The 51,047-nt window shown below is 61.2% G+C and carries 43 protein-coding genes and 1 tRNA gene (1 of these 44 only partly in view); 32 read left to right on the plus strand and 12 right to left on the minus strand.

All coding sequences use genetic code 11. The features are described 5' to 3' along the window. From LG281_RS18025 to LG281_RS18035, 3 genes are all read left to right on the plus strand, one after another. Nucleotides 1-839, plus strand: partial view of a PhzF family phenazine biosynthesis protein gene (locus LG281_RS18025; protein ID WP_404403166.1) — the 3' portion only. The gene continues 55 nt to the left of window position 1, outside the view; 839 of the gene's 894 nt are visible here — the last part of the coding sequence; the start codon falls outside the window, past its left edge; its stop codon occupies nucleotides 837-839. 23 nt (nucleotides 840-862) lie between these two features. Next, on the plus strand, nucleotides 863-1,291 hold the full coding sequence (locus LG281_RS18030; RefSeq protein ID WP_404403167.1) for a hypothetical protein: 429 nt from the start codon (nucleotides 863-865) through the stop codon (nucleotides 1,289-1,291). A 376-nt stretch (nucleotides 1,292-1,667) separates the two neighbouring features. Further along, entirely contained in the window at nucleotides 1,668-3,224 is a 1,557-nt protein-coding gene (locus tag LG281_RS18035; RefSeq protein ID WP_404403168.1) for a 2-isopropylmalate synthase, read from the plus strand. Nucleotides 3,225-3,286: 62 nt separating this feature from the next. On the opposite strand, the gene LG281_RS18040 is transcribed toward LG281_RS18035, so the two are convergent. Further along, a complete protein-coding gene (locus LG281_RS18040) occupies nucleotides 3,287-3,652 on the minus strand; it encodes a VOC family protein (RefSeq protein WP_404403169.1) in 366 nt (121 codons plus the stop codon). A gap of 267 nt (nucleotides 3,653-3,919) precedes the next feature. Between LG281_RS18040 and msrA the strand changes: the two genes are divergently transcribed. The 4 genes from msrA to LG281_RS18060 all read left to right on the plus strand — a co-directional run bounded on the left by msrA (nucleotide 3,920) and on the right by LG281_RS18060 (nucleotide 7,590). Next, nucleotides 3,920-4,537: a peptide-methionine (S)-S-oxide reductase MsrA gene (gene msrA / locus LG281_RS18045; protein ID WP_404403170.1), complete on the plus strand. Its 618-nt coding sequence runs from the start codon at nucleotides 3,920-3,922 to the stop codon at nucleotides 4,535-4,537. Nucleotides 4,538-4,645: 108 nt separating this feature from the next. Further along, nucleotides 4,646-4,721 (plus strand) — tRNA-Lys (locus LG281_RS18050). 162 nt (nucleotides 4,722-4,883) lie between these two features. Next, complete coding sequence (locus tag LG281_RS18055) at nucleotides 4,884-6,071, plus strand: lipid II:glycine glycyltransferase FemX (protein ID WP_404403171.1); 1,188 nt, start codon at nucleotides 4,884-4,886, stop codon at nucleotides 6,069-6,071. Nucleotides 6,072-6,276: 205 nt separating this feature from the next. Continuing rightward, nucleotides 6,277-7,590 carry a lipopolysaccharide biosynthesis protein gene (locus tag LG281_RS18060; protein ID WP_404403172.1) on the plus strand — a complete coding sequence of 438 codons (1,314 nt, stop codon included), beginning with the start codon at nucleotides 6,277-6,279 and terminating at the stop codon, nucleotides 7,588-7,590. 21 nt (nucleotides 7,591-7,611) lie between these two features. Here LG281_RS18060 and LG281_RS18065 read toward each other — a convergent pair whose 3' ends face one another. Beyond that, nucleotides 7,612-8,178, minus strand: a complete 567-nt coding sequence (locus LG281_RS18065) for a hypothetical protein (protein WP_404403173.1) — start codon at nucleotides 8,176-8,178, stop codon at nucleotides 7,612-7,614. 239 nt (nucleotides 8,179-8,417) lie between these two features. On the opposite strand from LG281_RS18065, the gene acs reads away from it, so the two are divergent. From acs to LG281_RS18105, 8 genes are all read left to right on the plus strand, one after another. Beyond that, entirely contained in the window at nucleotides 8,418-10,367 is a 1,950-nt protein-coding gene (gene acs, locus LG281_RS18070; RefSeq protein WP_404403174.1) for an acetate--CoA ligase, read from the plus strand. 236 nt (nucleotides 10,368-10,603) lie between these two features. Continuing rightward, nucleotides 10,604-13,363, plus strand: a complete 2,760-nt coding sequence (locus LG281_RS18075; RefSeq protein WP_404403175.1) for an EAL domain-containing protein — start codon at nucleotides 10,604-10,606, stop codon at nucleotides 13,361-13,363. Nucleotides 13,364-13,454: 91 nt separating this feature from the next. Then, entirely contained in the window at nucleotides 13,455-14,558 is a 1,104-nt protein-coding gene (locus tag LG281_RS18080; RefSeq protein ID WP_404403176.1) for a glycoside hydrolase family 3 protein, read from the plus strand. Continuing rightward, nucleotides 14,555-15,091, plus strand: a complete 537-nt coding sequence (locus LG281_RS18085) for a DUF1697 domain-containing protein (protein ID WP_404403177.1) — start codon at nucleotides 14,555-14,557, stop codon at nucleotides 15,089-15,091. The genes LG281_RS18080 and LG281_RS18085 overlap by 4 nt, the downstream gene beginning before the upstream one ends. Nucleotides 15,092-15,177: 86 nt before the next feature. Then, entirely contained in the window at nucleotides 15,178-16,002 is an 825-nt protein-coding gene (locus tag LG281_RS18090) for a UDP-2,3-diacylglucosamine diphosphatase (RefSeq protein WP_404403178.1), read from the plus strand. Between the two features lie 172 nt (nucleotides 16,003-16,174). After that, nucleotides 16,175-17,350, plus strand: a complete 1,176-nt coding sequence (locus tag LG281_RS18095) for an MFS transporter (RefSeq protein WP_404403179.1) — start codon at nucleotides 16,175-16,177, stop codon at nucleotides 17,348-17,350. Between the two features lie 251 nt (nucleotides 17,351-17,601). Then, a complete protein-coding gene (locus tag LG281_RS18100) occupies nucleotides 17,602-18,426 on the plus strand; it encodes a UDP-2,3-diacylglucosamine diphosphatase (protein WP_404403180.1) in 825 nt (274 codons plus the stop codon). 28 nt (nucleotides 18,427-18,454) lie between these two features. Further along, nucleotides 18,455-19,480, plus strand: coding sequence for a glycosyltransferase family 4 protein (locus tag LG281_RS18105; protein WP_404403181.1), 1,026 nt, complete (start codon nucleotides 18,455-18,457; stop codon nucleotides 19,478-19,480). 69 nt (nucleotides 19,481-19,549) lie between these two features. Here LG281_RS18105 and LG281_RS18110 read toward each other — a convergent pair whose 3' ends face one another. After that, a complete protein-coding gene (locus LG281_RS18110) occupies nucleotides 19,550-24,748 on the minus strand; it encodes a hypothetical protein (protein ID WP_404403182.1) in 5,199 nt (1,732 codons plus the stop codon). A 361-nt stretch (nucleotides 24,749-25,109) separates the two neighbouring features. Here LG281_RS18110 and LG281_RS18115 point away from each other — a divergent pair, with 361 nt between their 5' ends. Both LG281_RS18115 and LG281_RS18120 read left to right on the plus strand, forming a co-directional pair. Beyond that, the gene (locus LG281_RS18115; RefSeq protein WP_404403183.1) at nucleotides 25,110-25,490 is read left to right on the plus strand and encodes an Hpt domain-containing protein; all 381 of its coding nucleotides are present in this window, start codon (nucleotides 25,110-25,112) and stop codon (nucleotides 25,488-25,490) included. Between the two features lie 76 nt (nucleotides 25,491-25,566). Next, nucleotides 25,567-25,887: a 2Fe-2S iron-sulfur cluster-binding protein gene (locus LG281_RS18120; RefSeq protein WP_404403184.1), complete on the plus strand. Its 321-nt coding sequence runs from the start codon at nucleotides 25,567-25,569 to the stop codon at nucleotides 25,885-25,887. 8 nt (nucleotides 25,888-25,895) lie between these two features. Here LG281_RS18120 and LG281_RS18125 read toward each other — a convergent pair whose 3' ends face one another. Further along, nucleotides 25,896-26,243, minus strand: a complete 348-nt coding sequence (locus LG281_RS18125; RefSeq protein WP_404403185.1) for a VOC family protein — start codon at nucleotides 26,241-26,243, stop codon at nucleotides 25,896-25,898. A 366-nt stretch (nucleotides 26,244-26,609) separates the two neighbouring features. Between LG281_RS18125 and cysG the strand changes: the two genes are divergently transcribed. The 7 genes from cysG (at nucleotide 26,610) to LG281_RS18160 (ending at nucleotide 34,200) form a co-directional block, all read left to right on the plus strand. After that, the gene (gene cysG, locus LG281_RS18130) at nucleotides 26,610-28,010 is read left to right on the plus strand and encodes a siroheme synthase CysG (protein ID WP_404403186.1); all 1,401 of its coding nucleotides are present in this window, start codon (nucleotides 26,610-26,612) and stop codon (nucleotides 28,008-28,010) included. A 7-nt stretch (nucleotides 28,011-28,017) separates the two neighbouring features. Beyond that, nucleotides 28,018-28,323, plus strand: coding sequence for a DUF2849 domain-containing protein (locus tag LG281_RS18135; RefSeq protein WP_404403187.1), 306 nt, complete (start codon nucleotides 28,018-28,020; stop codon nucleotides 28,321-28,323). After that, the gene (locus LG281_RS18140) at nucleotides 28,310-29,968 is read left to right on the plus strand and encodes a nitrite/sulfite reductase (protein ID WP_404403188.1); all 1,659 of its coding nucleotides are present in this window, start codon (nucleotides 28,310-28,312) and stop codon (nucleotides 29,966-29,968) included. The genes LG281_RS18135 and LG281_RS18140 overlap by 14 nt, the downstream gene beginning before the upstream one ends. A 236-nt stretch (nucleotides 29,969-30,204) precedes the next feature. Then, the gene (locus LG281_RS18145; RefSeq protein WP_404403189.1) at nucleotides 30,205-31,485 is read left to right on the plus strand and encodes a phosphoadenylyl-sulfate reductase; all 1,281 of its coding nucleotides are present in this window, start codon (nucleotides 30,205-30,207) and stop codon (nucleotides 31,483-31,485) included. Nucleotides 31,486-31,555: 70 nt separating this feature from the next. Then, nucleotides 31,556-32,587, plus strand: a complete 1,032-nt coding sequence (locus LG281_RS18150; protein ID WP_404403190.1) for an NAD(P)/FAD-dependent oxidoreductase — start codon at nucleotides 31,556-31,558, stop codon at nucleotides 32,585-32,587. Between the two features lie 2 nt (nucleotides 32,588-32,589). Then, the gene (locus LG281_RS18155; RefSeq protein WP_404403191.1) at nucleotides 32,590-32,919 is read left to right on the plus strand and encodes a 2Fe-2S iron-sulfur cluster-binding protein; all 330 of its coding nucleotides are present in this window, start codon (nucleotides 32,590-32,592) and stop codon (nucleotides 32,917-32,919) included. Between the two features lie 666 nt (nucleotides 32,920-33,585). After that, the gene (locus tag LG281_RS18160) at nucleotides 33,586-34,200 is read left to right on the plus strand and encodes a LysE family translocator (protein ID WP_404403192.1); all 615 of its coding nucleotides are present in this window, start codon (nucleotides 33,586-33,588) and stop codon (nucleotides 34,198-34,200) included. Here the strand turns inward: LG281_RS18160 and arsC are convergent. Genes arsC through LG281_RS18180 form a run of 4 tightly spaced genes read right to left on the minus strand, consistent with a single transcriptional unit; the run spans nucleotide 34,190 to nucleotide 36,579 of the window. Next, on the minus strand, nucleotides 34,190-34,624 hold the full coding sequence (gene arsC / locus LG281_RS18165) for an arsenate reductase (glutaredoxin) (protein WP_404403193.1): 435 nt from the start codon (nucleotides 34,622-34,624) through the stop codon (nucleotides 34,190-34,192). The two genes, LG281_RS18160 and arsC, sit on opposite strands and share 11 nt — an antisense overlap. 31 nt (nucleotides 34,625-34,655) lie before the next feature. After that, nucleotides 34,656-35,717, minus strand: coding sequence for an ACR3 family arsenite efflux transporter (gene arsB, locus LG281_RS18170; protein WP_404403194.1), 1,062 nt, complete (start codon nucleotides 35,715-35,717; stop codon nucleotides 34,656-34,658). A gap of 9 nt (nucleotides 35,718-35,726) precedes the next feature. After that, on the minus strand, nucleotides 35,727-36,227 hold the full coding sequence (locus LG281_RS18175; RefSeq protein WP_404403195.1) for an arsenate reductase ArsC: 501 nt from the start codon (nucleotides 36,225-36,227) through the stop codon (nucleotides 35,727-35,729). Beyond that, on the minus strand, nucleotides 36,220-36,579 hold the full coding sequence (locus tag LG281_RS18180) for an ArsR/SmtB family transcription factor (protein WP_404403196.1): 360 nt from the start codon (nucleotides 36,577-36,579) through the stop codon (nucleotides 36,220-36,222). The genes LG281_RS18175 and LG281_RS18180 overlap by 8 nt, the downstream gene beginning before the upstream one ends. A 261-nt stretch (nucleotides 36,580-36,840) precedes the next feature. Here LG281_RS18180 and LG281_RS18185 point away from each other — a divergent pair, with 261 nt between their 5' ends. Next, nucleotides 36,841-37,116, plus strand: a complete 276-nt coding sequence (locus tag LG281_RS18185) for a hypothetical protein (protein WP_404403197.1) — start codon at nucleotides 36,841-36,843, stop codon at nucleotides 37,114-37,116. A gap of 333 nt (nucleotides 37,117-37,449) precedes the next feature. Next, nucleotides 37,450-37,716, plus strand: coding sequence for a hypothetical protein (locus LG281_RS18190; RefSeq protein WP_404403198.1), 267 nt, complete (start codon nucleotides 37,450-37,452; stop codon nucleotides 37,714-37,716). 67 nt (nucleotides 37,717-37,783) lie between these two features. Here LG281_RS18190 and LG281_RS18195 read toward each other — a convergent pair whose 3' ends face one another. Further along, on the minus strand, nucleotides 37,784-38,812 hold the full coding sequence (locus LG281_RS18195; protein WP_404403199.1) for a YcjF family protein: 1,029 nt from the start codon (nucleotides 38,810-38,812) through the stop codon (nucleotides 37,784-37,786). Further along, nucleotides 38,809-40,269 (minus strand): YcjX family protein, encoded by a 1,461-nt coding sequence (locus LG281_RS18200; protein WP_404403200.1) that lies wholly within the window; start codon nucleotides 40,267-40,269, stop codon nucleotides 38,809-38,811. The genes LG281_RS18195 and LG281_RS18200 overlap by 4 nt, the downstream gene beginning before the upstream one ends. A 236-nt stretch (nucleotides 40,270-40,505) precedes the next feature. On the opposite strand from LG281_RS18200, the gene LG281_RS18205 reads away from it, so the two are divergent. The 3 genes from LG281_RS18205 to LG281_RS18215 are packed head-to-tail and all read left to right on the plus strand — an operon-like array spanning nucleotide 40,506 to nucleotide 43,494. Further along, nucleotides 40,506-42,503, plus strand: a complete 1,998-nt coding sequence (locus tag LG281_RS18205; RefSeq protein ID WP_404403201.1) for a pilus assembly protein TadG-related protein — start codon at nucleotides 40,506-40,508, stop codon at nucleotides 42,501-42,503. Nucleotides 42,504-42,544: 41 nt separating this feature from the next. Beyond that, a complete protein-coding gene (locus tag LG281_RS18210) occupies nucleotides 42,545-43,063 on the plus strand; it encodes a TadE/TadG family type IV pilus assembly protein (protein WP_404403202.1) in 519 nt (172 codons plus the stop codon). Continuing rightward, nucleotides 43,063-43,494: a TadE/TadG family type IV pilus assembly protein gene (locus LG281_RS18215; RefSeq protein ID WP_404403203.1), complete on the plus strand. Its 432-nt coding sequence runs from the start codon at nucleotides 43,063-43,065 to the stop codon at nucleotides 43,492-43,494. Before LG281_RS18210 ends, LG281_RS18215 begins: the two co-directional genes overlap by 1 nt. Before the next feature lie 5 nt (nucleotides 43,495-43,499). Here the strand turns inward: LG281_RS18215 and metA are convergent, their stop codons facing one another. Then, nucleotides 43,500-44,432, minus strand: coding sequence for a homoserine O-succinyltransferase (gene metA / locus LG281_RS18220; protein WP_404403204.1), 933 nt, complete (start codon nucleotides 44,430-44,432; stop codon nucleotides 43,500-43,502). A gap of 31 nt (nucleotides 44,433-44,463) precedes the next feature. Further along, nucleotides 44,464-45,330, minus strand: a complete 867-nt coding sequence (locus LG281_RS18225) for an ATPase (protein ID WP_404403205.1) — start codon at nucleotides 45,328-45,330, stop codon at nucleotides 44,464-44,466. A gap of 251 nt (nucleotides 45,331-45,581) precedes the next feature. On the opposite strand from LG281_RS18225, the gene LG281_RS18230 reads away from it, so the two are divergent. The 3 genes from LG281_RS18230 (at nucleotide 45,582) to LG281_RS18240 (ending at nucleotide 50,631) form a co-directional block, all read left to right on the plus strand. Further along, nucleotides 45,582-47,171: a flagellar hook protein FlgE gene (locus LG281_RS18230; protein WP_404403206.1), complete on the plus strand. Its 1,590-nt coding sequence runs from the start codon at nucleotides 45,582-45,584 to the stop codon at nucleotides 47,169-47,171. A 73-nt stretch (nucleotides 47,172-47,244) separates the two neighbouring features. After that, nucleotides 47,245-49,089 carry a flagellar hook-associated protein FlgK gene (gene flgK, locus LG281_RS18235; protein ID WP_404403207.1) on the plus strand — a complete coding sequence of 615 codons (1,845 nt, stop codon included), beginning with the start codon at nucleotides 47,245-47,247 and terminating at the stop codon, nucleotides 49,087-49,089. Nucleotides 49,090-49,104: 15 nt separating this feature from the next. Next, nucleotides 49,105-50,631 carry a hypothetical protein gene (locus LG281_RS18240; protein ID WP_404403208.1) on the plus strand — a complete coding sequence of 509 codons (1,527 nt, stop codon included), beginning with the start codon at nucleotides 49,105-49,107 and terminating at the stop codon, nucleotides 50,629-50,631. Nucleotides 50,632-51,047: the final 416 nt, after the last annotated feature.

Consider the following 51,047-nt stretch of genomic DNA (forward strand, 5'->3'; position numbering starts at 1 on the left):
ATCCGCTGGCGGTTGTGCTCAAGGCCGATGGGTTGTCCACGGCGCGCATGCAGGCGATCGCGGGGGAGTTCAATCTCTCGGAGACCGTTTTCGTCTGTGAGCCGAAAAACGTCCGGCATTCGGCGGCTTTGCGGATCTTTACGCCGCAGACCGAACTGCCCTTTGCCGGGCATCCGACGATCGGCACGACGGTATTGCTTGGCCTTCACAACAAGCTCAGCGCCGTCCGACTGGAACTCGGTGTCGGGCTGGTCACGGCGGTGATGGAGCCGGTCGACAGGCGCACCGGCGACGCCAGGTTCAGCTTGCCACGCAGCCCCGAGCGCATTGGGAGTGGGCCACGACCGGCCGATATCGCTAAACGGCTGGGTATTGATGAGGCCGATGTCGGGTGCGGGAATTTTCAGCCCGCGCAGTATTCGGCGGGGTTGCCTTTTTATATCGTTCCGGTGCGCGATAGCCTTGTGCTCGAGACGATCGTTCTCGAGCGGCGGGGTTGGCAGGATACGTTCCCGGGAGACCACAACGACATCTACGTTTTTACCGCGACGCCCGATGAACGCGGCAACGATTACGCGGCGCGTATGTTCGGACCGGGCACGGGACTTGATGAGGATCCCGCCACCGGGTCGGCGGCAGCGGCGCTGATCGGGCTTCTGGCCGACAGCGGGCATTACGGGGACGGTCGCCACCATGTACGCGTCCGGCAGGGGCGGGAGATGGGGCGACCGAGCCTCATCGAATTGCAAATGAATATTGCGCAAGGCGCGCTCAGCCACCCTGGGATCGGCGGGTCGGCTGTTGTTCTTGCCGAAGGGATGCTCGATTTGAGCGAATAGGCGAATCAGTGGAGGGGATCGCTATGGACGTTCTTTCTAACATATTGTTGTTTCTGCATTTCTTTGCCCTGGTTTTGGGCATGGGGTCGGGGATTGCGCTTTCGATGCAGGCGCGCATGCTGGCGGGTGCGGGGCCGGAGGTGCGGGCCGGGTTTTTGCGCTATGGTGAAATGCTGCGGGTCAACAGCTATGTCGGGATCGCGCTCCTTTGGATCACCGGGCCGCTCATCGTCTGGCTGAGATATGACGGCGCAGGAGGGCTTGGCGGCTGGTTCTGGGCCAAGATGGCGTTTGTGGTGGTTCTCACGCTGTCGATCGGCACCGGCGCGGTTTTCTATCCCAGGGCGAAAACGGGCGATCAGGATGCGGTGAAGCGGGTCAAGCTGGCAGGCATGGTGAGCGGCCTTGCGGGGGTATTGGCCATTTTCGCGGCGGTGTTCGCGTTCAACTGAGTTGCGGGCGCATTATTTTGCGTGCATCGAGGGTTGCATCCCGCGCACTCTTGGCCCATTCTTGTTGAAAGACTTGAACGAAAGGGTCAGGCCGCAAACGATGCGCCGCAAACGTCAAAGCGCCGCCGTCGCTATAGCAGTTCGCAGGCAGGATGCCCTGCGGGCCCGTATCCTTTTGGGTACGGCGCTTCTTCTGCCTGCCGCCCTTCTACTCCTCCTTATCAGCCCCTGACCACCGGCGGTTCGCTGAAAAAACGCGAACGGGTCGTCAGGGGAGTACGCCACACGCCGAACACTGGATAGTTTGTCCGGCCTGGTTCCTGCTGCACCAAATACGATTTCTGCGCAGGGCGGCCGGTTTTAAGGACCAAGTAGAATGAGCACCGATACCCATAACACCGACAAGGTCTTTATCTTCGATACGACCTTGCGCGACGGCGAGCAGAGCCCGGGCGCGACGATGACGCTGGAGGAAAAGCTCCAGGTCGCCGAAATCCTCGACACCATGGGCGTCGATATCATCGAGGCGGGGTTCCCCATCGCCTCGAATGGCGACTTCGAAGCGGTCGCGACGATCGCCAAGCGCGCCAAGAACTCGGTGATCGCGGGGCTTGCGCGGGCCATTCCCGCCGATATCGACCGGGCCGGCGAAGCCGTGCGGCACGCCAAGCGAGGCCGTATCCATACGTTCGTTTCCACCTCGCCTATCCATCTGGCGCACCAGATGAAAAAGACCGAGGATGAGGTGCTCGAGATCGTCACCAAAACGGTGACGCAGGCGCGCAACCTCATCGATGACGTCGAGTGGTCGGGCATGGACGCCACGCGCACGCCGATCGAATTCCTCGCCCGTTGTACCGAGGCGGCGATCAAGGCTGGAGCGACGACGATCAACGTGCCGGATACCGTTGGATATTCGACGCCTGAGGATTACTATCAGCTCATCAAACAGTTGATCGAGATGGTGCCGAATTCGGACCAGGTGATTTTCTCCACGCATTGCCACAACGATTTGGGCATGGCCGTTGCCAATTCGCTGGCCGGTGTGCGCGCGGGCGCGCGGCAGGTCGAGTGCACGATCAACGGGCTGGGCGAACGCGCGGGTAACGCTGCGCTCGAAGAAGTCGTCATGGCGCTGCGGACGCGGGCCGATGTGTTGCCCTATCATACCGATATCGAGACGACGCATCTTTCGCGCGCCTCAAAGGTCGTCGCGGCGGCGGCGAACTTTCCGGTGCAGTACAACAAGGCCATTGTAGGGAAGAACGCTTTCGCGCACGAGAGCGGCATCCATCAGGACGGCATGCTCAAGAACGCTTCGACCTACGAAATCATGACGCCCGAAAGCGTCGGGATCAAATCGACGTCTCTGGTGATGGGCAAGCATTCGGGCCGGCACGCGTTCAAGCAGAAGCTGGCCGATCTGGGGTACGAATTGGCCGATAACCAGTTCCAGGAAGCCTTCCAGCGGTTCAAGGACCTCGCGGACCGCAAGAAGAACGTCTATGACGATGATATCATCGCGCTGGTTGACGACGAGATCGGTTCGGCTGCCGACCGGATCAAGCTCGTGGATATGAGCGTCACCTCCAAGACCGGTGGCATTCACCGCTGCGAGCTCAAGGTCTCGGTTGACGGGCAGCCGGTTGAGGTCGCCTATGACGGCACGGGTTCGGTCGATGCGATCTTTAATGCGATCAAGGCCGCTGTCGGCGCCGATCCGCATCTGGTGCTTTATGCGGTGGATGGTGTGACCGGCGGTACGGACGCACAGGCCAATGTGCATGTGCGGCTTGAAATGAACGGCCGGATTGCCTCGGGCAATGCCGCGGAGCCCGATACGCTCGTGGCTTCGGCGCGCGCCTATCTCAACGCCTACAACCGGTTGCTCATGGAGCGCGGTGCGCCGGCGCAGGGTGCGCTCGCGGGGTAAGTTATCGGCGAGAGCGTGTTTGCGGAAAAGCAGACGCCACTTTTCGTAAACACGCTCTTACTCTACCGATGCTGGTCGATGAGGATCGGATTGCCGTCGGGGTCGGTCAGCATGACATGCGCTGGGCCCGTGCCGTCCGGATCGGTCTCGGTATCGATCGCGATGCCTTCATCCTTGAGGCGCTTTTGAATGGCGCGGATGTCCTCGAAAGGGTCGACATCCTTACCGTCCTTGTCCCAGCCCGGGGTGAAGGTGAGCACGTTCTTTTCGAACATATCCTGGAATAGTCCGATCACTGTCTCGCTATTGCTTAATATGAGCCATTTATCCTCGATTTTGCCGCCGATTTCGCGGAATCCGAGCTTTCGGTAAAAGGCAAGGGACTTTGCAATATCCTTGACCGCAAGGCTCAGTGAAAACGCACCCATGCTCAACGGTTCGTCCTCCCTATTCAATAAACGGCTGATAAAAATGTGTCGCCTCAAGCGCCGAGCGAGCTTACTGGGACTTCGAGGTTGGCGCAATCGGGCCGGTTTTGCCGATCCGGCGCCTTTATTGTGATTCTATTGTAACACTTGATGGTCCGGCTTCGTATTGGGGAGTATGGAATGGTCGCTAAGCTCACGCCGGTTTGACTTGCGGGTGACAAGGCCGCCGTCCGAAAGTCGGACACAGAACGTTCAGAGGAGAAAGCGATGAACCGCAAGATTGCCGTTGGCGCCTGCGTTGTGGCGGCCGGCATGATGTCTGGACAGGCAATGGGGGCGACGGCGCTTTTCGCCGGGGGGTGTTTCTGGAGCGTTGAATCCAATTTCGAGAAGGTCGCGGGCGTAACCAACGCCGTTTCGGGATTTGCAGGCGGGCATGTCGAAAACCCCAGCTATAATCAGGTGGTTTATGAGGATACGGGGCATTACGAGGTGGTCGAGGTCACCTACGATCCCGAGGTCATCGACTACGAGACGCTTCTGACGATCTATTGGCACTCGACCGACCCGACCGATGGAGGCGGGCAGTTCTGCGACCGCGGTGACAGTTATCTGCCGGCGATCTTTGCGCTGACCGATGAGCAACGCGAGATCGCCCAGGCCAGCAAGGCCAATATTGAGGCCGAAACGGGGTATGAAATCGCAACCGAAATCCTGCCGCCAGCCACTTTTTACGCGGCCGAGGATTACCATCAAGATTTCGCCGCCAACAATCCAGAGCGCTACAACGCCTACCGCATCGGTTGCCGGCGCGATGCGCGTCTCGAGCAGGTATGGGGCGATCAGGCGCTTTTGGGGACTGTCGAAAACCCGTTTCCGCAATAAGATACGGACCTGACCATTTTCTCCCAAAAGGGGAGTGGACAGGCCGGAAGGCGTTTGCTAGAGAAGCGCCACTTCGGCGGCGTGCTCCGCACGCCGCCTGTTGTGCTTGGGTGTATAGCTCAGTTGGTAGAGCAGCTGACTCTTAATCAGCGGGTCCAAGGTTCGAGTCCTTGTACACCCACCACCCTTCGCTCTGCGAGCGAAGGTTTCTTTGAGATCGCATTCATTCATGCATCTGACGTAACCTTCCATTCACCATCGGCAAAATTGTCCTTTACGCGAAACCCTTTGGGAAGGCCGTTGGGCGTATGGTCGCGCCATCGATGAATCCCGGACGCACCTGATCATGAGCCTTTCAGCCAATTCTCTGCCCATGGGGCGCGACACGGGCCGCACGGAGCGGGAAACCGCAGGTCGTGGGGCGTTGCCGATGCTGACCCGGGCCGTGCTGAGTCCGGCGGAATGGGATCGGGCGATTTCGGATTTTGACGGTGTGTGTCAGGAGCAGCTTTATGCCTATGCCCGCATGCGCTGGCCTGGCCTGTCTCTTGAGCCGGTTCTGTTCTCCGACGACAAGGGGCCCGTCGGCGGTGCGCTCGTCATGCTCCAACCCCTGCCGCTGAAGCTCGCAACGATTGCGCTTGTCAAATGGGGTCCGTTTCTTGCCGACAACAGGCGGCCCGATGCCGACGCGGTGATGAAGGCAATGGTCGAGGCGTTGGTCGCGGATTATGCCGACATGCGCGGGATGATGCTTTCGATCATGCCCAAGGTCGAGCCAACCGATGACAACGCCGGACTGGCGGCCCTTCTCGCGCGCGGATTTTCGCGGGGGGTCGGGCTTAAATTCCCAAAACGCTACGTCGTCGACATCCGGCTCGATGACGATGCAAGGCTTGCCGCCTTTGCGCAGAAATGGCGGTATCATTTACGCAAATCCTTCAAGGCCGGGCTCAGCTTCGAAGAGGGCGGAGCGGATGAACTCGACCGGTTCATGGCGCTCTATAAGGCCATGAGCGATCGCAAGCAGTTTCCGGACCATTCTGCAATCGACTCGGTGGATGCTCTGATGGCGATGCCTGAGGATACGGCGCGTCCGCAGATATTTTTTGTGACCCATGAGGGCGAGACGGTTGCCGGCGCGGTGATTTTCACCGCAGGCGATATGGCGACCTATCTCTATGGCGCGACCAACGATGCGGCGCTCGATTTACGCGCGGGTTATTTCCTGCACTGGAACATCATTCGCTGGCTGCGCGACAACACGCGGGCAAGGCTCTACGACCTCGGGGGCACCGACGGATTTCAGGGGCTCCACCAGTTCAAGAGCGGCATGGTCGGCAGCGCGGGGTACGTGGCCGATCTGCCGCCGATTGCCAACTACGCATCGAGTCGTCGCGCGCGGCTGTTCGGGACGTTGGCTTATGAGGGACGCTCGAAGCTGACGCGCGCGCGCGATGCGATCAATGCCTGGCGACTGGCGCTGATGCGCCGTCTGCGCAAGGCCCTGGGGCCCGTTAGCACGAATGGATAAGGGTTTGATTTTGCATAAATCGTTCAATGCCCAGTGTTTTCCCGCTGTGCATGGGATCCTCCTCGCAAGGGGAAACGCACCGGCAGTGGACGATTTATGCAAAACCCTTCGGGCGGGTTATCGTCCGGCCGGCGCGGCATTTTCCACGAAGGTTGCTCGGACTATAGCTCGTCAAACCCCTATCCATTCGTGTTAACGGGCCCTTATGTCTATCGGTAAAAAACTGGCGTCGCGCTCGGTTGTCATGTTCGGCCTTCGGGTCGGTGGGGCGGGGTTTATCTTTCTTGTCCAGGCGGCGATTGCGCAGGTCTGGGGCGCCGAGGCGCTGGGCGACTATCTCCTGGCCATCGCTGCCGCCAATCTGCTGGCGGTGGTGATGCCTTTGGGGTTCCAGACGGTCGGGACCTATTTCGCCGCCGAATACGGCGCGAAGAGCGACGGGCGCAACCTGCGGCGCTTTTTGATGCGTTCGTTCGCTCATGTCTTCGTCATCGGTGGGGCCATTACGATCCTGGGGTGGCCTGTGACCTATCTCATGGGGAACACGGGAGAACATCTTCTGGCCTTGTGGGTGCCCACGGCGTTGATCGCGATGGGAACGGCATTCACATTCATCAATACGACTGCGCTTGTCGGGCTCAAGCGGCCGCTGATGGGCTATATGCCGGATATGGTTTTGCGCCCCGCGCTCGTGATCACCAGTTTCGCGATTGTCGCGCTGACTGCGGGGAAGGCGGACCTCAACGCCATGCTGTGGCTCTTTGCACTGCTTTTGCTTGCGCTTGAGGCAGGGCATTTCGTTTTGCTCTATCGGGCCGTCAGGAATGTGCCGGCTTCGAGTGAACATCAGCCCGAGCCATCCCGCCGGTGGTGGCGGTTCGCCGCGCCCTGGGTCATGATCACGCTGGCTGCGGACTATTTCTTCGATATCAACCTCATCATGCTTGCCGAATTGCTGCCCCGGACCGATCTGGCCATATTCGGCGTCAGCACGCGCATCTTTGCGCTCGTTTCCTTCGGCGTCGTCGCGGTCTACGCCATGACGTTGCCGGAGATGTTCGAGGCCGATGGCAAGAAGGACGCCGAGGCGCTCTCGCGGCGGCTCGGCGAGGCCAATATCGTCGCGGTATTGCTGTCGGGTGCGCTGTTTCTCGGCGTCACGCTTTTCGGGCGCTATCTCCTGATGCTGTTCGGCGAGGAATTTGTCGTGGGGGCGTGGCCGATGAGCATTTTATGCCTCGCGCTCGTCGTGCGGGCCGCGTTCGGGCCCGCGCCGATGGTGCTTTCGATGCGCGACAAACCGTTCGACAGCCTGCCGGCGGTGGCTTTGGGGCTGGCGACGTTGGTTTTGGGCAATATGGCGCTGGTACCGCCGTATGGCCTCAATGGTGCGGCGATTTCGGCGTTTATTGCGATTTCGCTCTGGTCAGCAACGCTGTGGCTTATCGCGTGGCGTCGCACGGGGATCGACGTTTCGATCTTTGCGCGGTTCCGGGCTAGGGCCTGTCATCAATTGTAGATAGGGGGTTGATAACAGGCTCTAACCATCGAGGAGCCCCTGAAGCCTGATCTTCATCCGGGTGGCGAAAGGCAGTTTCAGCCCCCGGTCGTAGCTCTCGGTTGCTTTGGTGAATTTGCGTTCCATCACGCAATAGTCCTGCCCGAAGATATGTTCTTCGAGCACGGCCACGCGTTTGTAGTCGTAGCGTTCGAGGAGCCTAAGGGCGATCTTGTTGTCCGTGCGCACATAAGTGGAAGCTTTGTGGAAGCGCGAATTGTCCCAATGCTCGACGAAGGCGCGCATGCCGTACATGCCGAGCATGGTTTTGCGGTGCGCGGGGAAGATGCACGACCAGTACTGAAAGATCGTGCCGCAGTCGGGACCGGAAATCAGGAAGCCGCCAGGCTCGTTATCAGCCTCCAGGATCAGGATGTGCCAAGGGTCGATGGCGAGCAGCGTACGCAGGAAGCCTTTGTCCATTCGCGCCTTTTCATGCGTCTTGAACAGGTCGTTGTAGTACGGCATCGAGTCGATGAGGTCCGTCAACTCGCGGTGAATCAAACCGATATCGGCCGGGGTTGCCGCGCGGTGCGAGAACTCTGCCATGGCGTTTTCTCCTGGTGCGGGATGCGGAACAGTGGGAACCGGTTTTCCGCAAAATCCCGCGACAACAAAAGATCATAGCGCGACCAGCCTTTAAAAACTGTCACCCTGCTTTTGTGCCCGGCTTTTCAGCCTTTCTGGCGGAGAGGAAGTTGTAACCTGCCACCCCGTCGTCACACGCACCTTGATGGGGCTTTGTGCGGCGGGTTATGAAGTTGCGAAACGATCAGGAGGAGCCAGACATGAGTTCGGACGCCATCTATGCCCCGTCCGCCGATGCGATCGCACGGACCTATACGACGGCCGAGCAGTATGAGGAGATGTATGCCCGCTCACTTTCGGACCCGGAAGGCTTCTGGGGTGAGCAGGGCAAGCGGCTCGACTGGATCAAACCCTACACCAAGGTCAAGAATACCGATTTTTCCTACGACTCGGTCTCGATCAAATGGTTCGAGGACGGTGTTCTGAACGTCTCGGCCAACTGCATCGACCGGCATCTCGACACGCGCGGCGACCAGACGGCGATCATTTTCGAGCCGGACGATCCGAACGGGACGGTTCAGCACGTTACTTACCGGCAACTCCATGAGCGCGTATGCCGGATGGCCAATGTGCTCAAGTCGCTCGGCGTCAAGAAGGGGCACCGGGTGACGATTTATATGCCGATGATCCCCGAAGCGGCCTATGCCATGCTGGCCTGCGCACGGATCGGGGCGATCCATTCGGTCGTGTTCGGCGGGTTTTCGCCCGACGCGCTCGCGGGACGGATCAATGACTGCGACAGCGCCGTGGTGATCACCGCAGACGAGGGGCGTCGCGGAGGCAAGAGCGTGCCCTTGAAGGCCAATGTCGATACGGCGCTTGAGGATTGCCCGGGCGTCGAAAAGGTGCTGGTTATTGAAAATACGGGCAACCCGGTTTCAATGAAGGGTTCCCGGGACGTCTGGTGGCATGAGGCTGCAGCCGGTGCCGAACCGTTCTGCGATCCCGAGCCGATGAATGCGGAGGATCCGCTTTTTATCCTTTATACGTCGGGGTCGACGGGTAAGCCCAAGGGGGTGCTACACACTTCGGGCGGGTACCTCGTCTATACCTCTTTGACCCATCAGCTCACCTTCGACTATCGCGATGGCGAAGTCTTCTGGTGCACCGCCGATGTGGGCTGGGTGACCGGGCACAGCTATATCGTTTACGGCCCACTTGCCAACGGCGCGACAACGTTGATGTTCGAAGGCGTGCCGACATGGCCGAACGCTTCGCGGCACTGGCAGGTCGTCGACAAGCATAAGGTCAATATCTACTACACTGCGCCGACGGCGATCCGGGCGCTGATGGGCGCGGGCAACCAGTATGTGGAAGGTGCGGACCTTTCGAGCCTGCGGCTCTTGGGGTCCGTGGGCGAGCCGATCAATCCGGAAGCCTGGCGGTGGTATTACGAGCAGGTGGGGCGCGGGCGCTGCGGGATCGTCGACACATGGTGGCAGACGGAAACCGGTGGCTTCATGATCACACCGCTGCCGGGCGCAACGCCGCTTAAGCCCGGCTCGGCGACCAAACCGTTTTTCGGGGTAAAGCCCGTGGTGCTCGATCCTGAAAGCGGGAAGGAAATCACCGAGACCGAGGCGGCGGGCGTTTTGGCCATCGCCGATAGCTGGCCGGCACAGATGCGCACGGTTTATGGCGATCATCAGCGGTTCAAGGACACGTATTTCCAGCAATATAAGGGCTATTACTTTTCCGGCGACGGGTGCCGCCGGGATGCCGACGGGTATTACTGGATCACGGGCCGGGTGGACGATGTGCTCAATGTCTCCGGTCACCGGTTGGGGACCGCGGAGGTTGAGAGCGCGCTTGTTGCGCATCCCAGCGTTTCGGAGGCCGCGGTGGTCGGGTTTCCACACGACATCAAAGGGCAGGGGATCTACTGCTATGTGACGCTGATGGCGGGAGAGGATGGCTCGGACGACCTTGCTGTGGAGTTGCGCAATTGGGTGCGCAAGGAAATAGGGCCGATCGCATCGCCCGATCATATCCAGTTTGCACCCGGTCTGCCCAAGACGCGCTCGGGCAAGATCATGCGGCGCATTCTGCGCAAGGTTGCCGAGGACGATTACGGCTCGCTCGGGGATACCTCGACGCTGGCCGACCCGGGCGTTGTCGACGATTTGATCGAGAACCGCAAGAATCGCTGACCTATCAACCACTGATTAGTCAAATTTGGGCGCGTTGCCTCGGCAGCGCGCCTATTTTTGTTTTTCGTTAAACAAGGCATGAAACAGTCGACGGCGCGTTCGCGTAGTCGGGTATGCCAAGATATTGGTTTTTCTATGGATTCCCGACGCGTGGCGAGAGTGCCAGGTGGTCCGCGGCGGGGCAGACCGGGCTGGTGATAGTGCGCGGTGCGGCGCGAACGGTTTGGGGGGAACCGGTGACGCAATCACGACACCTGCTCGCAATCGTTGTGGTGTGCGTTTTCGCGGCGGGTGGCGCGGCGTTCGACGCATTTCGGTTCATTGATGACGCGCTTTGGAACGTGCGGTTTTCGATTGGCAGCCGACCGGCGAGTGGTGACCTCGTGCTCATCGACGTCGATCCGTCCGATATCATCGAGCTTCAGAGCGCTTCGGCGGTGCGGGGCATGTATGCGAGCGTCGTAGACATCGTGCTCGGTGCGGGCGCCACCGATATCGTGGTGGAAACGCGTTTGAGTGCCTCGACCGGAGGTTCGGGGGACGATCTTCTCGCCGCTGCGCTCGCACGCGGGGCCGGCAAGGTCAGAACTGTCGCCTATGCGTCTCCCACCGCCAGCCGGAGCCACGAAACACCGACCTTCACGCGACCGCTCGGCCGGTTCTCATCGATTGCTCCGCCCGTTACCATGGCAGCCTTGCCCGACGCGGACGGTGTGGTCCGGCATTACCAGACCGGTGCGAATATCGAGGGCAGGTTCGTGCCGTCTCTGGCTGCGGCGCTGAACCCAGGCACCGTACCGGACCAGGATAGCTTCGCCATCGATTTTTCTATCGATGCCGCAACGGTTCCCGTCATTGAAGTTGGCGATGTGCTCAACGGCCGCATCGATGTCGGCCAACTCGCAGGCAAGCAGGTCGTCATCGCATTGAGCGGGGCCACGCTGCAGCAATCCGTGCTCGTTCCGCGTTTCGGTGTGATTTCGGGCGGCGTGGTGCAGGCTCTCGCTACCGAAACTCTCAGGCAGGGCCGGCCTCTTATAGAAACGGGCATCTGGACACAGATTGGCATTGTGGTTGCCGTCGTCTCCGCGTTCATCTTCGGTTGCACGCGTGTCGCCGTCGTGCCGCTTGCCCTGGGTTGTGCGGGCTGCGCTGTTGTCCTCGAGCTTTTGGTTTTGGCGCTTCATATGAATTCGGCCATCGTTCTCGATACCACTGCAGTGCATGTGGCGCTCGTCGGTCTGCTCTCGGTCGGCCTGGTTCGCGAACTCGAAATCCGCGGGCTTTCGATTATGAATGCGGCGCAGGAGCGGGATTCCATGCGTGGCATTCTCTCTCGTGTGGTTGCGGACAATTTCGATGGGGTGGTCGTGGTCGATACACGCCATCGCGTTCGTGCCGCGAGCCGGTTCGCGTGCGAACTCATGGGGAGCGATCTGGTTGGCCAAACGATCGAAGCCAGCTTGCCCGGAACGTTCGTTACTGCGCTCACCGCCGCGCTCGGCGAGGGTAAGACCGTCGACGAGGCTGCCGAAATCAGGATCGCGCCGCGCGAGAGTGAAGAACGGATCATCGAATATGTCGTGACTATATCCGAGGCTGCTTCCGAAGAGGAGAGCGCCGGTCAAGCCGGTCGCGTCGCATGTTTGACATTCCGGGATATCACCGAGCGCCGGTTATCGGAGGCGCGGCTCAACTATTTAGCACGGCATGACGCGCAAACCGGTGCGCTCTCGCGCATTGCCCTTGTCGAGGCGCTCCAGGACATGATGTCGACGTCCGATGGACGGAAGCGGGGCGCTACGGTGTTTCTCGTCGGGGTCCACCGTCTCAAGATCGTCAATGACACGCTGGGTTATGGCTATGGCAACCGGTTGCTCCAGCAAGTTGTGACGCGGCTCCAAGGGGCTGGTACGTCCGTCGTGGCTCGACTCGAGGGCAACAGTTTTGCCGTGCTGCGCGAAGGATTTCTGGGTAATGACGCTCAGGATTTTGCCAGGGCGCTCATTACGCGGATCTCGCGGCCATATGCGATGGCCGGGCATCATGCAATTGTGGGGGCGAGCGTCGGCATGACGGATTCGGAGCTATCGGGCTGCGATCCGGATACGATGATCCGGCATGCAAGTATGGCGCTCTCGGTTGCGGCTGACAGGCATGGCAATGCCGTCGTGCCGTTCGCGCGCGAGATGACCGAGCGCATCCGTCACAAGCAAGACATGGAAGTCGCGCTACGCGCTGCGCTTGCGCGGGGCGAATTCTCAATCCACTACCAGCCTCAGGTCGATCTCGAAACCAACGCGGTGGTGGGGGTGGAAGCGCTCGTGCGCTGGACGCATCCACAACTCGGCAGGATTTCGCCAGGCGAGTTCATTCCTGCCGCTGAAGAAACCGGATTGATCATCGATTTGGGCCGCTGGATTCTCAAGACAGCGTGCATGGAGGTGGCGGGCTGGCCGCAGCCAGTGCGGCTCTCGGTCAACGTCTCGCCCATGCAGTTCGAATATGGTGACATTGTTTCCGATGTCCGCGACGCGCTGGCGAGCTCAGGTCTTTCGCCCGAGCGTCTCGATATCGAAATCACCGAAGGGCTGCTTGTCACCGAGACCGGGCATGCCATCGATAAGCTCGACAGGCTGCGCAAGGACGGTGTCAGGATCGCGCTCGACGATTTCGGCACGGGGTATTCGTCGTTGAGCTATCTGGGGCGGTTGCCCGTCGATATCATCAAGATCGATCAAAGTTTCGTCCGCGGGCTGCCCGACGATGCTGAGGCTACGGCGATCATTCGGGCGGTTCTTATGCTCTCGGAGTCCCTGGGGAAAGGTGTTATCGCAGAGGGCATCGAGACCATCGATCAGGCGTGGGTCTTGCGTCTTGCCGGGTGCCAGACCGGGCAGGGTTATTTCTTCGGGCGTCCCGCTTCCGCTGCAGATACACTGGCGGCGATCACCGCGCCGGTTGAGGACCGGTTCGAGCCTGGGAAGCTTGACTGATTGCCGCCGCAAATCCCATCCGGATAAATTGTGGTGCCGGTTATCAGAATCAGAAATGCCCTCGTGTGCCGATTCAGTAGCAGGAGATTTCATGCGGCAATTTTTCAATGCGCTATTTTTCGCTCTTGTCATTACGGCGGGCGCTACAGCTGGTGCATCGGCCCAGACGCTTTCCGAGATGGCGGGGCAGATGGTCATGGTGGGCTTCGAGGGAACCTCAGTGGAGGATGCGGGGTTCAGAGCTGTCCGCGCGCAACTGGCGGATGGGCAGATCGGTGGGGTTATGTATCTTCGCCGCAATGTTGACAGCCTCGCAGACGTACGCGCGATGAACGCCGCGTTCGCCGCAGCCAGCCCGTGGCTGTCGCCGTTCATCGCGCTCGATCAGGAAGGCGGGCAGATCCGTCGTCTTACGGCAGCCGTGGGGTTTGTGGAAACTCCCTCCGCGGCGGCGGTCGGGCGGGGGAGCGTCATGGAGGCGCGTGCGATCTATACCGGCCTCGCCGAGAGGCTTGCGGCTCTCGGGTTCACAGTCAATTTCGGTCCCGTCGTGGACCTCAATCTCAACGCAGACAATCCCATTATCGCGCGGTACGAGCGGTCGTTCGGCGTCGATCCGGAGCGTGTTGCGCAGTTTGGTGCCGCGTTCGTCGAAGGGCACCGCGCGGCGGGGGTGGCCACGGCGCTCAAGCATTTCCCGGGGCATGGCTCAAGCACGGGCGACACGCATGAAGGCTTTGTCGACGTAACCAACGACTGGCAGGAGGTGGAGCTCGAACCCTTCGCACGGCTGATCGAAGAGGGGCTCGCGGACATGGTCATGGTCGCGCATATTTTCAACGCCGACTATGTTCGGGACCCGAACGAACAGCTTCCTGCGAGCCTGTCGCCGGCGTGGATCGATGGCGTGTTGCGGGGTGATCTGGGTTATGACGGGGTGGTGATCAGCGACGATCTTCAGATGGGTGCGATCACGGCGCAGTTCGACTTGCGCGAAACCGTGGTGCGTGCCGTCACGGCGGGAAACGACATTCTGCTTTTTTCCGGCTATCCCGATCCTCTTCCCGGAACGGGTGAGGACGTCCACGATATCATCATCCAGGAAGCGCAGTCCGATCCGGCCTTTGCCGCGCGGGTCGAGGAGAGCTATCGGCGCATTGTGGCCCTGAAGCAGCGTTTGGGGCCGGGCGAATGACCCGGTATGTCGCTCTGCTCTATTCGATCATCCTCGGCGGCGGCCGGCGGCTGTCGATGGCACCATTGCGCGACATGTTCGCCCAGCTTGGCTATTCCGGTGCCGAAACCTTGCTCGCGACAGGCAACGTAATCTTTGAAAGCCCCGAGGCTGATCCTCGCGCTATTGAAGCACGGCTCGAAACTGCGTTCGCCGAGCGGTTCGGCAAGCCGATCGAATTCATCGTGCGCTCGGAAGGGGATTGGCTCGGGCTTGTCGAGCGCAATCCTCTTCCGGAAGCCTCGGCCACAAGCCCGGCGCAGGTTGCCGTGCGCGTGATGAGGGCTCCGGTTTCGGATGACGCCCGAGCGTTGCTCGAAGCGCGGGTGCAGCCGGGTGAGAGCTTACGGTTCGTCGACGGGGATATCTGGATTTACATCCCGGAGGGCATCAGCACGTCACCGCTCGCTTCGGTCATGACCAACGCACGGATCGGGGTTGGTACGTCGCGTAATTGGAATACCGTGCGGAAAATCGTGGAACGGCTGGGGTAACTCCGGTGACGCGTGGTTCCTTATCGGGATCGTGCCCCCTATAGTGCCGGCAGAGCGGTGGCGAATCGCGGCACGTCGATAAGAGCATGAGGGCAACCCCCCGGATGGAAGAACCCGAAAACGTACGGCACGTGCGGGCGCTCTTTATTTCTGACGTGCATCTGGGCATGAAGAATATCCGCGTTGCCGAACTCATCAAGTTTCTGCCGCTCTATGAAGCCGACACGATCTATATCGTGGGCGATCTGATCGACGGCTGGCGGCTGCAAAAGGAATGGCACTGGCCGCCGCTTTATGACGAACTGGCGTCAATCCTGCTCGACAAGGCCGAGCGCGGAACGCGCATGGTTTATCTCGCAGGCAATCACGACGAGTTTCTGCGCGACTACCTGGGAACGTATTTCGGCGGTGTCGAAATCGTCGACCGCGCCATCCACGAAACGGCGGACGGACGGCGCTATCTTGTCATTCACGGCGACCAGTTCGACGTCGTGGTCGCCAACGCCAAGTGGCTCGCGCATATCGGAGACTGGGCTTACAATTTCGCGCTGCGGGTCAATGTGCTTGTCAACTGGGTACGGCGGAGGCTGGGGCTTGCCTATTGGTCGCTTTCGGCCTGGGCCAAGCAGAAGGTCAAGAACGCGGTCAGCGTGATGGGCCGATTCGAGGAGGCGCTGTCGCTCGAAGCGCGCAATAGCCAAGTCGATGGGGTCATCTGTGGACATATCCACAATGCCGCGATGCACCATAAATTCGGCATCCACTATATCAATTCCGGCGACTGGGTGGAAAGCTGCACGGCGATCATCGAGACGCATGAGGGCGAGTTCGAGCTGATCCGTTGGGGCGATATCGCCGCACCACCAAAAAAGCGCCGCCGCTTCGGACGGCGGCAAAAATCACGAAACTAACATTTCAGGCTTGCCAGCCGTCGTGCGGCAACGCAATGTCGGGGGAATGGAGTGTTTTCAGCAAAAGTGGGTACCACTTTTGCGGTTCGGCCCTAAGGGCCGCATCAGCGAAAACGCGACAAAACAAATTGGACATTCGTCTGAACCGGATCCCGCCGCGATGAGCTTTGCCATGCCGGCGCGTTTCGCATCGCCCGAGATGCGGACGGCGCTTTTCTACTTTTCGACGTTCATGACGCCCGCGGCGTCGACCATGCTCCTGTCGATATGGCTCGACTCGCGCGGCGTTTCGGAGTCGGAAATCGGCATCATCAATGCCGCGCCGATTTTTTTGATGATCGTGCTCAATCTCGTGGTGGGCCGCATCGCGGACAGGGCGAAGGACTGGCGCAGCGTCCTTGTCGTGATTTCCCTCATCGCCGCCGCGATGCCGTTCGGCCTGTTTTGGGTCTCGGGCTTCTGGAGCAGCCTCGTCATCTGGTCGCTATGCATGATCCCCTTCCTGTCGCTCGAGCCGGTGATCGACGCGGCGGCAACGCGGATGACGCGGAGACGCGGTACGGATTTCGCGCGCGTTCGCATCTGGGGGAGCGTCGGGTTTATTCTCGCGACATGGCTGACGGGGCTCTTTTACGGGTGGATCGGGATCGCAGTATTCGTGCCGATCTTCATTCTCGTCAATATATTCCGGGGACTGGTTTCGCTGCAATTGCCGTATTTTCGCGCGCCGAATCCCGAAGGCGACGTGCCGCAAACGGTCAACGCGGACGCGGCGCAAACGATGCGGCAGGTGCTCAAACCCTGGTTTCTGCTGACGCTTGTCGGTACCGCGCTTTTGCAGGCGAGCCATTTCGTTTTGATGGCGTTCGGGGCGCTGATGTGGGTCCGGATCGGCATTCCGGAGGGCTCTATCGGCTTTATCTGGTCGATCGCGCCGATCTGCGAGCTCGCAACGATGTTCTTTTTCGCCCGGATCGCGCGGCGGTTTTCGGCGCGGCATCTGTTGCTCGTCGCCTGTATCGCGGGCGTCGTGCGCTGGACAGGTGTCGCATTTGCCACCGAGGCTTGGCAAATGGCGCTCCTGCAAGTGCTGCACATGGTCACCTTTGCGGTTTCTTATCTAGGGATCGTCAACTTCATTGCAAATTGGACGACCGACGAGATCGCGGCGGAGGCGCAGAGTTTTTATGTCGTGCTGCGCCAGAGTGCCAATGTGGTTGCGCTCGTAACCTTCGGGCCTCTGGTGGCCGTGTTTGGTATGCGCGCGTTCCTTGGTGCGGCGGGTGCCGCGGCATTGGGTGCGGTCCTGGTGGGGATTTCACTAGCGATCAAGGAAATCAAGCGCTAGCCCGTATTTCTCACATTCCTTGCGCCCTGCGCCGCTTCAAAATGGCGAGAGGGCAGGAAGAGAGCGCAGTGCGATGCGGGACATCGTGCAAGCTCTCTGACGCCCCCTGTCGCCAAAATCCGACGCAGGGCGCAAGGAATGTGAGAAATGCGGGCTAGCCAGTCCCCGTTAATCGGCGGGTGTCACGAAACGGTTGCGCAAATCAGGCATCAGCTCAATCCGCATTGTATGATCAACGCTGGATTTGGACGATGCGGACCACTACCGATGTCAGGCGTGTGCGCGCGCTTTTCATTTCCGATGTGCATCTGGGCATGCGCAGTATCCGGACCGACGCGCTTATCGACTTCCTTGCGACCATAGAGGCAGATGCGATCTACCTCGTCGGTGACATTATCGATGGGTGGCGCCTCAGGAAGAGTTGGCACTGGCCGCCGCAATATAACCTTCTCGTTCAGTCGATCCTCGAGCGCGCGCGGCAAGGATGCCGCGTCGTTTATCTGCCGGGTAATCACGACGAATTTCTGCGCGATCATTTCAACACCAATTATGGCGATGTCGAGTTGCACGACCGTCTGATCCATATCGCGGCGGACGGGCGTACCTATCTCGTCATCCATGGGGATCAGTTCGACATCGTGGTGCGGCACGCCAAATGGCTCGCCCATATCGGGGACTGGGCATATAACACCATGCTGCGCGCCAATGTGGTCCTTAACTGGGTGCGCCGGCGGCTTGGGAAGCCGTACTGGTCGCTTTCGGCCTGGGCCAAGCGCAACGTCAAGAACGCCGCAAGCTTTATTGGCCGGTTCGAGGAAGCGCTGTCACACGACGCAAAGATGGCGGGCGTGGACGGTGTCATCTGCGGGCACATCCACAATGCCGCGATGCATCAAACCTATGGTGTGCATTACATAAATTGTGGCGACTGGGTCGAAAGTTGCACCGCGGTCATTGAAACCTTCGACGGGAATTTCGAACTCATACGATGGCCTGCTGCAAGACGTCAGCCGGCACCGTCGCGACGGCGCAAACGGCAGACCGTTTTCGATCGTCTCCTGTCGACGCGCGGTTAGGACGCATTCCGGGCACTGGGGGCAGGACATGACCAAACTTTTGATCGTTACGGATGCCTGGCATCCCCAGGTCAACGGCGTAGTGCGCTCGCTCGCGCGCATCGGGGAAGAGTTGCGGATACGGGGAATGGAGGTTCACTACCTCACACCCGAGCGGTTCTGGACCATGCCGTTGCCGACATATCCCGAGATTCGGCTCTCGCTGGCCAGCCTCGGAGCCGTCGGCGCACAGTTCGACGAGATCGATCCCGATCACATCCACATCGCAACCGAGGGGCCATTGGGACACATCGCGCGGCGTATCTGCCTTTGGCGCGGGCTGGCCTTTTCGACAAGCTACCATACGCGGTTCCCCGAATATGTCGCGGCGCGATTGCCGGTTCCGGCGGAATGGAGCTATGGCTATCTGCGCCGGTTCCACGGACCGGCCGCCGTTACTATGGTGCCGACGCGCAGCGTGCTCAAGGACTTGCGCCGGCATAAATTTCGCCATTTGGCGCTCTGGTCGCGCGGGGTGGATGCGGACCGGTTTGCGCCGGGACCCAAAACCATGTTCACCGACCTCCCAGGGCCGCATCTGGTTAGCGTTGGGCGTGTGGCGGTGGAAAAGAATGTTTCGGCCTTCCTCGATCTCGATGTGCCCGGAACGAAGATTGTCGTAGGTGACGGCCCGCAACTCGAAGAGCTGCGCCGCGCCTATCCCGAAGCGGTATTTGCCGGGCAGCTTGAAGGTGAAGCTCTGAGCGCGGCCTATCGCAGCGCTGACGTGTTCGTCTTTCCTTCGCGGACCGATACCTTCGGCAATGTGATGATCGAGGCGATGGCGTCGGGCACGCCGGTTGCGGCCTATCCGGTGACCGGACCTATCGACGTCCTGACCGATCCGGCGAGCGGGGTGATGGACGAGGACCTGGCCAGCGCGGTCTCGAGGGCATTGAGCCTGTCGCGGGACGCAGCGCGCGCGCATGCCTTGCGTTTTACCTGGGCCAATGCCGCCGATCAGTTCGCCGGACACCTTGTCGATGCGCGGGGCGCCGTCCGTCACGCGGCTTGAGGCGGACCCTGAAAAAAAGCGGCGGGAAGACCCCGCCGCGCTTTCTGTTATCCTTGGCTTCCCAACCGATCAGCCCAGCCGGCCGCTCGCGTGGGCGAGCATGGTATAGACCTTGCCGCGGTTGGAAAGGAGCTGATCCATCATCGCCGCTCCGCCATTGGTGCTGTTTCCAGCCTCACGGAGCAGTTGTTCGAATTCGCTCATATAGGCGTTTGCGGTGCGGCTGAACTCGGCATCGCGCTGGAACTTACGACGGACTTCGTCGAAGGTCGCCTGACCGGTGATGGTGTAGAGCCGGCGGTTGAACGCGCCAGATTCCCCATCCTGATAGCGGTTCCATGCCGTTGCGAGTGCGCGGTCGTCGATCGCGCGGGCGATGTCCTCGGTAAGGCTCGAGAGGTTGAGCGGGCGCTGGGTTTCCTGGCTGGCCGACGCGTTACGCAGCACGTCACGCAGCCAGCCGCCATCCTCATCGGAGGTCGGGGCTGCCGTCTCGCGCGGCCTGGCTTCGCGCGTATTGCGCGACTGCGACAGCGCTTCGTTGAGGCGTTCGGACGGAGATTTCGGCGCCGGGCGCTGCTCGACCGCCGTTGCCGCAGGTTCGGGCTGGCGCGGAGCCGGTTCAGCCGGACGCTGGGGTTGCGGCGCGGGTTCGGCACGGCGCGGAGCTTCGAAGGTCTGGGCGCGCGGCGCGGGAGCCGGGCGGCTCGACGCGGACCGGCCCGAGACCTCGTGCGTGCCCGGCTGGGCGCGGACGATGGCGTTGAGTTCGGAAAGCGCCTCGATCTGCTCGGCGACCACCCGCCGCATGGCGGCAGCGCTGGCGCGGGTTTCCTCAGGCAGGTCGAGAACCGAGCGCTGGAGTTCATTGCGCGTGGCTTCGAGCTCCTGGCCGAGCTGGCTTGCGGTCATGCGCATCGCGTCGGCGGTATCGGAGAAGCGTCGGGTCGCGTCGGCGTAGGCACGCTCGATATCGGCGAGCAATTCGCCCTGGGTCTGCCGCAGCGCCTGGCTGGCGCGCTCGCCTTCGCCCGAGGCCATGTCGCCGATCGAGGCGATCTGGCCGGACACGGCGTCGGAGGTCGCGTTGAGCGCTTCTTCCATGGCGCGGCGGGCTTCGATCAGGCGGCGTTCGGTCTGGTTGACCGTGTCGGCGATCGACTGGGCAAAGCCGCGCAGGCGCGCATCGATCTCGTCGGTGCGTGTGGCGAAGCCTTCCGCCAGCGCTTCCATCGCGCCGCGCCGGTTTTCCAGCGTGTCGACGGTGGAATTTGAGACTTCGGCAAGGTTCGCCGCAGCGGAATTGAAGCTGTCGGTTTCCGCCGAGAGCTTGCCCGAGATCTGGCCGAATTCATTGAGCATCGAAGAGATCGTCGACTGGAGCGCGTCGACGTGACGGCCCATGACTTCGCCCGCCTGCTCGGTGCCCGCGAGGGCCTCGCGCACGGCGTCGGAGTAGTTCGAGGTCTGCGCGGTGACGTCGCCCTGGAGCCGCGCGAGATTGCCCGCAGAACTTTCGAGCACACGTTGGAGCAGGAGGTTGGCGTCGTTGAGCTTGCGCAGGGATTCGGAAACGTCCTGCTCGATCCGGCTCGAAGACGCAGCCATAAGCTCTTCGGCGTCGCGGGTGCTGGATTCGAGTGCGGCACGCAGGAGGTTGGTCTGGTTGCCCAGCGCGTTGGTCAACTGGTTCTGCTTGGCGTCGATCAGTTCGGCGAAATTGTCGGTGTGTTCGGAGACGATGCGGTTGATTTCCGAGGCCTTGCGGCCAAGTTCGTCTGCGGTATGGACCGCGCGAACCTCGACAAGGTCTTCGATCTGTACAGCAGCAGTCTTGAACTCGTCCATCGCCTTGCGGACCACGGCGTCCATACGCATGGCGGTCTGCTCGACATCGGATGAGATATTTGCGGTGATGTTCGCGAGCTTGTCGTTGAGCACGCCTTCGATACGGACGGCCCCGGATTCGAGGTCGTCCATCGACCGGCCGATCGCAGTCTGGATCGAGCTCGAAAGGGTGGACTCGATCCTGTCGGCGCCCGATTCCAGATCGCGCATGGAATCGGAAATCGTGCCGTGAATGGCCTCGTTGAGCCCGGCGAGCCGTTCGGCGGTGATTTCGGCACGGGTGGTAATGGCCTCGGGCAGAGTGCCCAGGCGATCGTCCACCATCTCGGTGATCGCGTCGCGGGCCTCGACCAGGCGGGACTCCACGAGGTCGGCGGCATCGCGCGCGCTCTGGCCGACGCTCTCGGCGGCCTTGTCGATGCGTGCGGTGACGCCGGTCTCGGCATCGGCGATCCGTGCGACGGCCGTGTCGATCTCGCGGCCGATATTGGAGTTGATCTCGGCCACCTTGGTCTCGATAAGGCTGGAGACCTGGCTCGTGCGGCTGTCCATCGTCTCGTTGACGTTGGCGAGGCTGGCGTCGACGGCGGCGCGGAATTTTTCGCCCGAAGCTTCGACCGCACCGGTCAATTCGCCGGTGCGCTCGGAAATGATCTGGCCGATGTGTTCGGCACGTTCATCGAGCGAGGACTCGAGAGCGCCGGTACGGCCACGCATTTGCGAGTCGAGCTTTTCGGATGCTTCGTCAATCGTGGCGCCCAGGTGCCGCGTACGCTCGGTGAGCGTTTCGGCAAGGTGGGTTGCGGTGATGTCGAGCATGGAATTGACCGCGCTGGTGCGTTCGGCCAGCGTATCGTCGAGTTGCGTAGTGCGCGCGGCGAGGGTCGTGTCGAACTGCTGAGTGCGGCGCTCGAGCGCGTCGGAGAGTTCGGCCGAACGGCCTTCGATGGCATTCGAGAATGCGGTAGCTCCCGTTTCGAGCGCGGCATTGAGCTCGCCAGTCCTGGCGCTGATGTTTTCGCCAAGCGCGCTTGCACGCTCATCGAGCGCCTGGGAAAGTGCGCTCGTGTGCGCTTCGAGGGTCGTGGAGAAGCGCCCGGTACGTTCGTCGAGAGCGCCCGCAAGCTCGTTCGAGCGGGCATCGATGGCTTCGACGAAGGCTTGCGCCCGGCCATCGAGCGCATTGCCAAGGAATGCGGTCTTGCCGTCCACGAGATCGGCAAAAGCGCCGGCGCGGCTTTCGAGTGCCGCGGTAAGCGCCCCGGCCTTTTCCTCGATGGCGGCACCGAGCCGGTCGGCGTTGCCCTCGAAGGTCTGCGAATGATGATCGAGCGCGGAGATAAGGCGCTCGCCTTTTTCGCCAACCACGGCATCGATGCTGGAAATCCGGCTGTCGAGGATGACGGAGATCTCGTCTACCCGCGCGTTGAGCTGGGAGATCGTATCCGCGCCTGCACGGCTCAGGGCCTCGCGCGTCTGTTCGGCGGATTCGGCGAGTGCACCGTCGAGCTGCAGGCTCAGGGATTGAATCTGGCTCTCGATGGCATTGGACTGGATCGCGAAGGTTTCGTCCAGGCGTTCGGTGATCCGCGAAAGTGCCGTTTGGGCTTCGTCGGCGCGGGCAGTGATATCGCCGGACACCCGCTCGCCCAAGGCCGAGAAGGCCGTGCCCAATTCGTCCGAACGGCGCGAGAAGTCCACGAGGATGGACTCGGCGGAACCGCGCAGCACGTCGCCGAGCGAGGAGGCTTTGTCCTCAATCGCCGTCGAGATTGCGATGGTGTGGCTGTCGAGCGCGTTGACGAGCCCGTCCACGCGCCGGTCGACCGTCTGGGCGATCGCGTTTGCACGGTCGTCGAGTGCGGCGGCGAGCTTGTCGGTCCGCTCGGTAAAGGTGGTGTCGACGCGGCTTGCCCCGGCATCCAGCGCTTCGGCAAGGGCTTCGCTGCGGTCAGTGAAGATCGAGTCGATGCGGTTCGCGCGTTCGTCGAGCGCCGAGGTGAGGCGTGTGCTCTTTTCGTCGAGCGCGGAGGTGAGGGCAGACGTCCGCTCGTCCAGCGACGTCGCGAAAACAGATGTCCGTTCGTCGAAGGCCGCGGCGAGCCCGTCCGTCTGTTCCTCGATCGCGCGGGTGAGCGTCGAAGTCCGCTCGTCGAGCGCCGAGGTGAGCAGGGAAGTGCGCGAGTCGAGCGTTGCGCCGAGCGAGGACGTGCTTTCCTCAAGCGCGCTGTTGATGCGGCCAGCCGTATCGGTAAGCGCACTTTCCACGCGTTCAGCGTGTCCGTCGAGTGCCGACTTCACCAGCGATGCATTGGCGGTGAGTGTCGAATCGAGCCTGTCGGTCGAGGTATCGAGCGCGTTTGTCAGCGCGCTCGCCTTGTCGGTCAGCGTGCCGTCGAGCCGGCTGGCGCTGTCCTCGAGCGCCATCATCAAGTCTGACGTGCGGCTCTGAACGGTGTCGGTGAAGGACTGGCTGCGGCTATCGAAGGCCATTTCGATGGCCGTCCCTGCCGATTCAATGGCGCCGGCAATATCGTTGCCGCGCTGCGACAGGCTGCCTGTGATCTCCGAACCCGCTGCGCGCAGCCGTTCAGTCAGGCTCGAACCGATTTGATCGAGGTCGGTGGAGACATTGCCATGCACGGCGGCGATTGCGTCGCGCATGCGCTCGGCATTGGTCACAACCGCGTCACGCTGGCTGGCCAGTTCCTCGATGAGCTGGCGCATCCGCGTTTCGTTGTCGGAATAGCTGCGTTCGAGGGCGGTCACTTCGTTGTGCACCATGACCTCGAGCTCGCTGGCCCGCGAAAGCGCGCGTTCGAGCCCATCGCCGATGGCGTTCACCTCCCGGCGGACGGCCTGGCCGACGGTGGCAATCTTGTGTGCGGCAGCGGACTCGGGCTCATGCAGGCGCATGGCGGCCTGGGTCATGGAATTTGCGGCAAGCCGGAGGTCCTGAGCGCGACGAACCAGGAAGGCAATCGCGATCATCGCAAGAACGGGCAGGGCGACAATGGCGGCAAGCGCAGCGAAATCGAGGCTCCGTGTAAATTCGACAGGGGAGAGCCCTTCAGCGAACTGGCTGCCGTAACGCAGCCACGCAATCAGCGCGACGCCGGCGATCCAGAGTGCCGAGGCCCCGATGGCGACCCAAACAGGCGCATTGGATGCGCGAGAGAGCGGCGCGAAGCCGAAGTTCGAGCGGTCGTCATTGGCAACGGAATTGGCCTGCGCGGCGATCTTGTCGGCGGCGCGCAAGCGTTCATTCGATGTGGGCGTTTCCCGTTTTGCCGGTTGGCTCTCAACCTTGCGGGCGGGCTTGTCATCCATCGAAAAGACCGAGTCCTTCAGTGCGTTTTCGACAGCTGAGAACGCAAGCGCTGCCGGATCGTCCTTTGGGTTGGTCGATTTGTTCGCCATACTCGATACTACTCTTTACTCATGCGCCGCATTTTACGAACAGACGCTGAAACGGCTCTGCGGCAGGGGGCATGTGCACGTGTCCCCAACGCGGATGAACTGGCGCCTGTACGCCATTCACATATAGGCGCAATTCCGCATCTTCGTCTGCTCGTAACACGAACATATACACGGTTTGGCGCGATTGCTGAAATCTTTATTAAAAATTCGTTAACGCTGCACCGCCGCTTTCCCCAGATAGATGAAAAGCGGCGCCTTCCGAAGCCCTTGGCGGAGGTTAAGCCTCTTTTCATCCCCCAAACGCTAGACTGGTTTTCAGTATTTTCCAAGAGGCGGCAGAAGGCCGCGAAAGGGGCAAGACATGCCGCAGCCGCGTGAACTGGAGATCCGTCCCGAAGGGCGCGTGGACCGAACGTCCCGTCCGATCGATCTCGTGCACCTCGCCCGTCAGACGCTCGGGGACAAGGCTCTCGAGTGCGAAGTGCTGCGCATGTTCGACCGTCAGGTCAATCTCTATTTCGAGCGGGTGCGCGCTACGACCGATCCGGACGAGCTTGCTATGGGGCTGCACACGTTAAAAGGCGCGTCGGTCGGGATCGGCGCCGTCAGCCTTGCCGGGGTCGCGCGAGCAGCTGAGGTCGAGCTGCGCGAAACGGGCGCGCTTGACGCAGAAACGCTCGATGACATGGCCATGGCCGTGGCCGAAGTCAGCGCCTATATCCAGAGTATCGTCACGAATTGACCGGCTTGCGGGTCCCCTGCGAGCTCCTTATATCGGGCGCGTTCTTCTATTCTCTCCCGCCCGGAGTCTCACGTTTATGCCGCTGATCACCTTCATCGAGCCCGATGGCACGCGCCGCGAGGTCGAAGCCCAGCCCGGGGCGACTCTCATGGAAACGGCCATCCGGAACGGTGTGCGCGGCATCGTGGCGGAATGCGGCGGGGCGTGCACGTGCGCGACTTGCCATGTCTATGTCGAGGAGGAGTGGCTGGCGGTCACCGGCGGACCGTCGCCGATGGAGGAGGACATGCTCGATTTCGCTTTCGAGGTCGAGGAGAACTCGCGACTTTCGTGTCAGATTCGCGTCCGGGAGGATATGGACGGGCTGGTGGTGCGCGTACCGCGCCGGCAGGGATAAGGTGGCGTTCAGCCGGGCGGCTGCCAGAGCTCGACAGGGTTACCTTCGGGGTCGTGGATGCGCGCGAAACGGCCTGTTTCAGGCGTATCCCATTCATCGGGGCGGGTTTCGACGGCTATGCCTGCTGTTTTGAGCTGGATGATCAGGCCGTCGAGGTCATCCACGCGGAAATTCACCATAAACTGCTTGTCAGCGGGGAAATAATCGCTATCGGCGGCAAAAGGCGAATAGATGGTGAAACCCGCTTCCTGCTCCCAGAATCCAGGCACACCGAGATGGGTTTCATACCATTGGGCGAGCGCCGCCTTGTCGGCGCTGCGAAAGAATAAACCGCCAATGCCCACTGCCTTTGGCATGTCATATATCTCCGTTGCGTAGGGAAACGTAGCATTGCGTTCGGGGCGCGGCAACCTGAGGAGCGTCGTTCCCGGGGCGCCGCCTGGCAAGGTGGCAGCGCGTCATGCCACTTAATTCCTATGATTTTGGTCGACTTTGCCGTGCGATGGCGAAACACAGAATTTTTTTCGCGCGATGTCAGGCGGTCCGACTCTGCGTTCTAAAGGGGCGATAGAGAGGGAAATAAACCCCTTAGCTTGATGCGCGTGCTTGCTGAAAGCCCCGGAAATCCTTATTTTTGAGCAACTTCGCGACCGGTCGAAATACAGCGCAGCGCGACCGACGACGAAACCCCTGAACCCCTGGTTATTGGAGCAAGCTGTCCGGTGGCACGGCTCGACACATTTCCGGTCTCTTTCAAGGTTGCCGGACGGGCGATCCTGATCGTCGGTGGCGACGAGGAGGCGCTGGCCAAGGCGCGGCTTGCGGTCAAGACGAGCGCGGAGGTACGGGTTTTTGCACACGCGTTTGAGGCGGACTTCGCCGGACTTGGCGTAAACTTATTCGCGCGCGCAACCCAATTGTCGGACTTTGACAATGCGGCGCTGGTTTTCATTGCCGATCATGGGCCGGAGGGCGAACGGGCCCGTGCTTTTGCGAAAGCGGCAGGTGTTCCGATCAACGAAGTGGACGTTCCCGAAAACTGCGATTTCTACACCCCGGCGATCATTGACCGGGCGCCGATCTCGATTGCGATTTCGTCCGAGGGCGCGGCGCCGGTGCTGGCGCGGCTCGTGCGGGCGCGGATCGAGGCGGTGCTGTCGCCGCGGCTGGGTGCGATTGCGCGGCTGGCCGGCGCGATGCGGGAGAAGGTCGCTGCCGCGCTGACGGACGGCGTGGCGCGCCGCCGGTATTACGAGGCGCTGGTGACGAGCCCGGCGGTGGAAGCGGCGGTCGATGCAGGGCGGGGCGAGGCGGAAGCCGAGCGGCTGCTTGGTGCCCATGCCGATGCCGAGGCTGAAGGCGGCGCGGGCGTTGTTTGGCTCATCGGGGCCGGACCGGGCGCGGAAGATCTTCTGACCCTGCGCGCGCAGCGGCGGCTGCAGGAAGCCGATGTGATCGTGCATGATCAGCTTGTGCCCAGTGCCGTCATCGAGATGGGCCGGCGCGATGCGGAGCGGATTTCGGTCGGCAAGGCCAAGGGGCATCATTCGTTTAGCCAGGCGCAGATCAATACGTTGATCGTGCGGCTGGCGCGCGAGGGTAAGAAGGTTGCGCGATTGAAGTCCGGCGATCCGATGGTGTTCGGGCGTGCGGGCGAGGAAATCGCGGCGCTGCGAAAGGCGGGCATTGCGTATTCGGTCGTTCCGGGTGTGACTTCGGCGCTGGCGGCCGCGGCCGATACGGCGACGCCGGTGACGCTGCGGAAGGTTTCCAGCGGCGTGGTCTTTGCCACGGCGCATGGCGCCGATAATGCCGAGCTTGCCCATTGGGCGTCGCTCGCGCAATCGGGATTGACGCTGGGGCTCTATATGGGCAAATCCATCGCGGCCAAAGTGGCGGGCGATCTTCTGGCGCACGGGCTTAGTGCCACGACGCCGGTGGGGATCGTCGTGAATGCGGGCCGTGCGGACAAGGTGCTTTATTCGGGCACTGTCGGTGCGATGGCGGAGGACACTATCGACTTCGCCGATGGACCGGCAATCATATTCATCGGACATGCGGTCGCGAGCGGTGACTGGGCGCAAGCCGCCGAGATCGCGCCCGATATCAAACGGATAGCTTAGGACGAGAATGGAAATCCTCACAGGAAACGAATTGCTCTCGGGTGCCGTCGTTTATCTCGACACTGAAGGGCATTGGGGCGAGGACCTGCAGAAGGCGCGGGTCTTTGCAAAGGACGACGCTGAAGCGCGCGACGCCGCGATTGCCGCGACCAAGGCCACGGGCATGGTCATCAGCATCGAGGCCGAGGCGGTGAGCGTCCAAGACGGCGTCATCGTCCCTAACCGTATCCGTGAGCGCATCCGCGCCGAGGGCCCCACCACCCCGCGTTTTGAACGCCAGAACCTCGATGAGGACGGCCATGTATCGATATGACGAGTTCGACGCCGCGTTCGTAAATGAACGCGTCGCGCAGTTTTCCGACCAGGTGCGCCGCCGCATTTCGGGCGAGCTCAACGAGGACCAGTTCCGGCCCCTGCGGCTGATGAACGGGCTTTATCTGCAGCTTCACGCCTATATGCTGCGCGTCGCGGTGCCTTATGGCACGCTTTCGTCGCGGCAGATGCGCATGCTCGCGCACATTGCGCGCAAATACGACCGTGGCTATGGGCATTTCACCACGCGGCAGAACATCCAGTACAACTGGCCCAAGCTGCGCGACGTGCCGGCGATCCTTGCGGATCTCGCCTCGGTCGAGATGCACGCCATCCAGACTTCGGGCAACTGCATAAGAAACGTCACGACCGATCAGTTCGCCGGTGCGGCGGCCGACGAGATCATCGATCCGCGTCCGGTGGCCGAGATCATCCGGCAGTGGTCGAGCCTGCACCCGGAATTCACCTTCCTGCCGCGCAAGTTCAAGATCGCCATCACCGGCGCGCCGAACGATCGGGCAGCGGTCAAGTTCCACGATATCGGGCTGATGGCGCAGACCAATGGCAAGGGCGAGATCGGCTGGGCGGTGTATGTCGGCGGCGGGCTGGGCCGGACGCCGATGATCGCCAAGCTCATCAACGGCTTCGTGCCGCATGAGCACCTCTTGGCCTATCTCGAATCCATCCTGCGCGTTTACAACCGCTATGGCCGCCGGGACAACAAGTACAAGGCGCGCATCAAGATCCTCGTGCACGAAGAAGGGCTCGAAACGATCAAGGGGCAGGTCGAGGAAGAGTTCGCGCAGGTGCGTGGCGGCGTTCTCACTCTGCCACAGGAAGAACTCGACCGGATCACCGACTATTTCGCGCTTCCGGCGTTCGAGGAGGTCGGGGTCGTCGATATCGATGTGGAGAAGGAAAAAATCCTCAACCCGGCCTATGGACGGTTTCTTGAGAACAATACCTTCCCGCACGCCAAGCAGGGCTATACGTCGGTCACGATCTCATTGAAGCCCATCGGCGGTGCGCCGGGCGATGCCACGGCAGAGCAGATGGAGGTCGTCGCCGACCTCGCCGAGAAGTACAGCTTTGACGAGTTGCGCGTGACGCACGAGCAGAACCTCGTTCTGCCGCATGTGGCGCTCACCGACCTCAAGGCGGTCTACGACGCGCTGGTGGAGGCCGATCTTGCTGAAGCCAATGCGGGCGAGATCACGGACATGATCACCTGCCCGGGGCTGGACTACTGCGCGCTGGCCAATGCCCGCTCGATCCCGATTGCGCAGGACATCTCGCAGCGCTTTTCTTCGCCCGAGCGGCAGAAGGAGATCGGCGATCTGAAGATCAAGATTTCCGGCTGCATCAACGCCTGCGGACATCACCATGTCGGGCACATCGGCATTCTTGGGGTCGAAAAGAAGGGCACCGAGCTCTATCAGATCACCGTCGGCGGCGATGCGACCGAGAACGCGGCGATCGGCAATATTCTCGGGCGCGGCTTCGTCGCCGAAGAGGTGCCGGGCGCGATCGAGAAGCTGGTGGACACCTATATCGCCCACCGGGAAACCCCGGATGAAACCTTCATCGCGGCCTATCGCCGGCTGGGCGATGCGCCGTTCAAGGAGGCGCTTTATGGGAATGGGTAGGACGATAAGTCGCCTGGTTCGGCCAAATGGCGTCGCCGGTGCGCGCCGTGAGGCTGCTCACCCCTCATCCGCCCCTTCGGGGCACCTTCTCCCTCAAGGGGAGAAGGGAGGATTGGCGCAAGCATCTCGGCAAGAGCCCCCCTCTCCCCTTGAGGAAGAGGGGCTGGGGGAGAGGGGTGCGCTGAGACGGCTACGTGCTCTTCGGCTCGCGGGCGTTCAACTCAAGGAAACGGCAAATGGCAACGGCTAATCCCATGTTCACGGTGGCGGAAGCGAAGCCGGACAAGCTGCGGTCGCTCGGCATTATCGCGCTCAACGGCATGTTCGACGAGATGGATGCCGAGGGCGTACTGCGTCAGGCCGCCGAGGAGTTGCTGCCGGACGATCTGGCCATCGTGTCCTCCTTCGGGGCGGACTCGGCGGTGCTGTTGCATGTGGTGTCCAAGGTCAATCCGGACTTGCCGGTGCTGTTTCTGGAGACGGGCAAGCATTTCCCAGAGACGCTGGCTTATGTCGAAACGCTCAAAGCCCATCTGGGGCTGACCAACGTCCTGGCGCTTCATCCCGAGAGCGGGGATATCGAGCGGTTCGACCCCAAAGGCAATCTGTGGGAAACGGATCCCGACAGCTGCTGCCACATCCGCAAGACCGAGCCGCTCGAAAAGGTGGTTTCGGGCTATGGCGGATGGGTGACGGGCCGCAAGCGGTTCCAGACCTCGGACCGGGGCGTGCTTCCGCATTTCGAGTTGACGAGCGACGACCGGATCAAGGTCAACCCGCTCGCCTATTTTACGCATGCCGATATCGAGACGTACAAGGCCGAGCACGGCCTGCCCGAGCATCCGCTTTACGACAAGGGCTACAAGTCCATCGGCTGCGCGCCGTGCACCAGCGCCGTTGCCGAGGGCGAGGATCCGCGCGCGGGGCGCTGGCGCGGGCTCAACAAGTCCGAATGCGGTATCCACTTTGACTTCAACGGGAAGATTGCGGCGCCCATGAGCCAATCGGAAAAGACCTTGTTCAAGGATGGTGAGTTCAAGGCTGATCCCTGGCGTGCCTGGGCCGAGGACGATGTGGCTGCCGACGTGCGCTATACGCATGTGCCGGTGACGGTGTTCCTTGAGCACCGCGAGGCGTTTCTGGCGAGCCCTCATCCGATCGGGTTGCAGGTCAATCCCGGTGAAAAGGTCGAAGACGTCGCGGACGATCTCGATCGGTTCTCCTCGGTTGCGATCAATTTTCCGGCGTTTACCGACGGACGCGGTTATTCGAGCGCGCGGCTTTTGCGCGAGCGGTACGACTACAAGGGAGAGTTGCGCGCGGTGGGCGATGTGCTGACCGACCAAATTCCCTTCATGCGCCGGTGCGGCATTGACGCCTTCATCGTGACGCATAAAGCGACGCGTGAAGCGCTCGAGAAGGGTGCGCTGGCGGAGGTCTCGCATTACTACCAGCCGGTCGGGCTGGGCGACGTGCCCGCGGGCACGCGGCCCTTCCTGCGGCGGAAGGATACCTGACTATACTTGATGGGCCCGCTCATCTATAGAGCGGTCCAAACCGAAAGATCGATCCTGATAGGACCATTCAATGAGCGGAAATGAAATCACAACCGATGTCGTGATCATCGGCGCGGGCCCGGTGGGGCTTTTTGCTGTGTTCGAATTGGGTCTCGTGGACCTCAAATGTCACGTCATCGACATTCTGGACCGGCCTGGGGGGCAGTGCGCCGAGCTATACCCGGAAAAGCCGATCTATGACATTCCCGCTTTTCCGGAGATTTCGGGGCAGGGGCTGACGGACAATCTGATGAAGCAGATTGCGCCGTTCTCGCCGGAGTTCCACTATTCGCAGATGGTTACGAATGTCGAGAAGCTGCCCGAAGGCGGGTTCCGGGTGACGACGGATGCGGAGACGGTCTTCAACGCCAAGGTCATCGTGATTGCTGCGGGTGGCGGGTCGTTCCAGCCCAAGCGTCCGCCGGTTGCCGATGTCGAGCAGTATGAAGGCAAGTCAGTCTTTTATGCCGTGCGCAAGATGGACGATTTCCGTGACCAGGACGTCGTTATCGTCGGGGGCGGGGACTCCGCGCTCGACTGGACGCTCAACCTCGAGCCGATCACTCGTTCGCTGACGCTGGTGCACCGGCGCGACCAGTTCCGCGGCCACGCGGACAGCGTCAACAAGATGCACGCGCTCGTCGAAGAGGGCCGGATCAACTTCGTGATCGGCCAGCTTGGCCGGCTCGAAGGCAAAGATGGGCAGCTCGAAGAGGTGGTCTTGAACACCAAGGCCGGTGAGATGGGCATCCCTGCGACCCGGTTGCTGCCATTCTTCGGGCTCACCATGAAGCTCGGGCCGGTTGCCGACTGGGGGCTGGACCTGCACGATAACGCGCTCATTACGGTCGATACGGAAAAGTTCGAAACCAGCGTGCCGGGCATCTTTGCTATTGGCGATATCAACTGGTATCCGGGTAAGCTCAAGCTCATCCTTTCGGGCTTCCATGAGGGCGCGCTGATGGCGCAGGCCGCCAAGCGGATCGTCCATCCTGACGAGAAGGTCATCTTTCAGTACACCACGTCCTCGACCAAACTGCAGAAGAAACTCGGAGTCGCGTAAAGATGCAGATCATCGTCACCGATCAGGACGGCACCGTCCACGAGCTTGAGGCGCTCGAGGGATGGCGCGTGATGGAGGTGATCCGCGATTGGGGTCTCAACATCAAGGCCGAGTGCGGCGGCGCCTGTTCTTGTGCGACGTGCCATGTTTTTGTGGACGAAGAGTGGGAAGACAAGCTCAACGCGCCGACCGACGAGGAAGAGGACATGCTGGATTCGGTCCCCGATATCCGGCCTAATTCCCGGCTCTCGTGCCAGATCCTGATGAGCGAGGAGCTTGACGGGCTCAAGGTGACGCTGGCGGATTCGGCGCGTCAGGAAGACGCGGCGTAAGGCTGTTGCCGGTGGCTGGTTCATCAGCCGCCGGCTTTTCACTGCATCGAAGAAGAGTGCCGCCTCGGCAACAAGCCGAATGTTTTCTGCCAGGACAATCGCTTGAAGTGACGTTCTATCTGCCCGGATGGAGGTAGGCTCTGGTGACGTTTGGGCGGGACCGGTCCGGGTCCGATGGGAGTCGTCCCAGCGGAGGCCCAAACGTCACCAGAGCCGGTCGTCGCGCTGCGACGGCGTACTGCGGAAACGCAGCGGGGAGTTCGAAACGGTTTGGCAAAGCCAAAGACGAAGGTCCGGTGGACCTTCGTCAGTGCACGAACGCCCGGAGAGCTATGCTCGGAGGGCCAAACCCCAGCCTGTAAGATGGGCGGACAAGCCAAAAACCCCGGAGTCCGAAGCGGTTCGGCGTAGCCGAATGAAAAGCTCCGGTGGAGCTTTTCAAGCGCGCGGACGCCCAAAGCGCTATGCGCGATGGCGCGGCGAGGCTCGCTTCGCATCTATCCACCCAGTATGAGGCGCGTCTCGCCGCATACCGCTCACGCTATTTGACATCCGAGGCTCGAGGGCTGTCGGACGCATAAGCGCGCGCGGGGCTGTTGCGGCCCACTTCACCGAATTCGCAGCTTCGTGTAGAGCATTCGCTTAACCGCTTCCGTGAGGCTATCGATGTTCCTTCTCGACTATCTCCCCTACGCCATAGCTCTTGCGATCGCTGCGGCCATTCCGGGGCCGGGGATTGCGGCTGCGGTGGGGAAGGCACTCGGGTCCGGGTTCCGCCCGGCGTTATGGTTTCTTTTCGGGCTGGCTCTGGGAGACCTCACCTATCTCACGCTTGCGGTGCTCGGGCTTTCGGCGGTGGCGACGGCGTTTTCGGGGCTCTTTGTAGTGATCAAGCTAGCGGGGGCGGCATACCTCGTTTATCTCGCCATCAGCTTCTGGCGGGCCGGGATCGATCCGGACAAGGTGGCGGCGCGCAAGGGGAGCGGGTTCTGGCCGTCGCTTCTGTCAGGCTATTCGGTGACGATCTCGAACCCCAAGACGATCATCTTCTATATGGCGTTGCTGCCGACGGTGGTGGAGCTCGAGACGCTGACTGTGGTGGATTATGCGTGGCTGGTCGCCGTCACCATCGTGGTCCTGCAGATCGTACTGATCCCCTATATCGGGCTTGCGGCGAAGGCGCGGGACTTCCTGCGCAATCCGCGCGCGCTCAAGCTGCTCAACCGCGGTGCCGCGGGTGCCATGGCCGGGGCGGCGGCTTATATCGTCATCAAACAGTAGGCGAGCGCACCCGTTTGCCGTTGGCGTCAATCACGACTTCGCCGTCTTCCTTGGTGAAGGGGCCGATATCGGGATTGGGCAGGATATCGAGGACCATTTCAGAGGGCCGGCATTGGCGGACGCCTTTGGGCGTGACGACGAAGGGGCGGTTGATGAGGATCGGGTGCGCCAGCATGGCGTCAAGCAACCGACCGTCCGAAAGGTTGGGGTTCTCGAGGCCCAGTTCCTTGAAGACCGGCTCTTTCGACCGCATCGCGGTGCGAACGGTGAGACCGGACTTTTCAATGAGATCGATGAGGGTTTCGCGATCGGGCGGGGTGTTGAGATATTCAATGACCACAGGCTCCTCGCCGCTCTGGCGGATCATCGCGAGCGTGTTGCGGGAGGTTCCGCAGGCAGGGTTGTGGTAGATGGTGATGGTCAAAGTGCTCTCCTCGATCGCTGAAAAAGGAACCTTATCCCCGTTCGAACCGATGCTTGTTGCGGTTGGCGATGGCGACAAGGGACAGCATGACGGGGACTTCGACCAGCACGCCAACCACCGTTGCCAGCGCGGCGCCGGAGTTGAGCCCGAAAAGCGAAATTGCGACGGCTACCGCCAGCTCGAAGAAATTCGAGGTTCCGATCAACGCGCATGGGGCGGCAATGCTGAAAGGGATGTTCCATTTCCACGCCGCCCAGAACGTGATTCCGAAGATGCCGTAGGATTGGATCAGCAGCGGGATGGCGATCAGGACGATGACCAAAGGATTGGCGAGGATGGTCTGTCCCTGGAAGCCGAACAGCAGCACGACCGTCGCCAGCAAGCCAACGATGGAGAACGGCTTGACCTGGCCGTTGAAACGATCCAGCGCGGAGGCATCGCCGTTTCGCAGCAGAGTTGCGCGGGTGACCATGCCGGCGGCCAGGGGGACGATGATATAGAGCGCGACCGAAAGCAGGAGGGTTTCCCAGGGAACCGACAATTCCGTCAGTCCCAGAAGCAGTGCGACGATCGGGGCGAAGGCGAAGACCATGATAACGTCGTTCACGGATACCTGTACGAGCGTATAGGTCGGATCGCCCTTTGTGAGCTGGGACCAGACGAAGACCATCGCAGTGCAGGGCGCGGCCCCAAGCAGAATGAGGCCCGCGATATATTGCTGCGCATCCGCCGGGTCGATGAACGGCGCGAAGATATAGTTGAAAAACAGAACGCCCAGAAGTGCCATGGTGAACGGCTTGATCAGCCAGTTGACGACAACCGTCAGGACGAGACCCTTGGGCTTCTGGCCGATCTGCGCGAGGGAGCCGAAGTCTACGGCAACCATCATGGGGTAAACCATGGCCCAGATCAGCACCGCGACGACGAAGTTGACCGAAGCGTATTCAAGCGCGGCCAATGCGCCGAAGAGTTGGGGGAAAAGATTTCCCAAAATGAGGCCAGCGGCTATTGCGGCGGCAACCCAGATGGAAAGCCATTTTTCGAAAAAGCCGATACCGCCAGCCGGGGCGGGCGCAATGGTGTCGATGGTCATGGAAAGCGGTCAGTCTCTGGTTTGGCCGATGGCGTCGAGCCTGGATTTAAGCGAAAGCCGGTCGATGCTGGCAATGGGCAGGTTGAGGAGGAGCGAGATGCGGTTGCCCAGTTGCCGGGCGGCTTCGGCGAACGCGACGTGCTTTTCGCTGTCGGTGCCCTGGGCTGCGGCCGGGTCGGGCACGCCCCAATGGGCGGTCATGGGATGACCGGGCCAGATCGGGCATTCCTCCTGGGCCGCGTCGTCGCAGACGGTGAATATGAAATCGAATTCGGGCGCGCCGGGCCCAGCGAATTCGTTCCAGCTTTTTGAGCGGGCGTAGTCCGGGTCGATGTTCAGGGTTTTGAGCAGGTCGAGGGTGAAGGGATGGACTTCCCCTTTGGGGTGGCTGCCCGCAGACCAGGCCTTGAACCGCCCCTTACCGTCGCGGTTGAGCAGGCCTTCGGCGATGATCGAGCGGGCGGAATTGCCCGTGCACAGGAACAGGACGTTATAAACCGGCTCAGTCACAGCATGTCTCCGCGTTTTCCGGTTGCAGGCAGGAAAGCGTACTTAAAAGCGGCGCGCAGACTTCCGGGCGTCCGCCGCAGCAATCTTCGAGCAGGAATGCGACAAGCCGATAAGCGGTGTCGAAGTTCGCCCGATAGTGAATCGTGCGCCCGTCGCGTTCGCCTTCGATCAGGCCTGCCCGCGCGAGAATGGACAGGTGGTTCGAAACCGTATTCTGGCGCCCCGCCACGGCCTCGGCAACGGCGCCGGCCGTCAGTCCATCCGGACCGGCCTTTATGAGGGCGCGGACGATGTCGAGGCGAGTCGTCTGTGCGAGGGCCGAAAAGGCGTCGATAGCATCATTTGTATCCATATATCGAGAATTATCGATATATGGATCTGGCGTCAAGGGTGAATCAATTCAAGTTTTGATGGCCGCGAAACAGGAACTGTAAGCGCGGCGATGCGTTGGGAAAGCGGGGATGCCGGTGCCTGCTGGATTGGCAGGTGCCTTCTAGAGCTTTCCGCGATTCTTCGAAGCGCGAAAACTCTCTAGCTCTTCATTTTATCGCGCTTCCGAACCGCAAAAGCGATGCCTGCTTTTGCTGGAAGCGCTCCAAGAGGAGATGACATCATGATTGCCAAAGCTCTTGTCGCCCCGTTTGCCCTCTTAGCAGGTCTCGCCCTGGGAACCGGCGCTTTTGCGCAAACCGAGGTCGGCACGATCGTCGTCAGCGATATGGAGCTGCCATATGTGCAGCAGTATTGCGAGGATCTGGCCGACGCAGGCCTGGGGTCGGATCCTGAGGAAAGGGAGCCATCCCCCCTGGAGGAAGTACGGACGCCCGGTGTGGTTCTGGGCTCACTTCATATCAGCGACTGTAAGGAGGCTGGCCTGATTGAGGGATAGCCAGCGCAGCAAACCCGTAAAGAGGAGGCCCGGCCGATGGTCGGCTGGGCCCGTCGATGGCGCCGTTCGAGCGCGTTTTTTCTGCAAAAGCCCAAATTTGACCGCCGGTTGGCTGATCGGGGCGGCAGACTACAATCTGGCGAAATGCCGATATGGGAACTCGACGCAACCTTTTCAAATCATTGCTAAATTTTTATTTGAGAAACGTTCGAATAAGGCAGTTACGCCAAAAAGTGGTCCAACAAAGGCCATGCGCCGGCGCGAACGTCACGCCGTTCGGAACTGGCGGGCAACGACCTTCCAGCCGGACGCCAACCTAGAAGGACTACTCAAATGAAAACCAATATGCTTCTTGCTTCCGCTACCCTTATCGGTGCTCTCGCCGCCGGCTCTGCTTTTGCGCAGACGCCCGTCGGAACGATCGCAGTGTCCGATCAGGACCTGCCCTATGTCGCTCAGTATTGCGGGGACATGGCCAGTGAGTCGTCGCAGTGGGATGCGCTCGACGTCGAGCCGAAGTGGACCGCCGAACTGGCGACGCCGCACGTGCAGCTTTCGTCGATCTCCTATAAGGACTGCCAGAAGGCCGGCCTGATCTAAGGCCAGCTATTACATCTCAAAATAACGAGATCACGAGCCTGGAGGGCGATGCCGTGTGGTGTCGCCCTTATTGCTGTGCGGTTTTCTCAGTGACTACTTTCGTCAGGTCCCCGATGAAGTCGGTCACTACAGGCGATTTCTGCGTTTCGAACGGGAGGGGGCGGACAACTCTTATGGCTGCAATGCCGACCCGGACGGTCATCAAGCCGTTGACGACGCCTTCGCCAAGCCGCGCCGAGAGCTTGGCCGCGAGGCCTTGGCCGACAAGCTGTTCAACGACACCGTCGGTGAGGACGAGGCCGCCGGTTACCGCAAGGTGTGCGAGGATGGCGCGGACGAGCCGCAGGAAGCCGAAAAGGCCAGGGCGAGCGCCGTAAAGGTCAGCGAGATTGCGGGCGAGCCTGAAGCTTTCGAAAATGACGAAGGCTATATCGATGATGGCGCGCGGCGCTACGGCGGTGACAAGCGCGACCCGTCTGGCGCTGGCTGCTGTGAGCGCACGGGCTTTGGCGTCGAGAGGAGCCATTATCGTGCGTTCGGTGATGCGTATCGTTTCCGCGCCGTCGAGCTGATCCTTCAGGTCGCCCTGTAGCGTTTCGCGGGCACGGGCGAGTTCGGCGCGAGCGCTATAGAGCTCAAGTACATGGCTTGCCACAGCGCGAGCGTCTTTGAGGTCGTCGGTGATAAGCGTCCGGGCGGCTCGGTCTCGCAGTGCGTCGAGCATGCGCAGGCGTATCAGTCCGGCAATTTCCCGAATAACGAGCACGGCAAGGGCGAGGATGAAAACGGCGAGAACCCCGAGACCCAGCCAGCCGAGCCAGTCATAGCGCGCGAACAAATCGCGGATCAGCCGTTCGGCGGCAAGCCCGAGCCCGAGTGAGACGAGGGTGCCGCCGGTCCAGAGCGTGAGGCCGCGCCAGACGCCGCCACGCTTTTCAGGTTCGGGCGGGACATCCGATGCCGCAAGCGTTTCTGCGCTCTCGGTGAAGACGTCTTCGGTTTCCTCGACGCGGTCGCTTGAAAAGGCGCGTGGCGGGCGGGCCTCGTGGCTCTTTTCATCCCGCGAACGCGTAGGGAGGGCGCGGGGTTCTCTCATGAGAGCCGGTCTCCAATCAGAAAATCGATGGCTCGGTCGAGCCGGATGTTGGGCAGAACTGGGTCACCAGCCTCGGTCTGCACAAGGTTCTGCGGCGGCAGGAAGCGCAGGAAATTGAGTTGAGGCGTTGATTCAGATGTTTTGAAAAGTGAATCGGGATTTTCCGGTAAGTCGCCGGAGAACAAGGCGATTTCGGTTTTTCCGTCATAGGTCGTGCTGCCCAGGACCTGACCTTTCTCGGGCGTTCCGATGATTGTGGGGAGCGTATCGCCGTTGTCCTTGATCGTGCCTTCGCGGGTGGCACGGATCGCGGCGATGGCGAGCGAGCGGGTCTGGGCGCCGGAGAACTTGGCGCGCCGTGCCGCGCTTGCGACAAGCCGGTTGAGGATGGCTTCGAGCCGTTGGTGAGACGTGTGGTGGAGATGGTCGGCCTTTGTCGCGGCGAAGAGGATGCGATCGATCTTGCGGTTCAAAAGCCTGGAGATGGGGTTTGAGCGTCCCTGGCGGAAGCATGCGAGCACGGAGGTCAGCGCGGCCTCGAGATCGGCTACCGCTTCCGGGCCGGCATTAAGCGCGCGCAGTGCATCGACAACAACGATCTGCCGGTCGAGCCGGGCGAAATGATCGCGGAAGAAGGGGCGGACGACGATGGATTTATAGGCCTCGTAGCGCCGTTCGAGCATGGCGTAGAGGCTGGCCGACTTGACCACGCCGGACGGCGTGGGGAGCGGCGCGAACCGGAGGGCGGGCGAACCTTCGAGATCGCCCGGCATCAGGAAACGGCCCGGCGGCAGCGTTGAAAGTGCCTGGCGGTCGGTTTTGGATTCGCGCAGATAATGCGTGAACGCTTCGGCGAGCTTTTCGGCCGTCGCTTCATCCGACAGGGCGGTCGTATCCACCGTCCGGACAAGATCGAGAAACGCCTTGGCGTCGTCGCTTCGTCCCGGGCGCTGAGCGAGCGAGAGCGCTTCTTCGCTCCAGGTCTTAAAGCTTTTGGTGAGAAGTGGCAGATCCAGCAGCCATTCACCGGGATAATCCACGACGTCGAGATTGAGCGTAGAGGCACCCAATTGGGATTTGAGCCAATTCTGGCTCTGATAGCGCAGGCTTATACGCAGTTGCGATATGCGCCGTGTGCTCTCGGGCCAGACGGGCGGATCGCCGAGGAGTGCGGCCAGATGGTTTTCGTAAGCAAAACGCGGCGTTGCGTTATCCGGGTGCTCGGCAAGCTGTGCGCCAATCAGCCGGCCTTCACTCATCGCGGCGAAGCCCGGCAGGCGGGCGCCCGTTAGCAGATTGTGGATCAGGGCGGTGATGAAAATCGTCTTGCCCGCGCGCGAGAGGCCGGTAACACCGAGTCTCAGGGTCGGCGTCACGACGCCGGTGGCGGCATCCGCCAGATTGCCCAAGGTGATGCCGACTTCGTCTGCGAGTGTTGTGGGGAGAGTGCTGGGCACGCCGCGGCTTTCTTTCTTTTGGGATCCAAGGTAGGCGGCGCGGCGGATTTTGCAAGGTGGCGGTGGCGGCGTGATTTACTCCATTCGCTATCCGATTTGCGCGCGCGCTATCCGATTTGCGCTGTTTTCTGCACGTGCGTCGGCAGGTGTAACAGGGCGTTAATGTTCAAGGCACGACACACCGTTCGGTTATACGGGCGAAATGGCCCAATCTAGGGGCAGTGTTGGGATTACGCATGAGGTTCTGGGTAAGCTGGATTGCGCGGTTTGCGGCGGATAGATCGGGCAATGTCGTTGTCATTTCCGCGCTGGCCTTGCCTTTCCTTCTCGGCTTTGTGGGACTGTCGGTCGAATACGGCAACGGGCTTCTCACACAGGTCGAAAATCAGCGCGTCGCGGATCTGGCGTCTTATGCCGGCGCGGTTGCCTATAGCGAGACGCAGTCCGAAGATGCCATGCGCGAGGCTGCCGGCAGGATAGCGGCGCTCAACGGCATTGCCGCCACCGACCTTTCGGTCGCGCTGACGACCTCGCCGCGCGACGCCAGTGCGACGGCGGTACGGGCGCAGGTGCAAACGAAGAACACGCTCATTCTGGCTCCGTTGGTCGGCGGCGGGCCGGAATTGACCATCGGCGCGACGGCTTATGCCGTTGTCGGCGTCGGGGAGCAGGCAGGCTGCATTTACGCGCTCGATGCCAATGGTGACGGGATCGAGTTGGGCGGTGGTGGAGAGAAGATATCGACACCGTCCTGCACAGTGGCAACCAACGCTTCGATCACGGTGCCATGCGGCGCGTGGATGACCGTAGCGGCAGCAACCTATAACGGTGCGGGCAACGACATCTGCCCCTGGGGGAATGAGAGCTATCAGCCGATCAGAGACAAAGATGGTAATCCTGTCGCGCCACAGAAAAAGCCCGTCTCCGATCCGCTCGCGGACAGCACGGCTATCGCGGAGCTGACCAGCCGTATCGCCGTCGTCGCGGCGCAGAGCGCTCCGGTGACGCCGGATCTGACGCCCGGGGTGGACATCAATCTTGGAGGTGGCAGCGCTGAGATCGCCAAGATCGAGGCGGCAGGGTGCGTGGTGGTCAACGCGGACGAGATTTCGCAATGGGGCGGCACGAACAACTGGCTCATCCAATGCGGCCCGGAGGTGAACGCCGGCTCGATCACCATCGGCGGCAGTGCGAAGGCGACGTTCCTCTCGGCACCGACACCGACGGGCACGACGTATAATATTTCTGGCACCATCGTGGCGAACAATGGCACGGAGCTCTCGTTCGGCGATGGAATTTACACGATCAAGCAGGGGGTGATCGGCGGGACCGTCCACTTCGGTCGGGGGATATTCCGGATCGGGTCACTGCCGAATGGCAATTGGGGCTATAGTTGCGGCGATTGGCCTAACTCCGGTTGGTACAGCCTGTGCGTCGGCGGCGAGAATCAGGAAATCACGTTCGAAGGCGAAAGCACATTCGAGATCTCGGCGGGTATCTATTCGAGCGGCAACGGCATCGTGCGGTTGGGGACCGGGAGCGGTTCGAACAGCTACGCCATCGGTCCCTCGAGTGCCGGCGTCGCGATCGGGATGGGCGGCAGTGGCACCGTCATCATGGAAGACGCGCTTGGGGTCGAGGATATCTTCGAGGTTACGGGCGATATCAGCGGCGGAGGGGGGAGTTGTGTGGTCTTTCCCGCCGCCGCGCAACACGACATTGCTGGTAATATCAAACTTGCCGGGACGGCGCAGCTTGGTGCCGGCATCTATACCATCGACGGCTATTTCCGGGGCGGGGCCGGCAATGCGTCCAAGAACGCGTATTGCGGCGGCATGTCCATCGAGGGCGAGGATGTAACCCTCGTCATATCGGGCTCGGAAACGCCCGGTAGCTGGGATTGCGGTGCCGCGTTCTGTTTTTCCGGCGGCAATTCGGCACGTATCGTCGCGCCCCAAACCGGTCCCAACGCCAATCTCGCAGTCATCGGGCCGACCGATGCGAATAATACGGCGGGCGTCACCATGACCGGATCGGGCACCGCACATGTCTCGGGCACGTTCTATTTTCCGTATGGCAAGATCGATATGGGCGGCGGCGGTCAGGTCGTCGAAGCGCCGGGGGGGTGCCTGCAACTGATCGGGGCCAGCATCAAGATTGCCGGTGGTGGGGCAACGGGGTCGAGCTGCGAGACCGCTACGGGCGGCGGCGGACGGGTAGGGCTCATCCAATGAGGGCGGTGGTTTCGACCTTTCTGCGCTTGCGGGAGGACGGCATGTCGGCAGTGGAATTCGCGCTTGTCGCGCCGGTTTTCGCGCTGATCCTGGCCGCTGGTACAGATTTGGGGCTGGTGCTCTTTGCCCGGTTCGAGATCAACGCCGCGGTTTCATCGGGCGCGGCTTATGTGCTTGCACACACGGACATGGTCAATTCGGAGAGCGGCAAGGATCTGGCTGAGGATACGGCCCGTTTGATCGCGCATACCGGGACGCTCGGGATGTCGGATGCCAGTGTGGTCGTCAATAACGGGCCGACTGCGGAACTGAGCGGCAGTACGATTGCGCTTGGAGGAAGCGCCTTGAAGGCCGATGCCTGCTACTGTCCGAACAGCACTGCGGACGGCTTCGAGTGGGGCGCCATGTCCTCGTGCGGGAACGATTGTCCCGATGGCGGGCAGGCGGGGAAATTCGTGTCGGTTTCGGTTTCCCGGGCGCATCAGCCGCTCTTTTCCGGGTATGGCATCGTTGCAGAGGACGGCACGATCTCGGCTTCGGCGCTGGTCGAGGTCCAGTAGTGGCCGCTGCATTCCGACGCAACACCGCTGGCGCCAGTGCCGTTGAGTTCGCGCTTATCGTGCCGGTTCTGCTGTTGCTGCTCTTCGGGACGATCGAGTTCAGCCGGTTGTTCTGGACCTCGCATGCACTGCATCAGACGGCGATCGCAGGGGCGCGGTGCATGGGGATTCCACAGATCGAGTGCTCGGACGACGCGAGCGCCTATAGCGAGCCGCAGACCCGCGCCTTAATCGAGAGCAAGCTGCGTGGCTGGTTCGTTTCGACGACGAACTCGACTATCACGCTGGATCCGGATAGGGCGTGTCACGGTCTTGACGGTTTTTCGGTCGTCAGCATTTCGCACCGCTTCCAGACGGTCCTTCCCGACATCGTCCTCGCGCTGGCTGGCGGTGCGGAAATGCAGGCGTCGGCCTGCTTTCCGAACCAGTAAGCCAGCTAGCCCGCGGGCTGAACGCCTTCTGTTCCGATCTTCGCGATCTCGTAGGGCGTTGTCTGGTAAATCTCGTTGATCCAGTTCTGGAACAAGAGATGTGCGTGGCTGCGCCAGCGGTTGTCCGGCGTTTTGTCGGGATCATCGCCGGGGAAGAGGTTGACGGGCAGAGGGGTTGCCAAGCCGGCCTTGATGTCGCGCTCATATTCGTCCACCAGCGAACGGTTGTCGTATTCGAGATGGTTGAGCATGTAGAGCGCGCGGTATTTCCGGTCGCCAAGCATGCAGATTCCGATTTCGTCATTGTCGATGAGGATGTCGAGATCGCTGCTGAGTGTCGATCGGTCGATGTCGTTATAGCGCGATACCGGGACCGCGAGGTCGTCTGAAAAGCCGCGCAGGTAGGGCGAGCGCGTGTCGACGACCTGGTGGCGGTAGACGCCGAACGCCTTTTGCGGCAGGCGGTAACGCTTGACGCCGTGGAAATGATGCAGCGCGGCCTGCGCACCCCAGCAGATGAACATGGTCGAATGGACGTTGGTCTGGGTCCAGTCCATGATCTCAAGCATTTCGGGCCAATAGCGTACCTCCTCGAAGGGCAGGTTAGCGATCGGCGCACCGGTGATGACGAAACCGTCGAACTTGCGGGCGCGGACCTCTTCCCAGGTCTGGTAGAAGGTCTGGAGGTATTCCTCGGGGGTGTTCTTGGATGTGTGATCGGTCACCCGCACAAGCGACAGGTCGATCTGCAGCGGGGTGGCGGCGATCAGGCGCGCGAATTGGGTCTCAGTGCGCTCTTTGTTGGGCATCAGGTTCAGGAGGCCGATTTCGAGCGGACGGATATCCTGGCGCGCGGCGCGGGTCGAATCCATGACGACGACGCCTTCGGACTCGAGAGTCTTCCGGGCGGGGAGTTCGTCGGGAATGCGGATGGGCATTTCAGTGGTCCTTGATAGAGGTTTGTGCAGGTCAGGCGTTTTTTGCGTCGATGGCGCTGCACATGAGCTCTATGAATTCGGACTCGTTCTGGACCGCCGCGAGGTCCGAGGCCTCGACCTCGTATCCAAAGTTGTCGGCAAGGGCCTGATAGCGTGGCATCCGGTCTTCCAGGAGCGCTTCAAATCCCCAAACCGCGAAGGCGTCCGGGTCGACGTCGTCATCGCTGGTGACGCCGTTGGCGGATTTGAATTCCTCCCATTTGGCGACGAGGAAATCCGGCGGGTAGTACATGGGCTTGGGCTGGGCCTTGAAACGTTCGACAAGCTTGTCCGCGTCTTGCCTCGAACCTTTGAGATAGAGCAGCACTGTATGCTCGGTCAGCGCCTTGACCACAGGATCCTCTGGATTGTGCGGGTCGAGCACCTCGATCAGCGAGCCGCCGGTATCACACAGGAAGTTGTTATAATCATATAGATCTTTGGCGCGCCCGATGAAATAGGGGACGTCGAGCAGCGAATAGATCTCGGCGACCCGGTGCTGTTCCTGTCGCCGCTGGTATTCGGTAAAGGGCAGACCGCCTTTATCCGGGTTCCCCGGAGTCCCCAGATAGGTCGAGAGCGGGTCGAGATTGTCGAAAGTGATGTTGGACGAAATGTAGATCGAGTCCGACCGCAGGAGCTCGGCCAGGAAGGGGACCTTCATGGCATGCCGTTTGAAGTTGTCGACGATATATTCGCCCATATGCCGCGTGCCGATGCGGAAATCGACCGAGAAATGGAACCAGTCCGAGCGGCGCAGCAGATTGCCCAGCCGCGTTTTGCCGACGCCGGCCATGCCGAAGACGGTCACCGCCTTACGGTCGAGGGCTCGGAACTGATCTGCGGACTCAAAGAGCATTCGGGCACCGTTTTAGGTTCTTGTATCGCGGCCATGGGGTTTAGACCATCGCCCGCGGAGAGACAAGGAAGCCGCCATGTGTACGGCAAGATTTGCCGGGGTGCGTGCGGATTTTTCCTGATCGACTGGTTGTTCCGAGTAGTTTTCAAGGTGGATGGCCCACAGATTCAAAGACTTAGCGGTTTGGCATCGGGCTTGCATGAGCCATTTCGACTACGTGCGGCCGGGCCGCAATCGAAACGGAGAGTTGTATGGGTATCTATGGGGCATTGGCGACTGCCGTTACGGGGTTGCAGGGGCAGTCGTTCGCGCTCGAAAATATTTCGGGCAATATCGCGAACTCGCAGACCACCGGTTACAAACGTATGGAGACCGGGTTTATCGATCTTGTTCCGGATGCTGCCGTGGGGCGGCAGTCTCCTGGGGCGGTTCTTGCCTACTCGCGCTCGACCAACGATGTGCGCGGGGACATCATCACCTCGGACACCAGTACTCACGTGGCGCTCAATGGATCCGGCTTCTTTGTGGTCGCGGAGAAGACCGGTACGACCGATGGTTCCTCCGTCTTCGGGGATGCCAATTTCTTTACGCGGCGCGGGGATTTCGCGCTCGATCGCGAAGGGTATCTCGTCAATGGTGCGGGGTATTATCTCAAGGGTGTGCCGGTTGACTCGTCGACTGGCAACGTCGCAGGTTCAGTGCCGCAGATGGTTCAGGTCAGCAACGGGCTCATAGCGGCCGAGGCGACCCAAAGGATCCAGTACGGGTTGAACCTGCCCGCCGTGCCTGCGGTTGGGCTCCTTAATGCTCCTGCATCGACCAGTACGAATACCGGTACAGTGGCAGGCGGTGACGCGCTGAGTGCCTTCCCCGATTTTGCGGGCGGCGACACCTTTACTGTCGATACGGGTGCGGGCGTTGAGACGTTCACCGAGGGTGTCGATGGGACGACAGTGCAGGACCTGATCAACTGGATCAACGGTAATGCCAATATCAACGCTACAGCCTCCATCGTGGGCGGCGACCTCGTCATTGAGGCCGATGACGTTCAGACCGGCATCACGATCGGCGGTACGGGTGAGCTGCCCGGCATCACCAGCCAAGGTGTTCCCGAATTTCTGGAGCAAACAGTGGAGGGTGGCGCGATTACCGTCTATGCGCCCAACGGCGCTTCTGCCAATATCCAGATGCGCTGGGGTAAGATGAGCGAGAGCCCAGACACCTGGCAGCTCTTCTATATGAGTGCAAGCGATCCGGAGACATGGGCTGAGGTCGCGGGCGGCGAGTTCGCGTTCGCTGATGACGGCACGCTGGCTTCGGTGGGTGGTAATGCCGTCGCGGCAGGGGACTCTGTTTCGCTGACGCTGGCCAATCTGACGATCAATGGGACCACGATCGGGGATGTCGAGCTCGATTTCGGTGAAAGCGGTATCTCGCAATACGACAATGCCAACGGTCGGGCATCGATCTCGACACTCGAGCAAGACGGCTATCCGGCGGGTTCGTTCATGTCGATTGCGATTAACGACGCTGGCCGGGTGGTTGCGACATATTCGAACGGCGAGCAGGTCGAACTCTACCAGTTGGTTACGGCCAATTTTAATGCGGAAAACATGCTCAAGCGTCTAGATGGCGGGGTCTATTCAGCGACCGCTGAATCCGGCGAGGCGATCATTTCCACAGAGGGCAGCATGACCGGTGGGGCGCTCGAGAATTCCAATACCGACATTTCCGAGGAATTTACTAAGCTGATCGTAACGCAGCAGGCCTACGCTGCGGGCACACGTATCGTGACGACGTCCGACGAGATGCTGCAAGAAGCCCTCAATATGGTCCGGTGATGGTCTTCGCCGCTCCGCTCGTTCGGGGCGGCACATCGTCGTTAGGGGGCATGTGCGAAATGGGGTTTGAGCCGTGGGGCTGAGTTCGACATTATCGAATGCACTTGGGGGCATGAACGCAAGCCAGCGCGGCATCGATACGGTCTCGCGCAACGTCGCCAATGCCGGTACGCCTGGATATCACAAGCAATCGCTCGTCATCTCCGAGACGACGTTCGGCACGAGTGCGCAGGTGCGTACGCTCGCGCTTGACCGCGCCTTCAATCAGGCACTGGAAAAGCAGCATCTCGTCGCGGTTTCCAACGCCAGCTTCTACAACGTCCAGGCTGAATATCTCGACCGGCTCCAGATGCATCTGGGCAAGCCCGGGGACGACAACTCGCTCGATACACTATACGCGTCGTTCGAGAATGCGCTGCAGTCGATGGCGACCAACCCCAACGATCTGACGACACGCGCTGCTGTCCTCAATACCGCGCAAGCGGTGGTCGAGCAGCTCAACGGGCTCACCGACGCGGTTCAGGAGATGCGCCGGGAAGCGGAGAGTCAGATTTCGAATTCGGTTTCCGAACTGAACAGAAGCCTGACCGCACTTGCGGATGTCAATGTGCGCATCCTCGACCTCTCACAGGATGCGACTTCGCGGTTGGCGCTTATGGACGAGCGGGACCGGCTCGTGGCGTCGATCTCCGAATTGATCGACGTTAAGGCGTCCTATCGCAATGACGGTACTGTCGCGCTGATGACGGAATCGGGGATCGGCGTTCTCGACGTCGAACCATCATTTTTCGAATTCACGTCCGGTGGCACGCTCAATGCGAGCAAGCTTTACGATAGCAATCCCGATGAAAACGGGGTGGGCGTACTGACGTTGCGGACGCCGTCGGGGCTTGAAATCGACCCCGTCGCCAAGGATTTGCTCAGCTCGGGACGGATCGCCGGGCTCGTCGAGCTGCGTGATGACACGCTGGTGACGGTGCAGGATCAACTCGACGAGATTGCCGCGGGGCTGGCGCAGGCGCTCAATACGGTGACCACGGACGGCACCGCGGTTGGCGGCGGTGGGCCGGGCATTCCTGCAGGGTTCGAGATCGATCTTTCCGATGTCGAGCCCGGCAATTCGGTGCTGGTCAACTACACGGACTCCACGGGTACTCATACGGTGCGGCTCGTGCATTCGGAGGACGGTACGACGCTGCCTTCGCCCAATGCGGCAGGCGAGGAGGTGATCGCGCTCGATCTCTCCGATCAGACTGCGGCGGCTGCGGAGCTCAATACCGCCCTGGGTCCCGATGTCACCTTTTCGGATCAGGGCGGCGGTGTGCTGCGGGTTATGGACGATGGTGGCGTCACGTCCACCATCGCGTCCATGACGGGCTATGGGACGCCTTCGGACGAGCAGTCCGGCGATCTGGCGCTCAATCTTTTCACCGATGCCAGCGACGCGGCCTATACGGGGAGCGTCGACGGGACGGATCAGAAGGTGGGGTTCGCGGGACGGATCCAGATCAATTCGGCGATTGTCGCGGATAGCACGCTTTTGGTGCAATACGACGCGGGTATCTCGCTCGGGGACGCGGATCGGCCCGAGTTCCTGCTCAATGCTCTCAAATCGATGCAATTCGTCTCGGAGAAAGTGACAGCGCTTTCGGATGGCGGTGTGCGGCTGACGGGCCCGGTGAGCGATATGATCTCGCAGATGATCAATCACCAGGGCAATATGGTGTCCAAGGCGCAGAGCCTCGACAGCCAGAATATGGCGACGCTGGAATCGGTGGTCACCAAGATGAATTCGGAATACGGCGTCAATGTCGATGAGGAAATGGCACGTTTGATCGAACTGCAGAACGCCTATTCGGCGAGCGCGCGGGTGGTATCGACCGTCCAGGAACTCATCGATGCGCTGATGCGGATGTAGGGTGGAACCTGGCTCATGACCACGATCGTCAACAAGTCGTTCTATGCGCAGTCGAACAACACGACGACGATTGCGCACATGCAAAAGCGGATGGAGGATCTGCAGCAGCAGCTTGCGACCGGGGAGCGGTACAATACGCTCGCATCGCTCGGGCTCGACCGGGTGCACGATCTCAACATCCGGGCGCGGCTGCAGAGGATCGAAGGGTATCAGGCCAACGTTCTCACCACCGAAACACGGCTGAGCTTTTACAACAATTCCCTTGAGCGGCTCGAAGAAATCGAGGCCGAGGCGCGGGCGCTGGCGGTGCCCAATGCGTATGGCTCGGACGGCACGGTGCTCGTCAACGCTCAGCAACAGGCCGAAAACCTTTTGCGCGAAGTGGTGGACCTGCTCAATACCGATATCACCGGGCAGTACATCTTCGGTGGCAACGCCTCGGACCGGCGGCCGGTTTCGGCGTATGACGCGCTCATGAACGGTGCGGACGGCAAAGCCGGGTTCCTTGACGTGATGGCTGAGCGCAATGCCGCGGATACGTCGAATAACGGGCGGCTCGACAACGACCTGACAGGGGCGACGGTGTCGCTCACCGAGGACGGAGACCATGTCTTCGGCCTCAAGCTTTCGAGCATTACCGGTGGGGGCGCTTACGCAACGGTGACCAATATCGCCGCGCCGCACGATCCCGACGCGCCGGTCGCGAATGCGGTTTCGGTTGAATTCACCGACATTTCGGCACTCTCGCCGGGTGACGAGATCACCGTCGGGTTGAGCTATCCGGACGATCGGGACCGGGTTGAATACATCACGCTCAAGGCGACAGACGAGACGCCGCCGCCTGCCGGATCGTACGAAATCGGCGCGGATGAGGCCACGACGGCTGCAAATTTCCAGGCGGCGCTGCAGGCGAAGCTGGATGAACTGGTTCCCACCTCGCTTGAATCGGCGTCGACCTACGCTGCAGCGGACAATTTTTTCAATGCTTCGGGTTCGCCGGTGATGCGGTACGATGCCGGGCCGCCCGAAGCGCTTGTCGCGGATACAAATTACGACAATACGGTGCGCTGGTATAACGGGCAGGACAGCTCCAATCCGCGCAAGACCGTGACGACCAACGTCGATGAAAGCACCAGGGTGAGCTATGGCGTGCAGGCCAATGAATATGGCCTCAACGAGCTGGTCAAAGGGCTTGCGGTGTTCGCGGCGAGTTCCTTTACGCCGGTCGGTGAGATCAATGCCGGGCGGTATGAGGGGATGGTGGACATCCAGCGCAGCCGGCTTTCGGAGGACAATAACGCCAAGGCCGGTTCGATCGAGGTGATCATGATGGAAATGGGGCTCGCCAATTCCACCATGAACACGGTCAAGGAGCGTCATACGCAGTACAACGCGCAGCTCGAGACGATGTTGTCGGATATCGAATCCGCGCCCGAGGAAGAGGTTGCGGCGAAGATTCTGACGCTGCAGACGCGGCTCCAGGCAAGCTATCAGGTGACCTCCATGGTGAGCCAGCTTACGCTGGTGAACTACCTGCGGTAGGCATGCTTATTCATCCGGCGACCCTCGAGCCCCGGTGTCAAATAGCGTGGACGGTATGCGGCGAGACGCGCCTCATACTGATTATATAAATGCGAGGCGAGCCTCGCCGCATACGCCCGGGATTTTTGGCTTGGCGTCCGCAACAGGCTAGGGCCAATCCCCTCCGGGTTTCCCCGGTATGCCGCGGTGCTGCCGCGACTGGCTCTGGTGACGTTCGGACCTCCGCTGGGACGACTCCCATCGGACCCGGACCGGTCCCGCCCAAACGTGCGTTGCGCCTGCGCCCATCAAGCGGGTCCGTAACGAACATCATAAGCGCGGTTTCGGGGGCGGGGATAAGTTTTGGGGCGGAAACTTCGGTTTACGCCGAATACCCCCTCCGCCGTCATCCTCGCGTCAAGCGCGAGGATGACGGC

It is taken from the genome of Pelagibacterium halotolerans, from assembly GCF_044811015.1.
In the GTDB taxonomy this organism is placed as follows: domain Bacteria; phylum Pseudomonadota; class Alphaproteobacteria; order Rhizobiales; family Devosiaceae; genus Pelagibacterium; species Pelagibacterium halotolerans_A.

What these genes read in the sequence shown, in the direction of transcription:
- LG281_RS18115 (WP_404403183.1), top strand. Translation starts at nt 25,110, where the DNA reads ATGCCGCAGCCGCGTGAACTGGAGATCCGTCCCGAAGGGCGCGTGGAC.
- LG281_RS18105 (WP_404403181.1), top strand. Translation starts at nt 18,455, where the DNA reads ATGACCAAACTTTTGATCGTTACGGATGCCTGGCATCCCCAGGTCAAC.
- LG281_RS18060 (WP_404403172.1), top strand. Translation starts at nt 6,277, where the DNA reads ATGTCTATCGGTAAAAAACTGGCGTCGCGCTCGGTTGTCATGTTCGGC.
- LG281_RS18140 (WP_404403188.1), top strand. Translation starts at nt 28,310, where the DNA reads ATGTATCGATATGACGAGTTCGACGCCGCGTTCGTAAATGAACGCGTC.
- LG281_RS18150 (WP_404403190.1), top strand. Translation starts at nt 31,556, where the DNA reads ATGAGCGGAAATGAAATCACAACCGATGTCGTGATCATCGGCGCGGGC.
- LG281_RS18040 (WP_404403169.1), bottom strand. Translation starts at nt 3,652, where the DNA reads ATGGGTGCGTTTTCACTGAGCCTTGCGGTCAAGGATATTGCAAAGTCC.
- LG281_RS18110 (WP_404403182.1), bottom strand. Translation starts at nt 24,748, where the DNA reads ATGGCGAACAAATCGACCAACCCAAAGGACGATCCGGCAGCGCTTGCG.
- LG281_RS18095 (WP_404403179.1), top strand. Translation starts at nt 16,175, where the DNA reads ATGCCGGCGCGTTTCGCATCGCCCGAGATGCGGACGGCGCTTTTCTAC.
- LG281_RS18055 (WP_404403171.1), top strand. Translation starts at nt 4,884, where the DNA reads ATGAGCCTTTCAGCCAATTCTCTGCCCATGGGGCGCGACACGGGCCGC.
- LG281_RS18205 (WP_404403201.1), top strand. Translation starts at nt 40,506, where the DNA reads ATGAGGTTCTGGGTAAGCTGGATTGCGCGGTTTGCGGCGGATAGATCG.
- LG281_RS18030 (WP_404403167.1), top strand. Translation starts at nt 863, where the DNA reads ATGGACGTTCTTTCTAACATATTGTTGTTTCTGCATTTCTTTGCCCTG.
- LG281_RS18090 (WP_404403178.1), top strand. Translation starts at nt 15,178, where the DNA reads ATGAGGGCAACCCCCCGGATGGAAGAACCCGAAAACGTACGGCACGTG.
- LG281_RS18160 (WP_404403192.1), top strand. Translation starts at nt 33,586, where the DNA reads ATGTTCCTTCTCGACTATCTCCCCTACGCCATAGCTCTTGCGATCGCT.
- LG281_RS18080 (WP_404403176.1), top strand. Translation starts at nt 13,455, where the DNA reads ATGCGGCAATTTTTCAATGCGCTATTTTTCGCTCTTGTCATTACGGCG.
- LG281_RS18185 (WP_404403197.1), top strand. Translation starts at nt 36,841, where the DNA reads ATGATTGCCAAAGCTCTTGTCGCCCCGTTTGCCCTCTTAGCAGGTCTC.
- LG281_RS18225 (WP_404403205.1), bottom strand. Translation starts at nt 45,330, where the DNA reads ATGCTCTTTGAGTCCGCAGATCAGTTCCGAGCCCTCGACCGTAAGGCG.
- acs (WP_404403174.1), top strand. Translation starts at nt 8,418, where the DNA reads ATGAGTTCGGACGCCATCTATGCCCCGTCCGCCGATGCGATCGCACGG.
- LG281_RS18230 (WP_404403206.1), top strand. Translation starts at nt 45,582, where the DNA reads ATGGGTATCTATGGGGCATTGGCGACTGCCGTTACGGGGTTGCAGGGG.
- LG281_RS18125 (WP_404403185.1), bottom strand. Translation starts at nt 26,243, where the DNA reads ATGCCAAAGGCAGTGGGCATTGGCGGTTTATTCTTTCGCAGCGCCGAC.
- LG281_RS18155 (WP_404403191.1), top strand. Translation starts at nt 32,590, where the DNA reads ATGCAGATCATCGTCACCGATCAGGACGGCACCGTCCACGAGCTTGAG.
- LG281_RS18210 (WP_404403202.1), top strand. Translation starts at nt 42,545, where the DNA reads ATGTCGGCAGTGGAATTCGCGCTTGTCGCGCCGGTTTTCGCGCTGATC.
- metA (WP_404403204.1), bottom strand. Translation starts at nt 44,432, where the DNA reads ATGCCCATCCGCATTCCCGACGAACTCCCCGCCCGGAAGACTCTCGAG.
- msrA (WP_404403170.1), top strand. Translation starts at nt 3,920, where the DNA reads ATGAACCGCAAGATTGCCGTTGGCGCCTGCGTTGTGGCGGCCGGCATG.
- LG281_RS18065 (WP_404403173.1), bottom strand. Translation starts at nt 8,178, where the DNA reads ATGGCAGAGTTCTCGCACCGCGCGGCAACCCCGGCCGATATCGGTTTG.
- LG281_RS18085 (WP_404403177.1), top strand. Translation starts at nt 14,555, where the DNA reads ATGACCCGGTATGTCGCTCTGCTCTATTCGATCATCCTCGGCGGCGGC.
- LG281_RS18195 (WP_404403199.1), bottom strand. Translation starts at nt 38,812, where the DNA reads ATGAGAGAACCCCGCGCCCTCCCTACGCGTTCGCGGGATGAAAAGAGC.
- LG281_RS18120 (WP_404403184.1), top strand. Translation starts at nt 25,567, where the DNA reads ATGCCGCTGATCACCTTCATCGAGCCCGATGGCACGCGCCGCGAGGTC.
- arsB (WP_404403194.1), bottom strand. Translation starts at nt 35,717, where the DNA reads ATGACCATCGACACCATTGCGCCCGCCCCGGCTGGCGGTATCGGCTTT.
- LG281_RS18180 (WP_404403196.1), bottom strand. Translation starts at nt 36,579, where the DNA reads ATGGATACAAATGATGCTATCGACGCCTTTTCGGCCCTCGCACAGACG.
- LG281_RS18035 (WP_404403168.1), top strand. Translation starts at nt 1,668, where the DNA reads ATGAGCACCGATACCCATAACACCGACAAGGTCTTTATCTTCGATACG.
- LG281_RS18145 (WP_404403189.1), top strand. Translation starts at nt 30,205, where the DNA reads ATGGCAACGGCTAATCCCATGTTCACGGTGGCGGAAGCGAAGCCGGAC.
- LG281_RS18135 (WP_404403187.1), top strand. Translation starts at nt 28,018, where the DNA reads ATGGAAATCCTCACAGGAAACGAATTGCTCTCGGGTGCCGTCGTTTAT.
- LG281_RS18240 (WP_404403208.1), top strand. Translation starts at nt 49,105, where the DNA reads ATGACCACGATCGTCAACAAGTCGTTCTATGCGCAGTCGAACAACACG.
- LG281_RS18100 (WP_404403180.1), top strand. Translation starts at nt 17,602, where the DNA reads ATGCGGACCACTACCGATGTCAGGCGTGTGCGCGCGCTTTTCATTTCC.
- LG281_RS18190 (WP_404403198.1), top strand. Translation starts at nt 37,450, where the DNA reads ATGAAAACCAATATGCTTCTTGCTTCCGCTACCCTTATCGGTGCTCTC.